Here is a 56,571-nt window from a genome sequence, read left to right as displayed (position 1 = left end):
GCATCCGCTGCCGTCGGGCATGGTGAGGGTGGCCTGGCTGCGAAGCGACGATCACATCGAGGTTGCGGTCAGCGACGGGGGCGCGGCCACCGAACCGCGGGCCGGCCGCCCGACCCTGTCCTCACTGGGGGGCCGGGGGCTCGGCATCGTGGAATACGTGGCTGAGAGCTGGGGAGTGCGTCACGACGGGGACACCACGACGGTGTGGGCCATCCTGCCCGCCCCCAAAGGATCGATGAACGGGCAGGTCGCAGCACTCAAAGAGGCCGGCTAGCCAGCACGGCCCGCTCTCCGGTCGCCCATGCCGTGGACACCAGCAAGTAGAGCCCGGCCGCCAGCGGGAGCACGAGCACGGCCAGCACGGAGCCGTAGGGCAGCAGCCGCATGATCCTTCGCATCACCTCAGGCTGCTCCTCGGAAACCTTGATCTGACGTGCGGACAGCCACGCCACCGCTGTGACCAGTGCAATGACCAGAACGAAGACCAAAACCGGGGCACTAACCAGACCGTAATTGGTGACCAGTCCGGCCACTTGGTGCCCCAGAGGCGCCCCGAACAGGTCGTGACCGGCCAGCGCGGTCGGATGCGTGGCCACCCGGTACATCAGCCACATGAACGGCAGCTGCGCCAGCATCGGCAGGAACCCGGCGAACGGCGAGCTGCCTTCCTTGGCGTAGAGCGCACGTGTCTCCTTGGCCAGCCGCTCGGGATTCCGCCCGAAGCGTTTCTGCAGTTCGCGAAGCTTGGGCGCGAGCCGCTCGCGGATCTTCACCGTACGGGCCTGGCGGACGTTGAGCGGCAGCAGCAGGAGCCGCACGGTCACCGTGAACAAAACGATCGCGAGCGCGGCATTGCCCCCGGACATGCCGATGATGAACGTGACAAGAGAATCGATCATGAGCCCTTCCATCAACAGGAGGTGAGAGGGCTCACGTGCCGGCGAGCCCCGCTGACGAGTGGTAGCGGGGCATGCCTAAGGGGCTCGTGGACGCGGGCGACCGGCCGCGTCGGGGTCGCGCTGGCGCTGGAACTCCGTACGGCGCGCGTAACTCAGCGGAAAGCTCGGCGGCTCCCCACTGAGGACGGGCAGCAACATGGCCGCCCACGTGGCCAGCAGCAGGATCGCCACCATGGTGATCCCGACCAGCCACGGATCAAGCAGGAAAAGCGTCAATGTGACCGGGAGGACTTGCCGACGACGGTGACCGCGATGAAGAAGACCAGGGCGACTACGCCGATGATCAGCGCGATCTTGACCAGGAAGGCCAGCATCGGCAGCAAGAAGTTGAACAGCACGAAGAGACCTAGCAGGGTCCCTATGACGAGCATCACGACTTTACCCATGGAGCCACCGTACGTCCTCCGAGCATGATCCGCGAGGCTTACAGAGTGATGACGTCCGTGCCACTTCCGCGGGGCGTGGCCGTACCGTGAAGAGGTGAACACGCGCATCCTGGTGGTCGATGACGATCCGACCGTCTCCGAGGTCGTCGCCCGCTATCTGGAGCGCGACGGGCACGAGGTCGAGTGTGTGGGCGACGGCGCGGAGGCGCTGCGCAGGGCGCTGGCGCACCCGCCGGACCTCATGGTCCTCGACCTCATGCTGCCCAAGATCGACGGGCTGCAGGTGTGCAAGAAGCTCAGGGAGCGCTGGCCGGTCCCGGTGATCATGCTGACCGCGCTCGGCGAGGAGATCGACCGGGTAGTCGGCCTGGAGACGGGGGCCGACGACTACGTGACCAAACCGTTCAGCCCGCGTGAGCTGGCGCTGCGCGTGCAGTCGGTGTTGCGGCGGGCCAGGGGCGCCTCCGTGACCGGCGGGACCGGGGTGCTGCGTGACGAGGACCTCGTGGTGGACGTGGGAGCCCACGAGGTGCGGCTGCGCGGGGACGAGGTCATGCTGACCGCCCGGGAGTTCGACCTGCTGGCATACCTCATGCGCAATCCGCGCCAGGCGTTCAGCCGCTCGGCGCTGCTGAACCAGGTGTGGGGGTGGTCGTTCGGCGACTCGTCCACGGTGACCGTGCATGTACGGCGGCTGCGGGAGAAGATCGAGCCCGATCCGACCGCCCCGCGCAGGATCGTCACCGTGTGGGGGGTCGGCTACCGGTACGAGCCCTTGGAGGACGGCTCATGATGCCTTCTCTGTGGATGGTCGTCGCCGTGGCGGCCGGGTTGGGGCTGCTGGTCGCGCTCGCGGGGATCTGGCTGATGGGGCGGCTGCGCACCCGGTCCATCGGGGCGATGATGGCCGTGGTCGTGGTGGTCGCCGTGGCCGCGACGCTGGCCGGCATCGTGGCGATCATCATGCAGATGCTCCTCGAGGGAGCGGTCAGGGACTTCGTGCTCGTCGTGGTGGCCGTCGGGGGCCTGGTGGGACTCGGGGTCGCGTTCGTGCTGGCCAAGCGGGTGGTGCGGGAGAGTAAGCGGCTCGTGGACGCCGTACGGGAGCTGCCCTTCGTGGCGCCGCGGGGGCTGCCCGCCGAGTTGCAGACGATCGCGAACACGCTGGAGGAGGCGTACGCGCGGGAGCGGGCCCTGGAAGGGGCGCGGCGCGAGCTCGTCGCCTGGGTGAGCCACGACCTGCGGACGCCGCTGGCCGGGATGCGGGCCATGGCCGAGGCGCTGGAGGACGGGGTGGTGTCGGACACCGAGACGGTCGCCCGCTATCACGGCCAGATCAAGCTGGAGGTGGAGCGGCTGTCCGCCATGGTGGACGACCTGTTCGAGTTGTCCCGCATCCACGCCGGGGCGCTGCGGCTGTCCAGGGCCCGGATCGGGCTGACGGACCTCGTCGCCGACACTCTGGCGGGAGCCGAGCCGCTCGCCAGGGCCAAGGGCGTGGTGCTCACGGCCGAGGCGGCGGAGCCCGTGCCGGTGGAGGCCGACGCCGGGGCGCTCGGGCGGGCCCTCGGCAACCTCGTGGTCAACGCCATCCGGCACACGCCGTCGGACCGGACCGTGGTGCTGCGGGCCGGGGTGGAGGAGGGGATGGCGTGCCTGTCCGTGACGGACTGTTGCGGGGGGATTCCCGATGAGGATCTGCCTCGGGTATTCGAGGTGGCCTTCCGTGGGGAGGCGGCGCGGACTCCCACCGCGGACGGCGGCGCGGGGCTCGGGCTGGCCATTGCACAGGGCATCGTGGAAGCGCACGACGGGCTGATCGGGGTGGTCAACGAGGGGCCTGGGTGCCGGTTCGAGATCCGGCTTCCCCTGGTCAGCGGCTGACGCCCTTAGTCGGTTCGTGCGGCCCGGCGCCGTTCGCGGCGGTCGTATCGGGTATGTCCGGCTGGGTGCCGAACGACTCCGACATTGCCCGAAATGTCGGGCAGGGCCAGCGCCACATGCAGCTCCTGCACCGCAGGATCGGGTGCGCGGCGTCGCTGGTGATGCCGCCCGCGTCCCTCGGCTGGTGGAGATCGAGCAGCCTGAGCCCCAATTCGGAAAATTTGAGCAAATCGCTGCGGGCGCCGGCGAGGAACTCCAGGTCCTCGGTCGCCAGCCGGGTGCGGATGGGGACGTAGCCCTCGTGGTTCACCAGACCACGGAGCCGTCCTGCTTCGTCATGCCATGAGGTGGCCTTCTCTGTGCGGATGAGGATGGACTCCAGGCGTTCTCGGAGCCCCTGACGCTGGAGATCTTCAGGGTTTTCTGCCTTCATCGATACGGGATCCCGCCCTCCTACTCCACGCCGCGGCGGCTGATTCGGTGTCACACTGTCAAGCTTTGCGTACTCTCTGTTTCCGTGGAGCCCAAACGGCGGACAAAAACCTGTCGTTGCCCTCTCGGCGTGACAACGTGACCGAATGGCTTCGCGCCGCTAGCCTGCCCCTGTGGAGCTCAAGGTCTCGACTCGATCACATGCCGGGTGCGCGGTCGTCGCGGTCACCGGGGAAATCGACCTCTATACGGCGCCTCACCTGCAGTCCGAGTTCACTCGGCTGCTGCAGGAGGGGCCAAGCCGGGTGGTCATCGACATGTCCGCCGTGGATTTCTGCGACTCCACGGGGATGAACGTGCTGCTTTCGGCGCTCAAACGGATGAAAGAACAGGGTGGGACGCTCGAGGTGGCCGCGCCACGTCCCGCCGTACGCAAGATCCTGCAGGTCACCGGGCTCGACTCGGTGTTCATCGTGCATGACGAGGTGCCAGAGGAGTTCCTCATCGCCGAGGGATCGTGACGCGAGCCGTACGCGGACGCGGGGCGGTGCTGCCGGTGTGTCCCGCCCGGCCGCACCCCGTGTCCGGCGCGTCGATGTGCTGTGCCGGGTAGGCGTGAGGTGGAGCGTCCTACGGCTTGGGCGGTGACGGCGGCGTCCCGTTCGGGTGATGTTCTCTGTCTGGGGCGACTACCTTGGAGGACGATGTTGTCCTGTTCATGGAAGGTGACGGTCAGTGACCGGTGACACCGCGGTCATCATCCCGGCCGCCAACGAGGCCGACCGCATCGCGGCCACCGTCAAGGCCGCCGCGGCACTGCCCGGCGTGGACCTTGTCGTGGTCGTCGACGACGGCTCGCGGGACCAGACCGGCAGGGTGGCACGCGCGGCGGGAGCCCGGGTGGTGCGGCACAGCCGCAACAGGGGCAAGGCCGCGGCGATGGAGACCGGAGCGGAGGCCGTACGCCTCCTGGACGAGGACGCCACCCCCCGCCACCTGCTCTTCCTCGACGCCGACCTGGGCCGGACGGCCGCCGCGGCGGCGCCGCTCGTCGAGCCCGTGCGCGCGGGCGAGGCCGACATGACCATCGCCGTGTTCACGACGAGGGTGAAGCTCGGCGGCCACGGCTTAGTCGTACGCCTGTCCAGGGAGGGCATCCGCCGGGCCACCGGCTTGGAGCTCGCCCAGCCGCTCAACGGTCAGCGTTGCCTGACGAGAGCGGCCTTCGAAGCGGCCCGGCCGCTGGCGCACGGGTTCGGCGTAGAGACCGCGCTGACGATCGACCTGGTGCGCAAGGGCTTTCGGGTGACGGAGGTCGAGGTGGACATGGCGCATCGGGCGACAGGGACGGACTGGCGGGCGCAGCTCCACCGCGCGATCCAACTCCGTGACGTGGCCCGCGCCCTGGCGATTCGCGACCCTCTGGTCACCCAAAACCTCCACAAACTTCACCCCAATCGCTGACCACCTGCGCCTCCCGCCCGGACCGTTGTCGTGCTCCGCCGGTTATCCACAGGCAACGGCCATCCGGCCGAAGCCGGTCGGCGTGTGTGCTGGAATTTGCGGGTGACTTCGCAGACGCGGCACGACAAGGCACGAGGCCGGCTGGCAGGGGCGGCCACGGGGGCGATCGGTGTCTCGATCCTGCTGACGATCATCATCGGCCTGCTCGGCCCGTCCCCGATGGTGCCCGCACTGAGTGGTCCGGCCTGGCACCCGCCCTATTCGCTGGACGTCCACCCCGCGCCTCACCTGACCGTCGCCCTCGCCGCTGTCGCGCTCATCCTGGGCGGGCTCGGCCTTCTGGCCGCCCTTTTCGCCGTGCGCACGACACCCTCGGCCAATGCCGAGGTTCCGATTTCGGTCGGCCCCGCCTCAGCCGGGACTCAAGCCGCACTCGACCAAGAGACCCAGGCGATGGCACGGCGGCCCGGCCGACGCCGCTGGGGCTTGCCGAGCGCGCGCCTGCTGGTGCTCATGGGCTGCCTCGCCGCCGGGATCCTCGCGTTCCTGCCTCCCTCGGGCTCCGCCGACCATCTCAACTACGCCGCGTACGGCCGCATGGTGACGCTGGGCATCAGCCCCTATACGCATGGTGCCGCCGACCTGGCGGGCGACCCCATCGCCGACGCGGTCGAGGAGCCGTGGCGTGAGGAGGCCAGCGTCTACGGCCCGATGGCGACGGCTCTGCAGGCGGCCGCGAGCTGGGTCGGCGGGGACTCGCTCCGGCTGACGATCTTCGTTCTGGCGCTCTTCAACGCCGCCGCCTTCATCGCGACCGGCCTCCTCATCGACCGTTTCACCAAGGACGACCCGGACCGGCGGCTGCGGGCGGCCTTGCTGTGGACGGCCAACCCGCTCTTGCTCTATCACCTGGTCGCGGGCATGCATGTGGACACGCTGGCGGTCGCTTGCATGGTCGCGGCGCTCGTGGCCAGGAGCCGCCCCGTGGGCTCGGGCGCCCTGCTCGGGCTGGGGGTGGCCATCAAGATCAACGCTGGCCTCGTAGCCCTTGGCCCTGCTTGGGAGCTGCGCAGGCGCCCCGCCCGGCTGGCCCTCATGGCGGGCTGCGCCCTGGCGCTGGTGATCGCCGGCTACGCGATCGTCGGGGCGGAGGCGATCACGCCGGTGACGCGCACCAGCAAGTCGATCTCGCATGCCTCTTACTGGAAGCTCGTCCAGGGCTGGCTCCAGTCCATCGTGGGCACGGGAAGCGCCTACCGGGGCGAGATCCAGGTCGGCTCGTTGCTGGTGCTCGCGCTCGTCGCCTGGTGCCTGCTCCGCTGGGCCTCCCGCACGCACTGGGCCGGCGGGGAAGCGCCGGTGGTGGCGGCGGGGCTGGCGGTGGCATACCTGTTCGCCACGCCGTACATCCTGCCTTGGTACGACGGGCTGGCGTTCGGCATGTTGGCGCTCGTGGCGGCCTCTGCCGTGGACGGGTTCATGGTCGCTCACCTGCTGGCGTTGTCCCTCGCCTACTTGCCTGCCCGGGTCGAGGCGCAGCCCGCCGACCTCGAGTGGCTCAGGACGGTGGTCCGGCCTCAGATCGCGTGGGTGCTGCTTGCCCTGACCGTGGCGCTGGCGGTGTGGGCGTGGCGAGCTGCAGGGCGCGCACACAGGCGGCCAGCGTCAGCGGGACGGCGACCGTCAGCGCCATAGCCGGGATGGCGATGCCCGAGTCGTTCATCAGGAAGCCGACGAGGGCGCACGTCAAGGCGCCGAACAGGCCTGCTCTGAGCGTCGGGGCCAGCCCGTACGCCTGCCCGAGCGCCGGCGCCCCCCAGCGCGAGGGCCGGGTGAGGACCAGGAACAGGAACGCCAGCGCCACCACCGACAGGAGGGTCAGTGACCAGTTGCCGACCGTTACGCCGATCATGGCGCTGAACTTGCGGCCGACGACGGTCCACGCCTGACCGTCGATGACCTGCTGCACGAACGTGCCCAGGTGGGTCCGCTGGGTCTCGGGCCGCAGCCAGTCGACCACGGACAAGGCGCCGACCAGCGCCGCCCCCGCCAGGCCGACCAGCAGAAGGCGCAGCACCGACACCCGTCTGCCCGAGAGCAGGATGAGGAAGACGGCCAGCCCGACCACGAACGCCGGCACCCCGCCGAAGTCCGCACCCCACGACGGCCAGCCATCCGCGAACACCGCGAAGCCCCCATACAGCGAGCACGCCCCCACCACGACAAACCTGGACAGGCCCCTGCTCAGCAACCATTGCGCCACCCCGGCCAGCCCGAGGATGGTGCCCGTGGCGTAGACGGCGAAGGCGATGTTGCTGAAGCCGTAGAACCGCCCTCCGGTCACGGGCTCGTAGCCGGTCACGGCGTTCACCTGGAGTCTGGAGCCGGTCATGACGTCGATGAGGAGGGCGAGAGAGGTGATCGCGGCTACGGCGGTGAGCGGGCCGAGGACGTGTGCCCGCCAGGGGCCGGCGAAGGCGACGGCGGTGATCAGGCCGGCGATGGCCAAGATCGTCACAATGACGGACAGCATCGGCACCGGCAGTGCCCACCAGGGCACCAACTGTGCCAGGAACGTGGAGACGGCGATGGCTCCGCTGACGACCGCCACGACTTGCACGGCACGCAGGAGCTTGGAGGTGCTGGCGAGCTGGTCGGTAGCAGCGGAGGAGGGGGAAGCGCTGAGGTGCGGTGGCTGGGTGGGAGTGCGGCGGCGGCGGAGTGCCAGGGCGGCCCAGGCGTAGAAGAGGAGCTGGACCGTCACCAGGACGGTGAAGAACGGGCCGCGAACCTCGCGGAGGACCTGGCTGGCCAGATCGCCGTCCGCCAGCTCCGCCACTGTGCCCGCCGCGGTTGCGGGCCCGGGACCGCCCGGTTGCCAGGGGCGGCCCACGACCTCGCGCGGGGCGGTCAGGCCCAGGAGCTGGATGGTGGTGGCGGTGAGGTCGGTGATGGTGACCAGGGCGTCCTGGCGGGTGGAGGTGGCGGTGAGATGGGCGCGTGGGTACGGCTCCCCGCTCGGGGACGGGCCGGCGGCGATCGCCACGTGCAGGTGCGCGTTCGGGGTCACGTCCGAGATTCCGGCCACCAGGATCGTCGTGCCGGACGGCACCTTGCCGGCCAGGGCGCCGATTTGCTGGTCCGCCCGGGCCACGGCGGCCTGGCGAGCCGGGGCCGACAGGGGGACCGGGACTCCGTACTCGTCGAAGGGCTGGCCGGCCCAGGCGTTCGCAAGGTCGGCGGCCTCGAAAACGATCAGGTTGTACGGGGCAGGGTCGCCCAGGGCATCGAGATTAGGGGCGTATTTGGCGATATTTCCGGACCTGTCGGCCCCGGCAATCGCGGCCCCCGGCCCGACGGCCGCAACCTTGCCACCCCCGTCCGTCACCAGTTGCCCCAAGGTCCCGAGCCGCGCGTTGAAGCCGGTCTCCGACTGATGCGCCGTCAACGTCGACCAATTGGGGACGGCTGCACCCGTGCCCGCCGGCTGGGGCGCGGCAGGGGCCGGGCAGCCCTTGCCTGCCGTGCCGGCGCGCTGACCGGCGGAGACCGTCATCCAGCCGGCGATGGGGCAGGTGATGCCGCGGTCCGGCGGGGGCACGGCCCGGGTCGAAAGCGAGGCCGAGGCGCCCTGGCTCACCAGACGCCACAGGTTGGGCGTCCGGGCCTGGTCGAGATCGCTCCATTCGAGCCCAGGCACGCCGATGAGGGCCACGCGCCCCTTGGCCGCGGTCGCCCATGCCGCTCCGGCCGCGCTCGTCAGAGCAAGTGGTCCCGCGATCAGCATGCCCAGCAGGAGCGCCACGACGAACCGGCGAAGGCGGGACCCGCGACCTACCAGCGAGCGCCGCTCGTGGCGTGCCGGGGTTGGCATGGCGTCGTTCGGCATGGACGGAATCGTTCCTCAAGACTGAGCGGGAGCAAACCTGATCTCAGAGCTTATGCTCACCCACGCGCGAAACGCGGTCGCCGGGTAACGTGCCACCTCGTGATAGATGGCGAGGTGCGGGTGATCCGGCGGCAGTGGTGGGCGTGGGTGGTCGCGGCGCTCGTCGTCGTGGCGGCCGTGGCGCCGTTGGTGCACGCGTGGCTCACCAACCCGGACGATCAACGGCTGGTCGACCTGGACGTCTACCGCACCGGTGGGCAGATGCTGCTCGAGGGGCGACGGGTCTACGACTACTTCACGCCCGCGCCGCAACTGCTGCCGTTCACCTACCCGCCCGTCGCCGCGATGCTGGCGGTGGTGCTGGCGAAGATGTCCTGGGAGACGGCCCAATGGGTGTGGACGGCCGGGATCTTCGTAGCGCTGGCCGTGACGGTGTGGTTCGCATTCAGGGAGGCGCTGAGCGGGCCGGCGGTGCGGAAGTACGTGCCGTGGGCGTTCGCGCTGCTGATAGTCGCCGGCACGTACCTGATGCCGATCAGGGACCAGGTGCGGTTCGGGCAGGTGGACATCATGCTCGTCGCGCTGTGCCTGGCCGACTGCGTGGCCAGGCGGCCGTGGTGGCCCCGGGGGTTCCTGATCGGGCTGGCCACGGCGGTGAAGCTGACGCCCGGCGTCTTCCTGATCTATCTGCTGATCACCAGGCAGTGGCGCACGTTCTTCATGGCGTCGTTCGCGGCGGCGGTGCTCACGTTGGTGCCGTTCGCGGTGATCCCGCAGGACGCGGCCGACTTCTGGTTCTCGGCGCTGCTCGATCCCGAACGCCTCGGCTCGAACGCGGCCACCACCAACCAGTCGATCCGCGGCATGCTGATCCGCCTCTACTTGCCGGACGCGCTGACGTCCGTTCTCTGGCTCGCGATCGTGGCCGGGGTCGGCTGGTACGGCTTCCGTGGCGCCCGCGACGCATACCGGGCGGGTGACCAGCTCACCGCGGTCGCGCTCGTCGGCCTGATGGCCGTGCTGCTCTCGCCGGTCGCGTGGATCCACCACCTGGCCTGGGTGGTCGTGGTGCTCGGCGCGATCGTCGGCGACGGGCGGGATCCAGCCAGGCTACGGGTGGCGGCGGGGGTGTGGCTGTACTACGTGGTACCGATCCCGTGGTGGGGAGTTTCGCTGAAGGCCGCGGACATACCGGGGGTCAGCGTGGTGCTGGGGAAGATCGTTCAGAACGGGTTCGGGCTGGGGGCGTTGGCTCTGGTGTGGATGTTGGTGTCCTGGTTGCCGAAACACCGGAGATCCCCTGACTGAACCATTACCCTCTGTGCCGTGCTCGTTACCACCTGGATCATCGTGGGCGTCATCGCCGGGGTCAGTGGCGTCATGATCGGTTATCTGGCGCTCCGGCAGGCCAGAGCCGTCGTGGAGGACTGCCAGCGGATGCTGGCCAGACAGACCAGCGAGGGCAGGGGCGATCTCAAGGCCATCAGGGACGTGGCCGTCTGCCGGTACGACGCGCTCTCCGAGATGACGGGGCGGCTGTCCTTCTCGATCGCGATGATCAACGGGCTGGGTGACGGCATCGTCCTGACCTCGATCAACGGCCGGAGCGAGACCCGTACGTACGTGCGGCCGGTGGTGGGCGGGAAGGGACAGCAGCCGCTGTCGCCGGAGGAGGAAGAGGCGGTGCGCGCGGCCAGGCTGGGGCTCGGCCCGTTGGTCCCGTCCCGGGCATCAGGGCCGCTCTGACGGCCGGAACGGACCGTCGGCCTCGGGTGAGGGCGCGAGAAGGGCGGTCGTCTCCAGGTGGGGGCGCGGGACGGGAGGTCGGCCTCGGGTGGGGGCGTGGGACGGTGCAGGCCGTGAGCGGAAGGGCGCGCGTGCCTGCCGACCTGCGGATACTCTAGATGCATGCCCAGACTCGCCTACCTCGGGCCGGAGGGGACCTTCACCGAAGAGGCCCTGCGGCTCCTCGACCCCACCGCCGAGCGGCTGCCCTGCGCCACGGTCAGTGCCGCGCTCAACGCCGCTCGCACCGGCGAGGCCGACGGGGCCGTGGTCCCGCTGGAAAACTCGATCGAGGGCGCGATCACCACGACGCTCGACGAGTTCGCCTGGGGCGAGCCGTTGCTGATCACGGCCGAGCTGCTGCTGCCCGTGCAGTTCTCGCTGCTGGCCCGGCCCGACACCGAGATCCCACACATCAAGCGCGTCTACACGCATCCTGCGGCCATCACCCAGTGCCGCGCCTTCCTCGCCCGAGAGCTGCCCGACGCGGTCGTGGTGGCCGCGCCTTCGACGGCGGCCGCGGCGCAGGAGGTGTCGCTGCCGGGCGCCCCATACGACGCCGCCATCGCCGCCCGCATCGCCGGCGAGCACTATGGGCTGGTCGAGCTGGCCACCGACATCGGCGACAGGTCGGACACCGTGACCAGGTTCGTCAAAGTCGGCCGCCCCGGGCCGCTGCCCGAGCCGACCGGCTCCGACCGCACCACGCTGGTCGTTTTCCTGGCTGACGACCACCCGGGCGCGCTGTTGGAGATGCTGACCGAGTTCTCCGTGCGCGGGGTCAACCTGACGCGCATCGAGTCGCGGCCCACCGGCGACGGCATCGGGCGTTACTTCTTCCACTTCGGCTTCGAGGGGCACGTGGCCGACGCCCGGGTCGGCGAGGCCATCTCGGGGCTGCACCGCATCTGCGGCGAGGTGCGTTTCCTGGGCAGTTACCCGCGGGCCGACGGCATCGCGCCGCAGATCAAGCGGGGCACGGCCGACGCCGAGTTCGCCGAGGCAGGCGATTGGCTCGCCCGCGTCCGCGCCGGGCAGGTCTGAGCGCCCCAGCGTCCGCGAGTCCGAGTGTCTCAGCGTCCGCGAGTCCGCGAGTCCGCGAGTCCGAGCGTCTCAGAGTGCGCGAGTCTGAGCGTCTCAGCGACCCGTCGCCCCTGAGTGTCCGAGCGTCCGCAAGCCTGAACGTCTGAGCGTCGCGAGTCTGAGCGTCTCAGAGTCCGCGAGCCTGAACGTCCCAGCATCCCAGCATCCCGTCGCCCTGAGCGACGCTCGCCCTGCCCGGGTCCTTTGGCGGTCAAGCGGGTGTGTCGGGGTCGCCGACGAGGGGCCGCGGCCGCCGAGACTGCCGTTCGGGGTATGAGGCCCGGTGCGTGGTCACCGCGACCGCGTCGGGCAGGTCGGGGGACGGTCATGGCGGGCAGAGGTAATCCGGGGGCGAGACGCAGCCGGGCGCCGGTAGCCTTTCCTTGTGATTGACCTGCGTACCCTTCGTGAGCATCCCGACCGGCTACGGGCGTCGCAGCGTGCCCGCGGTGAGGACGACTCCGTCGTCGACACGCTGCTCGACCTCGACGAGCGCCGCCGATCCGCGCTGACCTCGTTCGAGTCTCTGCGCGCCGAGCAGAAGAGCATGGGCAAGTCGGTCTCCAAGGCGCAGGGCGAGGAGAAGGCGGCGCTGCTCCAGCGTGCCAAGGACCTCGCGAGCCAGGTCAAGGCGGCCGAGGCGGAGGCGGAGAAGCTCGGGGCCGAGCTCGACGAACTCGTCCAGACGATGCCCAACATCGTCGAGGAGGGCGCGCCGCCCGGCGGCGAGGACGACTACGTGGTGCTCGAGACCCACGGCGAGCCGCGGAAGTTCGACTTCGAGCCCAAGGACCACCTGGAGCTGGGCGAGGCGCTCGGCGCCATCGACATGGAGCGGGGCGCCAAGGTGTCCGGCTCGCGGTTCTTCTTCCTCAAGGGTGTGGGCGCGCGCCTGCAGCTGGGCCTGCTCAACATGGCCATGCAGCAGGCGATCGAGGCCGGGTTCACGCCAATGATCACGCCGGTGCTCGTCAAGCCGGAGACCATGCAGGGCACCGGCTTCCACGTGGCCCACGACAAGGAGATCTACCGGCTGCCGGAGGACGACCTCTACCTGGTCGGCACCTCGGAGGTCTCGCTGGCCGGCTACCACGCCCAGGAGATCATCGACGCCGGCGAGCTGCCGCTGCGTTACGCGGGCTGGTCGTCGTGCTTCCGCCGCGAGGCGGGCTCCTACGGCAAGGACACCAGGGGCATCATCCGGGTCCACCAGTTCGACAAGGTCGAGATGTTCTCCTACGTGCGCCCCGAGGACGCCCACGAGGAGCACCAGCGCCTGCTGGCCTGGGAGAAGGAGATGCTGGCCAAGATCGAGGTCCCCTACCGGATCATCGACACGGCGGCGGGCGATCTCGGCATGTCGGCCGCCCGCAAGTTCGACTGCGAGGCCTGGATCCCCACCCAGGGCCGCTACCGGGAGCTGACCTCCACGTCCAACTGCACCGAGTTCCAGGCTCGCAGGCTCGGGACCCGCTACCGCGACAAGGACGGCAAGCCGCGCCACCTGGCCACGCTCAACGGCACGCTCGCCACGACCCGCTGGATCGTGGCGATCCTCGAGAACCACCAGCAGGCCGACGGCTCCGTGGTGGTTCCCGAGGCGCTGCGCCCTTACGTGGGCCTCGACGTGCTCACACCGGCCAAGTAGCCCAGGCCGACCGAGCAGGGCTCAAGGAGCCCAGGGAGGACTGTCCGCCGGCGAGCTCGCCCGGCGGGCGTCCCTCCTGATGAGGGTGAGGGCGGGCAGCAGCACCAGCGCGGTCAGCAGCACGGCGAGCACGACCGCCGCCCAGTAGGCCGCAGGCGTGCCCGCCGCCCACCCGTGGAAGGGCGTGTAGACGCTCAGGTAGACCAGCGGCGCGCCCAGCACCCCGACGGCCAGGGGCGCCGGCCGCGCCCGCCCCGTGAAGATCAGCGCGATGCACACCGCGAACCCCACCGGGATGGTCATCAGACCGAGGAGCCGCACCACGACGTCGAGATCGGCGATCGGGCCGGCGAAGCGGTGCGCATTCACCACGGCCAGATAACTCAGGCAGGCGGCCGCGGCGAAGCCCAGGTAGAGGCGGTGGTATCGGCGCAGCCCCGCTCCGGCGCAGCCGAACAACATGCACGCGGCCAGGAAGATCGCCACGTGCATCTCGGGAGAGAGATCCACCGACGGGCTCTCCGGGTCGTTGCCCGGCCAGCCGAGCCGCCGCCAGGTGCCCGCCTCGTCGCGGACCACGATGCCGTCCAGCCCGTTCGCGACGACCACGACGTGCCCGCCGCGCCAGGCCTGCACGGCGAGCCCCATCGAGCGCAGCCCGGACTCGTCGTCGTACGTCCTGACGAGGCGCTCGCGCTCGTCGCCGTCGGACAGGGACCACGAGGGGTGCCAGGTGTCGCCGCCGTCGTCGGACTGCTCCACGGCCATCAGGCCGGGCACCACCCGATAGCAGCGCGTCGCCTGGTAGGGCACACACGCGGCGGCCTGCGGCGACTTGACGTCCTGGAGTCGGCTGCGGATGTCTGGGGGCAGATCGTCGAAGGGGACGCTGCTCGACGACCAGGTGGCCGCATGGTCCTCAGACTCCCAGATGGTGAAGTCGTCGGCGTACACGAGGATCCGGTCGTCCTTCACCTCGACCGCGGCGGCCGTGGGCGGGCCAGGCGCGGCGGAGGTGGCGGTGACCGCCAGGACGGCCAGCGGCATCGTCACGATGATCCGCCAGCGTGGGGAGGAACCTGCCGCGAGGCTGCGCCGGCGTACCCACCAGGCCAGCGCGAGCGCGGGCAGGGCGAGAAGGTCCGTGGAATCGGCCAGGACGCGCGAGGGGCCCGCTACGAGGGTCCAAGCTTGGGAGGCGGCCTCAGCGCCCGTCTCCGTCGTTTTCACGAGCGCGAACAGCACTCCCGTCAGCACGGTGGCGGCCAGGTCGGCCCGCCGCCAGAAGAACAGGGCCAGCAGCGCGGGCGCCACGACAAGGCCGGCCACGTCGCTGAGCTTGCCCGTCACGAACCCGGGCCAGGCCTGCTTGAGCAGGTGGTCGTTGACCAAGAGCACGATCACCCCGGTAACGGTCACGGGATGACATAACCACGCGTACCTCATATAGGTGTGGACGGTGGGGGCGGCCCGGCGGTTGAGGTGTGGTCCCACCCGTGACCAACCCGACACAAGCAAAAGACCGAGGCCCGCTGGAAGCGAACCCCGGTCTTGCTTGCCGACTACAGGTCAGACGGCGCGAACCTGCGAGGCCTGCGGCCCCTTCTGGCCCTGCGTGATCTCGAACTCGACCCGCTGCCCGTCTTCAAGGCTGCGGTAGCCACTGCCGACGATCTCGGAGAAGTGCACGAACACGTCCGGCGCACCGCCGTCCGGGGCGATGAAGCCGAAGCCCTTCTCGGCGTTGAACCACTTGACGGTTCCCTGAGCCATAAAAGCTCTCCCTCAGGATGTGAATCTATGGGACCCACACCTCGTGGGTCCCGGTGTGTCGTACAGCAAGCACCCGGGGTGGCTCAGACAAAGTCATGCTGGTTTTCACTACGGGATCAGCTAATACAACGCCATCACATCTAACACCATTCTGGCGCGTTGGTGTTCCCCTCCCATGGAAGATTTCTCTCGGGCAGCATGACCGGGCAAACTGGAACCTGTTATGCAGAGCCTTCCCATGCCCCGTCTAGTGGCCACCGACCTCGACGGCACCGCGTTGCGTCCGGACGGAACGGTCTCTCCCCGTACGGTCGCGGCCTTCGGCCGGGTCGAGGAATCGGGCGCTGTGCTGGTGTTCGTGACCGGACGGCCGCCGCGGTGGATGGGCGGAGTCGCGAATGCGCTACGTCACCGCGGGCTCGCGATCTGTGCGAATGGGGCACTGATCTACGACCTCCATACCGAGCGGATAGTGGAATCTCATCTCATCACGGTCGAGGTACTCAAGGAAGTCGTCGCTCAGCTAAGAGCGAACGTGTCCGATCTCGTATTTTCGGTCGAGTATGAAGCTGGTTTTGCGCATGAGTCCGATTTCCTGCTGGGTGGCCTGGACCGCGTAGGCGCCGGGGCGGTTCGTGCCGAGTCGGTGACGGCCCACCCTTGCGCCAAGCTGCTGGCCCTGCACCCGCACATGGGCCCGGACGAGCTGCAGGCCGTCGTGCACGAGCTGGTCGGGCACCTGGTGACCGCCACCCACTCCAGCGGCAGGGGCCTGATCGAGATGAGCGCGCAGGGCGTGACGAAGGCGACCGCCCTGGCGGCGCTCGCGGCGCAGCTCGAGATCAAGCCGTCGCAGGTCATCGCGTTCGGTGACATGCCGAACGACCTGCCCATGCTGAGCTGGGCAGGCACGTCGTACGCGGTCGCGAACGCGCACCCCGACGTGATCGCGGCGGTCGATCACGTGACCGCCGCGAACGACGACGATGGGGTCGCGCAGATCCTGGAGAAGCTCTTCTAGAGGTAGGGCCCCGAGCCGCCGGGCGGCCGATGCCCCGGCTCGTCGTGCGGCACGCCGGGCAACGCCCTGCGCATCTGCTCCAGCTGGGCGCGCGCCGCCATCTGCTGCGCGAACAGCGTGGTCTGGATGCCGTGGAACAACCCCTCGAGCCAGCCGACCAACTGGGCGTGCGCGATGCGCAGCTCGGCCTCGCTCGGCGGCGTGCCGTTGTCGTCGGTGAACGGCAGCGACAACCGCTCCAGCTCGTCGACCAGCTCCGGCGCCAGACCGTCCTCGAGCTCCTTGATGGAGGACGCGTGGATCTCCTTCAACCGCTTGCGGCTGGCCTCGTCGAGGGGAGCCGCGCGGACCTCCTCCAGGAGCTGCCTGATCATGCTGCCGATACGCATCACCTTGGCGGGCTGCTCGACCAGCTGCGTGACCGAGCGGTCCTCGTCGCCGCTATCGCCCTGACCTTGGAAGTCGGGGCCCACCACCACGATGTGGGGGGTGTTGTTGTCCTCAGCATTCATATGACTCACCGTACTAGGAGGATCTTGCCGACGTGCTGTCCCGAATCCAACATACGGTGTGCTTCGGCCGCCTCGGACATGGGAACTTCGGCGTATACCACCGGACGCACCGCACCCGCGGCCACCAGCGGCCAGACGTTGTCCACGACGCTCCGGACGATGACGCCCTTCTCCTCCACCGGCCGCGAGCGCAGCGTGGTGCCGTGGACGGCGGCGCGCTTGGCCATGAGGGCGCCGATGTCGAGCTCGGCCTTGCGGCCGCCCTGCATCCCGATGATCACCAGTCGGCCGCCGGTGCGCAGCGCCCGGACGTTGCCCGCGAGGTATTTGGCACCCATGATGTCGAGGATCACGTCCGCCTTGATCTTCTCGGCGAAGTCCTCCTCGCGGTAGTTGACGACCTCGTCGGCGCCCAGGCGCCGGACCTGCTCGGCCTTCTCCGCGGTGCCGACGGTCGCGATCACGTGCGAGCCGAGCGCCTTGGCCAGCTGGACGGCGAACGTGCCCACGCCGCTGGCGCCGCCGTGCACCAGCAGTGTCTCGCCGCGGCGCAGCCGCCCGACCATGAACACGTTGGACCAGACCGTGCAGGCCGCCTCCGGCAGCGCCGCCGCGACCGTCAGGGGCACGCCGTCCGGCACCGGCATCACCTGCTGCCAGGGCACGGCTACGCGCTCGGCGTAACCGCCGCCGCCGAGCAGTGCGCACACCTCGTCCCCGACCTGGAACTGTTCCACGTCCGCGCCGACCTCGGCCACCACGCCGGCGACCTCGAGCCCCGGGTAGGGCGGCGTGCCGGGCGGTGGGTCATAGAATCCGTTGCGTTGCAGGACGTCGGCGCGGTTCACCGCCGAGGCCGCTACGTCGATGAGCACGTCTCCGCGCTCGACACGTGGCTCCGGCACCTCGCGCCACTCCAGCACCTCAGGGCCGCCGGGCTCGGTGATCTCAATGGCTCGCATGCGAACCACGGTAGCCGGGCAAAGAAGTTGTGGGTTGCCGGGCTGCACGGCAACGCGTGGCGTTACCCTGCAAGATATTTGCTGCCCCTTTAGACCCACCCGAGGGGGAACACGGTGGCAAGACACGATCGAGAAGAATCGCTCGAGGAACAGCTCGCCTGGCTGGACGCGATCAAGGAGACGGAAGAAGCTCCGGTCGCGGTCAGTGCCTCGAGTGCTTCTGCCGACGAGCCCATCGCCTCGCCGTACCCCAAGGACCCGTGGCTGCTCGTCCCGACGCAGCACGAGACGCCGACACCGCCGCTGTTCAGGGCCGCCGTCGACTCGGTGTACGGCCACGCGGCGGCCGAGGATCTGCCCGAGGCCGAGAGTGAGGCCGGGGAGTGGCTCGGCAAGGCGACCACCAGGGAGGAGCCCACGAGCCCGGCCGGCCCGAGTGCGGACGACCCGTTCCACGCCCCGCTCAAGCCGCTGCCGCGCCCGGACGACACCGACACGTTCAGGTTGTCGTTCACGCCGCCGCCGGAGACCGGCACACCCAAGCAGGCGACGGAGGAGGCGAAGGACACCTCGTGGCCGCCGGCCGATCGGTCACGCCCGGCCGAGGAGTCGCCGGCCGCCGAGCAGCCCAAGCAGTTCGAGAGCGACCAGCCCGGCCCCGCTGAGGCGGATGACGACGACGAGGCCTGGGAGGAGACCCTCCCCAGGAACGAACGCCCGCAGTGGACGGACCCGCCGCTCAAGGACGAGCCTCCCCAGGACCCCGAGCCGGTCCAGCAGCGAGCCGAGCCGCTTCAGCAGCGAGCCGAGCCGCTGGAACGGCGTCCCGATCCGCTCCAGCTCCGTCCCGAGCCGCTGGAGCGGCGTCCCGATCCGCTCCAGCAGCGTCCCGATCCGGTCCACCAGCGAGCCGAACCGGTGCACCAGCGAGCCGAGCCGGTGGAACGGCGTCCCGACCCGGTCCAGCAGCGTCCCGAGTCGACCGAACGGCCTGCCGAGCACGTCGAGCGGCGTCCCGAGCCGCCGTCCCCGCAGCAGGAGCGCCCTCAATGGACCGAGCAGCAGGAATGGCGGCCCGCGGAGCGCGAGATCCCCACACCGCCCCCTCAGCCGCGCCGCCGCCCGGCCCCCATCCCCGTGTTCACCGCCCCGCCCAGGCCGCCGGTCACCGGCCGGCCCACCGCCGAGAGCCTCGACCCGGAGTCCCTGCTACGCGGACGGCGTAACGCCCCCTCCAAGGGCTGGCGCCGCCTGGTCTACAAGGCCTCCGGAGGCTGGATCAAGCCGGGCGAGCCACCGGAGGTACGCCGCCGCCGCCAACTCGTCGGCCGTGCCCGCACCCCTGTGACGACGGGGCACCACCGCGTGGCCGTGCTGAGCCTGAAGGGCGGCGTGGGCAAGACCACGACCACGGTCGGCCTCGGCGCCACCTTGGCGCAGATGCGCGGCGACCGCGTCATCGCCGTGGACGCCAACCCGGACCGCGGCACGCTCTCGGACAAGCTGGTCCTGGAGACCTCGGCCACCGTGCGCGACCTGCTCAACGAGCGAGACCAGGTCAAGCGGTACGTCGACATCAGGGCGTTCACCTCGCAGGCGCCCTCGCGCCTTGAGGTGCTGGCCTCCGACCGCGACCCGTCGGTCTCCGAGGCGTTCAGCGGCTCCGACTACCAGGCCGTCTCCCAGGTGCTGGAGAACTTCTACTCGATCTGCATCACCGACTGCGGCACCGGGCTGCTTCACTCGGCCATGGGCGGTGTGCTGGGGCTCGCCGACCAGATCGTCCTGGTCAGCTCCCCGTCGGTGGACGGCGCCCGGGCGGCCTCGGCCACGCTCGACTGGCTGGAGGCGCACCACTACGCCGACCTGGTGAAGAACGCGACCGTGGTGTTGTGCAGCGTCCGGCCCCGGTCGAAGTCGGCGGTCGACATCAAGAAGCTGGAGGCGCACTTTGCCGCCAGGTGCCGCGCCGTGATCCGGGTCCCGTACGACCCGCACCTGGAGGAGGGCGCGGAAATCGACCTGGACCGGCTGCAGGAGTCCACCAGGGACGCCTACCTCCAGCTCGCCGCCTGCGTCGGCGACGGATTCGCGGGGATCCGAGATTAAGCGGAGGGTATGGGATTCGAACCCATGAGGCCATCGCTGACCTGGCCGCTTTCAAGGCGGCTGCACTCGTCCACTATGCGAACCCTCCCGTGCGCCAACCACGATAGCGGCTGCGGTGACACGGGTGTACGTTCAGGACGTGGCGGATCTCAACGTCGAGGTGGCGCGTGCTGACTCCGGCACGATCGTGCGCCTGGTCGGCGATCTCGACAAGCTCACCGCGCCGTTGCTCAAGGAACGCCTGCTGAAGCTCTTCGCCGACGGCCGGGTCGAGATCGTCGTCGACGCGAGGCGGCTCGAGTTCTGCGACTCGAGCGGCCTGTGGGTGCTGGTCGAGCACCAGCGCAGGGTGGCAGCGCAGGCGGGCTGCTTACGCCTGGTCGGCGTGCATGGTGTGCTGCAGCGCGTCCTGGACGTGACCGGCCTCAAGGCCGCCTTCGACAGCGTGGTCCTGGCCGAGCTGTGAGGGTCACCGGTCGCCCAGTTGGGAGAGCAGCCACCTGGGACCCACGATCTCCGCGCCCAGCTCGCTGACCCGCTCCCGCAGCCCCCGATCCGCGGTGACCACGACCACCCGCTCCCACGGCCGGCTCTCCCGCACGACCTCCACGATCGCGTCGTCTCCGCTGCCGGCGGCCGCCACCACCTCGATCCCCGGAACGGCGGGCACGTGCTTGGCCGCCCCCTCGACGACCGCGACCACCCTCGGATACCACTGCGCCAGCACGGGATGGCCCAGCCTGAGTCCCGCCACATCCTCAAGCAGCCGCGTCGCCGCCCCCACGCGATCGCGCCACCAGCCATGCTGGGCTCGCGCGCCGACGATGTTGGCCACGTCGAGCACGATCGTCTCCGGCCTGATCGCCCCCTGGATCTCGCCCCATGTCGCCGCGAACCCCGGATGCAGCTTCCGCCCGGCCACCTCGTCCAGCGCCAGCCAGCGCAGCTCGGTGCTCTCGCGGTTGGCCGGCGCCGCGGACAGCCGCTCGGCCGATGCCGCGATCACCGTCTCGAACGCCCACCCGCCGTGATCGTCGAGGTAGACGCCCTGCACCCGCAGCCCTTCGCCGCGGAGCGCCGCCTCCTCGTGAGCCTCGCGCAACGCGCTGGTGACGGCGTCCTCGTGGCTGTCCCGCGCCCCGCCGGGCAGCCCCCACGTGCCGCCATGGTGGCTCCACCAGGAACGTTTCTGCATGAGCACGTACGGCACGCCCACGTCGTCATGGTGCACGATGAGCAATCCCGAGGCCCCATGCACCCCCCAATGCCTGTGGCCTAGAGAGCACTCGGCCCACCCATCGCCGTCCTTAGCCGCCATGGTGGGATTGTCTCAGCCTCCGCCCTTGGAGAAATGCTGATAGTCCTTCGCCCCGGACCAGTAGCCGCCCCACTCCCAGCCGACCTGAGCGAAGGCCTTCACCACCTTGTCGCCAGGATTAATCACACCTTTGCCCTTCATTGGGCGCTCGGTGTACTTCTCGGCATTTTCGTGTGCCGTGCTGCCACTTGCGGTGACATATGGGTTCTGCTGGGGATTGATGTCTATCGCTTCCCCGTAGGCGTGGTTGGACCAATTACTGGAGCCGGTCGCCTTGCGGCAGTTGAAGGCAGAGGTGTTGTTCGCCTCGATCGAGGCGAAGTCGTCAGCCTTGTACGCGTCCACCAGCTTCATCTGGTAGACCGGCCAGCGCCACCCGTACAGCTTCTTGAAAACCGTCACGATGTCGTCGGTCACCGTCTTGCGCACGACCAGCTCGCCGGTGTGCGGCTTGTTGTCGAACCCCCAGTAGGACAGCGTGACCAGCCGCAGATCCCGGTAGTGGACCGGGCAGCCGGGCCGCCACGAGTACGGCAGGCGGTCGCGGGCTACGTTGGACACCTTGGCGCTGAACTCGGGCGGCGAGGCCGGTTTGGTCGGCGTGGCCGTCGGCGAGCCGGGTGTCTCGTATGCGGGTGTGGACGTCGTGGGCTCAGGAGCGACCGACGCGATCGGCTCGGTCGCGGCGCACGAAACGGACGCGAGCACCACGAACGCCATGGTTGCAGCACGTTTCATCCACCCACCATATGCGACGTCTCGCCAGGTCAGGGGACTATCAGCACCGTACGGCGAGCCCTGCCCGTCAACGGCGGCTCCCACCGCGGGTCCGTACTTCCGCCGGACATGGCTCAGTTGTCGTGCTTGCCGCGACGTGCCAGCTCACGCAGGGCGTCCGCCGCGTAGATCACGATGGCGACGAAAGAGAGCGCGGCGAGCGAGCCGCCGACCCACAGGTCGTTGACCGTCGCGTGGACGTACGCGGCGCCCCTCGGCTGGTAGCCGACCGCGAACGGGGCCGCGACCAGCCACAGGCCGCCGAGGAACAACAGGACCAGGGCGGAGACGCCCAGCTTGGCCTTCATCGGTTCTCCTCCACTCCGACCAGGGGAGCCGTGCCGTTCCTGCGGTGCTCACCCGTCTTCAAGTCCTCACGCAGCGCCTCGACGAGCGGGGCGAGCAACGCGGCCAGTTCGGCCGACGACGCCTGAGGCGCGCTCGGCACGGCCTCGGGCTCCGGCTCGGCCACGCGCGGGCGCACGGCCACCACCCCCCGCGCCACCAGCTCCTCATGCAGGGCCATGGCGAAGCTGACCACGCCTGCGAGCCCCACCACCGCCACGCCGAGACCGGTGAAGAACTCCGAGATCGTGGGGTCGGTCCAGTCGGCGTTCTCCGGTTGGGTGCCGAGGGCGAAGGGCGCGATCATCAACCACAGCCCGCCCAGGACCGCCAGGGACGCCGCGACGGCGCCCACGAACTTGCGAATCATTGCGAGATTCCTCCAGAGACGAGGTCTTTCTGCGGGGGCGTGGCCTGCGCGATCAGGGCACGCGAGGTGGGCCGCAGCACGGAACGCGCCACCGCCCTGGCGCGTTCGCGTTCGGAGCGATCGTCCGGCGGGGCCATCTTGGCGACCGCGGTGAGCAGCGCGGACGGCTCGCCGTTCGCCCGCTCGACGCGCTGGGCCACGAGCTCCAGCAGCAGCCCGGCGAGGACCAGGTCATCCTTGCTGAGCGGCTCGGACGCCGCGGGCGCCGTCGCGGGGCCGCGCAGCGGGAGCTCCTTGAGGAAGATCGTGGCCACGAAGCCGAGCAGCGCAATGGGCACGCCCACCATGAACACGGTCTCCAGGCCGCGCGTGAACGACTCCAGCACGATGTTCTTGATCGGCCCGGGCAGCTGCTGGATGGCACTGGGGCTGCCGAGCTTGACGTCCGAGCCGCCGGGCAGCGAGATACCTGCCGCCTTGAGCATCTCGGCCATTTCGTCCTTGAGCCGGTTCGTCAGGATCGCGCCGAACGCGGCCACGCCGACGGCGCCGCCCAGCGAGCGGAAGAACGACACGCCCGACGTGGTGGAGGCCATATCGCGTGGTTCGGCGCCGTTCTGGGCGGCCAGGATGAGCATCTGCATGGACAGTCCGAGGCCGACGCCGAGAACCGCCACGTCGAAGCCGATGAGCCACTCGCTGGAGTCCACGTGCAGCCGGGAGAGCAGGAACAGCCCCACGGCCACGATGAGCAGGCCCGCGACCGGGAAGATCTTCCACTTGCCGGTCTGGGTGACGATCTTGCCGGAGATCACGCCGGCCAGGAAGAGCGCCAGCACCATGGGCAGCGTCATCAGACCCGAGTTCGTCGGGCTGAGGCCCTTGACGATCTGCAGGTACTGCGGCAGGTAGATCATCGCGCCGAACATCGCCATGCCGACGAACAACGAGGCCAGGCTGGTGAGCACGAACGTACGGTTGCGGAACAGCCGCGGCGGCAGGATCGGGTTGCCCGCCGTCCGCTCGGACAGCACCGCGAGCGCCAGCATGAGCAGGGTGAAGGCGGCCAGGAAGTAGGTCCAGCCCGAGTTCCACGCGAACTCCGTGCCACCGAGGGTCAGCAGCAGCATGAGCCCGCTCGCGCCGGCCGTGATCGTCGTCGCACCCCAGATGTCGATCGAGGTGTTCCGCTTGACCGTCGGCAGCCGCAGCACCTTCTGGATCACCAGGAACGACACCAGCGCGAACGGCACCACGACGTAGAAGCACCAGCGCCAGCCGAGCCAGTCGGTGTCCACGATGAACCCGCCGAGCAGCGGCCCCGCCACCGTGGAGATCCCGAAGACCGCGCCCATGTAGCCCGAGTACCGGCCACGCTCGCGCGGCGAGACGATGTCACCCAGGATCACCTGGGAGAGCGCCGACAAACCGCCCACACCCAGGCCCTGTACGGCCCGCGCCGCGATCAGCTGCCCCATGTTCTGCGACAGGCCCGCCACCACCGACGACGCGACGAACAACGCCAGCGCCGACTGGAAGAGCAGCTTGCGCCCGAAGAGGTCGGACAGCTTGCCCCACAACGGCGTGGACACCGTCATCGTCAGCATGGTCGCGGAGGCGACCCATGAGTACTGGTCCTGACCGCCGAGCTCCCCCACGATCGTCGGCAGAGCCGTGCCCACAACCGAGGTCGAGATCATCGATGTGAGCATCGCGAGCATCAGCCCGGACATGATCTCGAGGATCTCGCGGTGGGTGTACGTCCGCTTCGTGGGGGAGGCGGCCTGCGCCTGGGCTACCACGACACCACATCCCCTTCATGCAGATTTATCCGACTCGAGTATACGTATGTTTACTAGCCGAGCGGCAAGTGGGGTCGGTCTTGAGTAGAGTTCGGGTCATGAACGCCGAGGTGACCCGGCCCCGCGGCAGGGAGGCCACCCGTGAACGGATCCTGCAGGCCGCCCGGACGTTGTTCGGCGAGCACGGCTACGAGCAGGTGACCATCCGCATGATCGCCGCCGCGGCGGACGCCAACATCGCGCTGGTCGGCCGCTATTTCGGCTCGAAGGCCGGGCTGTTCGGCGCGGTGCTGGAGGGCGAGCCGACCATCAGTGCGCTGTTTCGGGGCCCGGAGGAGGGGCTGGCGAGGCGGCTGGCGGTTTACGCCGCCGAGCGCATGCAGCACCCGCCGGACAGCCCGATCCTGCGCACGCTCGAACGCTCCGCCCGCCACCCCGAGGTCCAGGAGGTGGCCCGCGAACGTCTGATCGCCGCCGTGCTCGATCCGTTGCAGGCCCAGCTCGGCGGCGGCCCGGACGCTCTGGCCAGAGCCCGCATGGTGGCGGCGGTCTTCCTGGGCATCGGCGCCATGCGTCGCCGGCTCGGCCCGGAGACGCCGACGCCGGCCGACGTGGACCGGCTGACCGCGATCTTCCAAGCGTGCCTGGCCGAGTGAAACTTTCACCCCCCAAGGTCCTCCTGGCCAGGGGATATGCGGTGGGAAGCGATCCGATGTCTTTGACCGGCCCGCGACGCCTCCTACCATCCGGGAGTGCTGGTGGGAGCGCTCCCACATGACCGACGGAGTGATTTCATGTCTCGCAGAAGGCCCATGTTGGCGGTGCTCCTGACGGCGGCCGCCATGGCCGCGGCAGGGGCGGTCGTGTTCTCGTCCTCCACCGCCCAGGCCGCCGACTCCGCTTTCTACGTGGATCCCCAGACCAACGCGGCCAAGTGGGTGGCCGCGAACCCGAACGACAGCCGTACCCCCGTGATCAGGGACAGGATCGCCGCCGTGCCGCAGGGCCGGTGGTTCGCGACGTACAATCCGTCGACCGTGCGCGGCCAGGTCGACTCCTACGTCGGCGCCGCCGCCGCGGCCGGCAAGACCCCGATCATGGTCGTGTACGCCATGCCGAACCGTGACTGCGGCGGCGCCAGCGCGGGCGGCGCCCCCGACCACGCGTCCTACCGCGCCTGGATCGACCAGATCGCGGCCGGGCTGGCCGGCCGCCCCGCGTCGATCATCCTGGAGCCGGACGCTCTGGCGATCATGTCCAACTGCATGAACGCCTCCCAGCAGGCCGAGGTCAAGGCCTCCATGGCGTACGCGGGCAAGAAGCTCAGAGGCCAGGCCAAGGTCTACTTCGACATCGGCCATGACGCCTGGCTGGGCGCCTCGGAGGCCGCCTCCCGGCTGACCGGCGCGGACGTGGCCAACAGCGCCGACGGCATCGCGGTCAACACCTCCAACTACCGGGCCACGCCCGGGCTGGTGTCGTACGCGAAGAGCGTGATCGCGGCGACCGGCGTGTCCAGGCTGAAGGCCGTCATCGACACCAGCCGCAACGGCAACGGCCCGGCCGGCAGCGAGTGGTGCGACCCGGCCGGCCGCGCGACCGGCATCTGGAGCACCACGAACACCGGCGACTCCGCCATCGACGCCTACCTCTGGGTGAAGCCCCCGGGTGAGGCGGACGGGTGCATCGCGGGAGCCGGGCAGTTCGTGCCGCAGCGCGCGTACGACCTGGCCATCGCCGCCCCGTCACCCACCGCCACCCCGACCGTGACGCCCACCGTCACCCCGACCGTCACCCCCACCGTGACGCCGACCACCGGACCTGGCGGCTGCACGGCCACCTACAAGGTGACGAGCCAATGGCAGGGCGGTTTCCAGGGTGAGGTCACCGTGAAGGCCGGCTCGTCCGCCATCTCCGGCTGGAGGGTCGGCTGGACGTTCCCGAACGGGCAGACGATCACCCAGCTCTGGAACGGCAACCTCTCCGGCAGCGGCACGGTCTCCGTCACGAACCTGAACTGGAACGGCGCCCTGGCCGCGGGCGCGACCGCCTCGTTCGGCTTCACCGGCAACTGGACCGGCCAGAACGGCACCCCGTCCCCGGTGACCTGCACCGCGTCCTGACAGATTCGCCGGGCCCTCGATCCCCAGGGGCCCGGCGAAATATCCGCGCCTTCATTGCTGTTGCAACGAGCCAGGTCATCTATGCCGGCTCTGCGAAAGGCGCGTACCCATGGCTTTGCCGCTGTCCATCCTGGATCTGGCCCACATCGGCGAGGGAGAGACGGCGAGTGACAGCTTCACCGCCAGCGTGGCCTTGGCCCAGCGGGCGGAGGAGCTCGGATACCAGCGGATCTGGTACGCAGAGCACCACAACATGGACAGCATCGCCTCCTCGGCGACCAGTGTGCTCATCGCCCACGTGGCCGCGCACACCCGGACGATCCGCCTCGGAGCGGGTGGCGTGATGCTCCCGAACCACTCCCCGCTGACCATCGCCGAGCAGTTCGGCACGCTCGAAACCCTGCATCCGGGGCGCATCGACCTGGGCCTGGGCCGCGCGCCCGGCAGCGACCAGCAGACCATGCGGGCGCTGCGCCGCACCCCGGCCGCCGCGGACACCTTCCCCGAGGACGTGCTGGAGCTGCAGGGATACCTGACGGGCCAGTCACGGATCCCCGGCGTCAACGCGACCCCCGGCAAGGGGACCGACGTCCCGCTGTACATCCTCGGGTCGTCCCTGTTCGGGGCTCAGCTGGCCGCCATGCTGGGGCTGCCGTACGCGTTCGCCTCGCACTTCGCCCCGGCCGCGCTGGAGGAGGCCGTGGCGCTCTACCGGCGCGAGTTCAAGCCGTCCGAGCAACTGGCGCAGCCGTACGTGATGGCGGCGCTCAACGTGATCGCGGCGGACACGGCCGAGGAGGCGCAGGAGCAGTTCCTGGCGGCCAAGCGGCTGCGAGTGAGCAGGTTCCTGGGGCGCGGGCGCACGTTCACGCCGGAAGAGGCCGACCTGATCCTCGACTCGCCGGCCGGGCAGCAGCTCCTGCAGATGGCCAAGTATTCGGCCGTCGGGGACCCGGGCGAGGTGAAGGACTACGTCGACCGTTTCGCCGAGCACGCCCAGGCCGACGAGCTCATCGTCGTGTTCTCCGCGCCCGACAGGAAGGCGTGGCTGCGGTCGGCGGAGCTGCTGGCCCGGGCGTACGGGCTCTAGGCGGCTATTCGTGGTGCGGGCCGATGACATAAGGCCCGGTGGTCTCGGAAGCCGGCAAAGGGGACAGCCCCGCCGCGACCAGCTGGGTCCGCAACGTCATCACCGTCCGCTCCAGCGCCCTGATCTGCGCCTGGAGCCGCCGGATCTGGTCGCGCATCGCGGTTGAGGTGCTCTGTTCGGTGATCAGGTCGGTGCTGAGCTGGGTGGCCTGGCTATGCACCCGGCTCATCTGCCGCTCCATCTGGCTCAGCGCGTCCTCGTAGATCGTCTTCGCTCGGAGGAACGCCTCGGCGTCCACTTTGGACCGTTCTATCTCGGCCTGATGCTCGGCCTGCGCCAGTGCGGTCTGCTGGGTCTTCTTGTTGGCGTCGGTGGCCGACTTGAAGGCCAGGTACGCCACGCCGAGCGGGACCACGCCCACGCCGACCTGAATGAGGATGTCAGTCAGCCCGGGCATCACGGCCTCCTCCCACCGGCCGGATCACGCCTGTGTAGGTGATGCCGTCGTCGCTGTGCCAGGCGTTGACGGTCAGCGCGATAGGAAACTCGCTGCCGTCGCGACGCAGGCCCACCAGGGGGATGATCCGGCCGTCCAGCTCCGACTCGCCGCTGGCGCGTACCCGGGCCAGCCCGGCGGCGTGCTGGTCGCGGAAGCGGGACGGCATCAGCACCGTCAACGGCCGCCCGACGGCCTCGTCCGTGCTCCAGCCGAACAAGGCCGCGGCCTGCGGGTTCCACGACAGAATGACCCCGGACGCGTCGGCGACGACGACGGCCGTGGACCCCGTGCCCGGGAGCCGGTCCACGCTGACGGCCTCCGGCCAGGTGGCGATCAGCGCGATCCAGCCACCGAACGCCAGCCAGACCGCCCCGCCGACCCAGCCGCGTGGATTGTCGCCGGTGAAGGTCGAGACCAGATAGACCAGGCCGTAGAGCACGAGCAGGGCGGTGGCGGCGGCGAAGGCGACCCGGTCGGAGCGCATGAACGTCTGCACCAGGCACAGGGCGCCGATGACGCACCAGGCCACGGCCCAGACGGTCAGCGGGGCGAAGGAGGCCAGCATGGCGTAGCCGGGGGCGGTGCGCTGGTCGGCCGGTGCGAACGCCAGGGAGGCGGCGATGGCCAGGCTGAGCAGCCCGACGAACGCGAGAGACGCGCCGCGTCGTCCGATGCGGCGCATCACCCGTGCCACGACGTCGTTACTCACAGTGGCAAGATTAATGCACATCGTTAGCTCTGCGAGGGTGAATCCTTGGCCGTTGCTCAATGGGTCAGCCGGAACGCCGGATGACCGGCATGTATCCACCTCGCGCCCGCCCGCTCTCGGCCAAAGCTGCCCAGCTGAACGTCTCGTTGTGCACGTCGACCGCCGCCACCACGGCCCCACCGGCCCGGTCCACGGTGCCCAGCCACGCGAAACGCTCATCGGCCTCGTCCCGGTGCGTGATCCCTTCGACCATGAGCCGAAACCGCCCCGGCCCTTCGACCATCGAGAAGGTCACACCGGGGATGAACTCCCACCCGACGCAGGTGGACGGCCTGCCCGAAACGAGCCGGAACGTGGGAAGTTGCACGATGGGTTCGGCCGAGTAGATGACCAGCGTCGGTAGGGCGCCGCCAAAATAACGGGCATCCTCACGAGGGACACAGGATGGCACGCGGGGGAGTATGCCACCGGCACCACGTGATCACCTGAGAAAGACGTAACCGATCTGTGGCAGATCGTGGCCGGGATCTCTCGCCAACGTGGATGTCCCGCTGTATGACGGACGGGTGACCACGTCGATGAGAAGGAACATGTCCATGGAAAGCAGGCATCCCGCGCTCTCCCGGCTCGATGTGCTCGTCGGCCGCTGGACCGTACACGTCCCCGGCGTGGGCAGCGCATGGGCGGATTTCGCCTGGCAGGACGAGGGCGCTTACCTGCGCCAGGTGTCCGACATCGACGCGATGCCGGACACGGCCCCGCAGGCGTGGCGGGACAATGCCCCGTTCCCGACCACCGCCCTGATCGGCCTGGACGACGCGACCGAGCAGTTCACGATGTTGTACGCCGACGCCCGCGGCGTGCACCGGGTGTACCAGATGACGTTCGCGGGCGGCGAGTGGCGGATCTGGCGCGACGCCCCCGGCTTCAACCAGCGTTTCATCGGCACGCTGAGCCCGGACGGCGACACCATAGAAGCACGCTGGGAGCAGTCGAAGGACGGGATGACCTGGGACCTCGACTTCGAGCTCACGTACTCGCGCCCGCCCGCACGTTCATGACCGGCTCGTCGGCACCGGGTCGTGCCGACGCAGTGAACGCGATCGTCGCCCTCGCTTTCACCGCACGCCGCGCCACCTCTCCCATGGCCAGAAGCCTCCTGCTCGCAGGGGCCGCAGGTGTGGCGTTCGCCGTGTCATCGGTCCTGACCAAGACTGTGATGATAGACCTGCCCGCCGGCATCACCGGCGCCTCGCTTCCTGGCCGCACACACTCCGGCCGGTGACGCCGCCGCGCCCGCCCGAGGCGGTGGCACGACGCGGGACACCGTAACCGCCCTCGACCCGGACAACGCGGACACCGGCCGATCAGCGCCCTGCGTGTTCGCTTGACCTTGCCCGCAGGCGTGGCCCAGTCCGGTAGGGCCATCGGGACGCCCTGCACCGCGCGCGGCTGGGGACGCGACACCCCGGGAGCCGGCGAAGGCGGGCAGGCCGCTGCTCCAGGGTGAGCAGGCGATCAGCGGAACGCTCAGCCAGGGCGCCGGCCATGGCGGCGATCGCCAAGGGGCTCTCGCATGTGGTGATCGTATGGCGGTTTTGTGGGGTCCGACGCAATCGTTGGCCATGAGGCGATCGCACCGGGAGAGCCGGCTCTACGCCGTCTATCAGCCCGGTAACCGCTGATCGTGTGGGTAGACGGCCGGTTTGGGGGATGTCAAGCGTTTGATGCCATGGCCGCGCGTTGTCCCCCAAATACGGCTTCTGGTCACCACACCACCCATATGCCTCGCTGCGGACAGGCCGGGGCGAGAGTCGAATGGAGGAACCTGTGGTCAGAATGAGTCTGCGCTATGCCAGGTACGCACTCAGCACCCTGACGACTGCACTGTTCCAGCTGCCCTGCAGCTAACGGAAACACGGTCGGCCGGTCTACGGACCGGCCGACCGAGCCAGTCTGTGCCGTCAGATGAATTGAGGCCCCATGCTTGCCACAGCCGCTCGACAGCTCCGCTATGTCGCCACCGTGCTCCGCGGCGGCCGATTCGACGTTGACGCACTACGGAAAATGGTGGCCGACCTCCGTCAGACGCTTGACGAGTTCGGCGAGCCGGGTGAGGGCGCCAATGAGCTGCTGCCCGGCGGCGGTGTCGATGACCCGGAGATCCGGCGGTCGATGGCGGACCGGCGCCTGCGCCAGGCGATCCGCCAGGCTGCCGAGCACACTGCCTACTATCGGCTCTGGTTCAAGGAGCACGGCGTCGATCCGAGTCGCATCGGTCTCGATCAACTGCACCAGGTCGCGTCCACGCCTAAGTCGGCCTTGCGCGGCGCCGGTCCGGCGTTCGTGTCCGATCAGAGCGAACCGGTCCTGATGGCACAGACCACCGGCACCACCGGGACGCCGACCGTCGTCTGGTTCTCGCGCTACGAGCTGGAGCTGTCCGCGGTGCTGTCCGCGATCTCCTACCTCATGGTCGGTGGCGTGCGGGAACACCACGTCAGCATGTCGTGTGTCAGCTCGCGAGCGACCGTGGGCCTGATCTCGGTGCAGCGGGCGCTGGGCCTCGTCGGCGCCGGTTTCGTCGCGCAAGGACTGGTGGACCCGGGCATCGCGTTGGACCGGCTGGCCACGCCGCTGCACCTGCCAGGAAAGGCGCCCCACATCACCGACCTGTACACGGTTCCCTCGTACCTGGGGGCGCTCGTGCAGCGCGCCGAGCAGGACGGCTGGCAGTCCAGAGACTTCGGGCTGCGCCAGATCCTGACCGGAGCGGAAATCCTGACCGACGCGCTGCGCGACCGGGTACGCGAGGTGTTCGACGTGCCGGTCTCCGACGTGTACGGAATGACGGAGCTCGTGCCGACCACGGGACTGGTCTGCACGCAGCAGCACCTTCATCTGGCATCCGAGCAGGCCCACTTCGAGGTACTCGACCGGAACGCCGACACCCCGGCGCCGGTGGGTGAGATCGGCGAACTCGTGGCCACGCCGTACGTTCCCTACCGAGACACGACACTGCTCGTCCGGTACCGAACGGGCGATCTCGTCCGCCGGCTCCCGGACGAACCCTATGGCTGCGAGCTGGCCCAGCTCCCGGCCACGTCACCGATCGTCGGGCGGGCGAAACACTTCACCGGAGGTCCGACCGCCCGCGACATCCTGGAGGTGCTGCAGGGAGTGAGGGAGGTCCCGCTGCCCACCCGGTACGCGCTGACCGGCGATCCGCTCAAGCCCGATCTTCACGTCGTCGCACCACGCGGCGGCGGTCTGGCCGGCCGGATCGAGGAGCGAGCGGCGGCTCGTTCACTCCAGGTCGCCGACATCGTGCTCGTCGAAGAAGCCCGGGATCTTCCCGAGCCGTGCCGAGTGCGCGCGGACCTGTACGAGCACAGTTTCGAGACGTCGCCTTCATAGCGGCGATCACCTCTCTCGCCGGCCCGGAGACCCCATGTTCACCTTGCAGAACTTCGCGTTACTCGACCTCCTCATCGGTCTGACCGTGCTGCTCGGCCTCGGCTACGCGCACCGGTTCCGGCTGCCGCGACCGCCGGTAGGGCGTTTCACCACCTCCGACGTGCTCATCATGAGCTGTCTGGTGGTCGTGATGCCCATCACGTATCTCGCCATGCCGGCACCGGCCGTCTCCGCGGTGTTCGGCGTCATGTTCCTCGCCAGCGTCCAACTCGCGCTCGCGCCGTTGCTGGGGGGACGACCGGCCACGGTCGCCGCCGTCCTGCTCGTAGCCGCCGCGGCCGGAGCCGCCATCGCCGGGTACGGCACCTTGGTGCTGGTGCTCAATGTCGTCCTCATCATGATCGCCGTGATCGGTGTGACAAGTCTGTGGACGCAGACCGGGATGACAGCCGGGCACGTCGCGGCGTTCGCCACCGCGCTGGCGGTGTACGACCTGTTCGCTACTGGCCTTGGCGACATGACCGATCGGTTCCTGGCTCAGGTGGAGGGCTATCCGTTCGCGCCGCTCCTCGCCGTGACGAGCGGAGCCATACCGGTCGCGGCGGGCCTCGGCGACTGTCTGATCCTGGCGCTGTGGCCGATGGTGGCGACCAAGGCGTACGGCAGGCCCGCGGGATGGATCGGGGCGGCCACCGGCATCGGCCTGATCATCGTGGTGCAGATCGGATTCGCCACCGGCGTGCTCCGCTCGGGCATGGCATTCCTCACCGTGCTGGGGCCGGCAATCCTTGTTCAGTATCTGCTCTGGCGCAGGATCCGCGGGGCGGAACGCCGCACCCACCAATGGCTCGGTGTGCCGACGTCAGCGGTCGACACGTCCGGCCGAATCGACCAGATGGCGACCGCCCTGCGCACCGCCCGATCCGCGACCGACCTGCCGGCCGGCACCTGGGCGGCCGTTGATGACGATGCGGTCCTCGCACAGGGACCGACACCTGGGACGGCGCTACGAGCCGCACGCCGCGCCGGTTACCAGAACGTCCCGTTCATCAGGCAGATCTAGGGCCGGTATAGCAAGGCGAACGTCTCCCTCTGTTCAGGTGCGCCCGCTTTCGTCAGGATGGCGTGCGCACGCCGCCAAGCCGACCGGGCCGCGCCCTCTCTCCCCGTCCCCTGAAACACATGCCCCAGAGTGATCAGCGTTCTGGCCTGGGCGAGCCGCTGCCCGGTACGCCGGAAGATCCGCAGTGCCTCCTCACAGTGCTCCCCGCAGGAGACCAGCTCGCCCAGACCAAGGCATGCGGCCGAAAGGGCGCTGTGTGCTTTGCCCAGCGCCAAGGCGTACCCATTGCCTGCCAGGTGCCGGGCACAGTCGGCGAGGCTCAGCGCCTCGGTGTGAAGACCTCGGAAACGGGCCAGCTCCGATCGCGCCAGCAGCAGCTCCACCTGGTTCGGCCGATGGCTGGTGTGTTCGGCGATGGCCGCAGCCGCGGCGAGGCGGTCGTCGGCGTCTCCAGCATCCCTGCACCGGAGGCTCACCAGCGCCAGTCCGATCAGAGCGCGCACCTCGATTTCGTGGTTCTCGACGCTCTTGGCCACGGATATCGCCTCCGACAGGGCTTGGAGCGCGGAGTCATAGCGACCGGCCTCCAGATGCACGCCGCCGAGGGATTCCAGCGCCATGGCCTCCACGTACGGGGATCCGATCTCGCGCCCGACGGACAATGACCCGCTGAGCGTGGCGAAGGCGTCCTCGAGCCGGCCCATCTCCCGCTGAACCACTCCGAGGTTGGTGCGCACGACGGCCTCGAGCTGGCGCTTGCCGATCTCGATGGCCGCGGCGAGCGCCTGCCGGTGGCGCTCTTCAGCATCGCGCAACCGGCCGAGGTCAAGATACAGAGCCGCCAGGTTGCCGAGGCTGGACGTCTCGCCCGCGCGGTTGCCGAGTTCGCGGTCGATGGCAAGGGCTCGCCGGAACCGGCCGATGGCCCGCTCCGGCACCCCGGCCTGCGCGAGAGCCACCCCGCTGGCTCGCAGCACGGCCGATTCTCCCGCGCTCCAGCCCGCGCGGCGCAGGAAAGGCAGCGCCTGGCGGTAGGCGTCCATGGCGGCGTCCAGGTCGGCGATCCGCCACCGTATGTAGCCGATGGACATCAGCATCGCGCCCTGCCCCATGCTGTCCTGCTCCATGCGGGCGGACTTGAGCCCGAGTTCGGCGATGCGCAGGCACTCGGTGATGGGCCGTTTCCAGGGCAGGACATCTCTCAGGGCATCGGCCAGCCGCCAGGCCAAGGCGTGGGGGCCGCGCTCAGCCGCGCGGGCGATCAGCGTGGCGATGGTGTCCCACTCCCGGTCGAGCCAGTTCTCCGCGTCGGCCGTGTTGCTGAAGGAGAGGGGCGTCACGTCCGTGACCGGTCCGTCCGGCGCCGGTCCGACCACGCGTACATCGACGTGCTCACCTGCGGAGACGATGGTCCGCAGGTAGAAGTCCAAGTACCGGTTGATGGCGGTCTCGCGCTCGGCGGGCGGGTCCTCCGCCTCGGCCCGCTCCGCGGCGTACGTGACCAGCAGGTCGTGACAGGTATAGCGGTCCGGTCCCGCGTTCATCAGATGGACCCGCGCCAAGTCGTCCAGGAGCTTGGCCGTGTCCGTCGGGGAGTAGCCTGCCAGCGCCACCGCGCCCGCGACGGTGATGCCGGTGTTCGGCACCAGCCCGATCAGCCGGAACAGCCGCCGTCCCGCCGGGGCCAGCGCCTCGTGGGATCGTCCGACCGCGCCGCGCACCGCCGTGCGCCGATCGCCCGGGACCTCCAGTTGGGAAAGAAGGTCGTGATCGCCGAGCTCGGCCATGTACTGTGCGAGCGTCTTGTGCGGGCTGCTCGCCACCCTGGCGCCCGAGACCCGCAGGGCCAGCGGCAGGCGCGCGCAGAGTTCGGCCAGGCGCGCGGCGGCGTGCGGTTCCCTGCGGACCTTGTCCGGTCCCACGGTGTCGGCAAGCAGTTCGACGGCTTCGTCCGGATCAAGCACGTCCAGCGTGACGCGCCCGGCGGACTCCAGCGCCACCAGGCCGCTCAGCCGGTCCCGGCTGGTGACCAGGATCCGGGATCCGGTGTCGGGGGGTATCAGCGAACGGATCTGGTCCGGCTCGGCGGCGTTGTCCAGCACCACGAGAACACGCTGTCCAGTCAGGATCGACCGGTACAGGCCGATCTGGGCCTCCAGCTCCACGGGGATGTCCTCCGCGGGCCAGCCGAGCGCCTGGATCAAGCGCGGCAGCGCCTCGGCGGTGCTCATCGGCGGCGCCTGGTCGAACCCCCGCAGGTCGAGGAAGAGCTGCCCGTCGGGGAAGCGCTCCGCCACGTGATGCGCCCAGTGGACGGCGAGCGTGGTCTTGCCGACTCCGGCGCCCCCGACCACGAGGATCACCTGCGCGGCTGACACCTCGTCCAGTTGTCCGAGCTCCGCCCGCCTGCCGATCAGCCGGCCCACCGCCGGCGGGAGCTGCCGGGGAACGAGGCGGCGTACAGTCTGGCGCTCGGGCAGGGTGAGCGCCTCGTCGTTCCCCAGGATCGCCGCGTGCAGGCGCTGGAGCTCGGTGCCCGGTTCGACGCCCAGCTCACCCGCCAACACCGTCCGGACCCGGCCGTAGATCTCCAGGGCCTCAGCGCGCCTGCCGGACCGGTGGAGTGCCAGTATGAGCTGCAGCCAGACGCGTTCGTTGAGCGAGTTGGCTTCGGCGAGCGCCCGTAACTCGCCGATCAGCTCTTCGTGCAGGCCCAGCCGCAAGCGGACGTCGGTCCAGTCGGACCGGGCGGAAAGCGCCAATTCCTCCAGAACAGCGACGCGAGGCGTCACGGTGGAGGTGAGCAGCGCGTCCTCGGCAGGTCGGCCGCGCCACAGCGACAGTGCGGTCCGGTATGCGTCGTTGGCCGCGGCCAGGTCTCCATCGTTCGCGTGGCGGCGGGCCGTGCTCAGCATGTCCTCGAAGACGAGCAGGTCGAGCTGGGTTCGCTCGAGATTCAGAAGATAGCCGTGGTCCTGGGTGACGAGGTGAGGGACGACCGTTCGGCGGAGGCGGGTGACGTAGCTGTGGATGTTCGACACGGCGGACGCGGGCGGCTCTTCCCACAGGCAGTCGATCAGCCGCTCCAGGGAGACCGACGTATTGGGAAAGAGCAGTAACACGCCAAGCACGGACCGCTGTTTTCCCGAGAGGTGCACGGGCCTGTCTGCGGAGAGGGCCTGAACAGGACCGAGGATTCCGTACACGGTCACAGGCGGCTCCCGATCATCGTCGAGACACGTTGTACACCGGGCCGTCGAGGCCACGCAAGGCGACCTCGTGGTCACCCGCGCGTCCACGGCGATCTCGTCGGCAGCAATGTTCGGCACCGGCTGAGTACACTAGTGCCCGGCCGCGACTGGCGCAGGTGGGCCACCACCGGGGAACGGCCGTGACCCGATGCGAGCGTCGACCGCCTGGGCGCCTCCATCAGCGATGTCACGCTGAGGAGGCCAGATCGTGCAGCTGCGTTACGGACTCAACCCGCAACAAGCACAGGCGCACGCCACCCCGACGACCCCGGACCGCTGGCCGTTCCGGATCCTGCACGGACAACCGTCGTTCACCAACCTGCTGGACGCGCAGAACGCCTGGCAACTCGTGCACGAGGCCGCCCAGGCATTGGGCAGGCCCGCCGCCGCCTCGTTCAAACACGTCTCACCCGCGGGCGCGGCCCTGTCCGGGCCCATCGACGAGGTCACCGAGCAGCTCCATGGCATCGCCGGCTCGCGCATCACCGACCTGACCAGCGCCTACCTCCGCGCTCGCGACGCCGACCCCAAATCCTCCTACGGCGACCTCGCCGCCGTCTCCCACCCCGTCGACGCCGACCTCGCCGAACTCCTGACCGGAATGGTCTGCGACGGCATCATCGCCCCCGGATTCGAGCCCGGCACCGTCGAACGGCTCAGCTCCAAGAAGAACGGCCGATTCCTCATCCTGGAGGCGGACCCGGCGTTCACCCCTCCGCCGCAGGAGTCGCGGGAGGTCTTCGGCGTGCGCCTGACCCAGGACCGCGACCAGGTCCCGATCTCCCGAGACCTGCTGGACCTCGTCGTAGGCGCGCCGTTGCCCGAGACGGCCGCCGACGACCTGGTGCTTGGCCTGATCGTCCTGCGCTACACCCAGTCGAATTCGGTCTGCTACCTGCGCGACGGCATGACCCTTGGCATAGGCGCGGGCCAGCAGTCCCGGGTGGACTGCACCCGCCTGGCCGGCGCCAAGGTCGACACCTGGTGGCTCCGCCGTCACCCGACGGTGCGCGCCCTTCCCTTCGTGCCCGGGTTGCGGAACCAGGAGAAGATCAACTGGCGGGTTCGCTTCATCGAGGGCGGCCTCACCCCGCTCGAGCGGCGCCACTTCGCCCAAGCCCTGACAGAACCGGTCGACGAGCTGACGCCCGACCAGCGTGCCGAGTGGAGCCGCCGTCTTAGGGAAGTCGCGTTCGTCTCCGACGGCTACCTGCCGTTCCGCGACAACATCGATCATGCCCAGCGCCACGGCGTCACCTACATCGCCGAGCCGGGCGGATCCATCCGGTCCGACGAGATCGCGGACGCCTGCCGCGAGCACGGGATCACGCTGGCCCGCACCGGCCTACGGCTCTTCCACCACTGAGCGTCATTCCTGGCCGGGCCGGGCCGCGTGACCGCCGCCCCCCGTCACCTCGGCTTCAGTGACCGGCTCCCTGGAACTCGGCGGTGTTGTCCGCCCGGGCCGGCAGAAGCAGGGCGGTGATGACCACGGCCACGGACAGCACTGCGCCGATGATGAAGGCCAGCCGCATGCCGTCGAGGTTGGCGAGCACCTCCGTGACTCCCGCCGACCTCAGGGCATCGGCTCGCGCGCTCATCACGGTGATCACGAGCGCGGTGCCGAAGGCCGCCGCGACCTGCTGCAGCGTGCTCAGGATCGAGCTGCCGTGGGAGTAGAGCCTCGGGGGAACCGCTCCGAGCCCCAGAGTGAACACCGGGGTGAAGGTCGCGGCCAGACTCACCATCATCAGCGCGTGCAGACCGAGCAGCTGCCAGAACGGCATGGTCATCGTGACCTGGGTGAAGCCGGCGAGCGAGAGCGTGATCCCGATGGCGCCGGGGATGACCAGGACCCGGCCGCCGAACTTGTCGAACAGCCGGCCGACGGTCGGGCCCAGCAGTCCCATCGCGAGGCCGCCCGGCATCACGAGCAGTCCGGTCTCCAGGGCGCTGAGCCCGCGGACGTTCTGCAGGTAGAGCGGCAGCAAGATCATCGAGCCGAGCATCGCCATGAAGGCCACCGACATCAGGATCAGCGCGACCGTGTAGGTGCGGTGGCGCAGGGTGCGCAGGTCCATCAGCGGCACACCGCGCTTCTGCAACGACAGCTGGCGCACGACGAAGACGACGATGGCGGCCAGGCCGGCCGCCACGATCGCGGCCGCGACGCGGATGTCACCGCCCTCGAACTGGCTGAGCCCGTAGACCAGGCCGCCGAAGCCCGCACCCGCGGTCACCACGCTCAGCCAGTCGATGGTGCTGAACTGAGGCTCTCCGACGTTCTTGAGCTGCTTCAGGCCGCCCCAAGTGATCAGAGCGGCGATGGGGAGCACCACGGCGAACAGCAGCCGCCAGGACCCGAATTGGAGGATCACCCCCGAGACCGTCGGGCCCATCGCGGGCGCGACCGAGATGGCCAGGGTGACGTTGCCCATCACCCGGCCCCGGTCCTCCTCGGGCACAACCTGCATCAACGTGGTCATCAGCAGCGGCATCATCACGGCCGTCCCGGACGCCTGGATGATGCGGGCGCCCAGCAACACCTCGAACGACGGCGCGACGGCGGCCAACGCCGTGCCGAGCAGGAACAAACCCATCGCGGTGGAATAGGCGCGGCGGGTGGACACCCGCTGCAGGAACCATCCGGTGATGGGGATGACCGCGGCCATCGTCAGCATGAAGGCGGTCGAGAGCCACTGCGCGGTCTGCTCAGTGATGTTGAGCGCCCCCATCAGCCGCGGGATCGCGTTGATCATGATCGTCTCGTTGAGGATGACCACGAATGTGGCGAGCACCAGCAGCCGGACCACGGCTGGGGTGCGACCTGCGGGGGTCGCCAATTGGGCAGGCGAGTCGAGCTGTGGGCTGGACACGGCACCTCGATCTGGGTTGTCGGACAAAACAGGGTGATGGCTGGCGTCGCAGCCCTGGGTCTCACAAGAAGTTGTGGTCATGCAAGACTGACCGCCCCCACCGACAAAACTCATCGCCCCGCCCCAGGATTCCGGCAAGCGATGCGAAATGTCACCCGGTTTTCACCGACGGCGGACGACGACCAGGCCGGGCCGGACGCGCGCGAGGTCACCTCATCGGCGTCGGCCATCGGGGCAGCGGCAACCGGTGAAACCCGGTCGAGGGCGCCGTGAAACCGGCACCCTCGACAGTGAAGCCATGAGCATCACAGAACTCGAACGTACCGGGGGCGGCCCGGCCCACGCAGGTGGCGCCGATCTGGCCGTACGTGCGGAAGGTCTGGTGAAGACGTTCGGCGAGCACCGTGCCGTCGACGGGATCGACCTGGACGTACGCCCCGGTGAGATCTTCGGCGTCCTCGGCCCCAACGGGGCGGGCAAGACCACCACGCTGCGGATGCTGGCCACCCTGTTGAAGATCGACGCGGGCCGTGCCGAGATCTTCGGGGTCGACGTGGCCGGCAATCCGCACGTGATCCGCCAACTGGTCGGCGTCACCGGACAGTACGCGTCGGTCGACGAGAACCTGACCGCCCGCGAGAACCTCTGGCTCTTCAGCCGCCTGCAGGGCATCGCCGCGCCGCGCGCCCGGCGCATCGCCGTCGAGCTGCTGGGCCAGTTCGGCCTGGAGGAGGCCGCCGACAGACCGATCGCGCAGTTCTCCGGCGGCATGCGCCGGCGGCTCGACCTGGCGGCCAGCCTGATCACCAGGCCGCCACTGATCTTCCTCGATGAGCCGACGACCGGTCTCGATCCGCGCACCCGCGGTCAGATGTGGGACACCATCCGCGGTCTGGTCGCCGACGGCTGCACGGTGCTGCTGACCACGCAATACCTGGACGAGGCCGACCAGCTCGCCGACCGCGTCGCCGTCATCGACCACGGCCGCAAGGTCGCCGAAGGCACTCCCGACGAGTTGAAGACCGCCGTCGGCAACTCCACCCTCCAGTTGCTGCTCGCCGATCCGGGCGAGGTGTCCGCCGCCGTGGAGGTCTTGCGGCGTGTCCTCGGTTCCGACCCGGTCCTCAGCCCGGAGCAGGGCCGCCTCAACGTCGCCCTCGACCAGGCGGACCTGGCGGCGGACGTATTGATCGCGCTGCGCACCGCAGGGGTGTCGATCTCCTCGGTCAGTGTGGCCAAGCCCAGCCTGGACGAGGTGTTTCTCGCCCTCACCGGCCACGAGACGGACAGGGACGACGAGACCGGCACGGAGGAGAACCGATGAGCACCATGATCGCACCCGCCCGCGAGGCGGTGCGGGCCGCCGACCGCGTGGCGGCCGCCCGGCGGCGCGTCTCCATGGGGGAGACGCTCGCTCAGACCCTGACGATGGCGTGGCGGGCGCTCAAGAAGATGCGCCGCAACCCGGAGCAGTTCTTCGACGTGGCGTTGCAGCCCCTCCTGTTCACCGCGATGTTCGCCTTCATCTTCGGCGGCGCCGTCGCCGGCGACGTGGAGAGCTACCTCCCTCTGATGATCCCCGGCATCATCGCCCAGACCGTGCTGACCACCTGCATGGCCACGGGCACGCAACTCCGCGAGGACATGGAGAAGGGCGTGTTCGACCGGTTCAAGTCGTTGCCGATCGCCCGGATCGCGCCGCTCGCCGGCCCGATGGTGGCCGACCTGCTGCGCTATACGATCGCGGCCACGCTGACCTTCGCCATGGGCCTGCTGATGGGCTACCGCCCGGGTGGCGGAGCGGGCGGCGTGCTCGCCGCGATCCTGCTGGCGATCTTCACGGGCTGGTCGCTGGCGTGGGTCTTCACCTGGGTCGGCACGATCGCCCGGAGCGCCCAGGCCGTGCAGGGCATCTCTATGATGATCTTGTTTCCGCTGACGTTCCTGTCGAACGCGTTCGTTCCCGTCGAGACCCTGCCCGGCTGGCTGGCCGCGTTCGTCCGGGTCAACCCGGTCTCACACCTGGTCACGGCCGCCCGCGACCTCGCCAACAGCGGCGTCGTCAGCGGAGAGGTGGCCTGGACGCTGCTGGCGTGCCTGATCGTCATCGCGATCTTCGCGCCCCTGTCGGTACGCAGCTACAAGCGGCACATGTGACCTCCGCCCGTCACGACCGGAGACCTGCTCGACGAGACTCCGCGCCTCGTCGAGCAGGTCGGAGCCACGCCGGTCGCCGTACTCGGCTCGCACGGTGGCGATCATCCCCGGCGCGGCCCGCTCGGCGTACGGCTCGATCCGCTCGAAGGCCATGCTCGGCATGAGGCCGTTGTACGCGAACCGCTCGGCCAGCACCAGCAACCGGATCGCGTCGCCGGGAGCCATGACACCCCGCAGCAGCCCCCAGGCGCCGAGCGCGAAGAGCATGCAGCCGCACAACGGGTAGTCGATGACAGGGCTTTCCGCGGACAGCAGGTCGTGGCCGCCGAGGATGGAGAACATCTCCTCGCCGTACCGGACGGCTTCCGGCGAGGCGTGGTACGCATACGCCGTCAGGGTGACCGACTCCGCGACGATCGTCCACGGCAGGGACCCGCCGTTCAGTATCCCCGGCAGGCGCAGGTCACGCGCCCGCTGGACGGCCCGGCGGTATTCCGTGAGCGCGGCGGCCGTCTCGCCGCGGGCCAGAGCGAGCTCGGCCGCGCACAACGAGACCATCGCCATTCCGCCGAGCACTGCCTCGTTGTCGTTGATCCGGGTGATCGCGGCGAGTTCGGCCTCCGCGGAGCCGAGGTCGCCGTCGATGATCGCGGAGGTCAGCAGCAGCGCGCGGAGCTGGGTCTCGTCGTCGGCGGCGCCGAGCCGGCTCAGCACGGGAATGGCGGTCCGCGCGTGTCCGACCGCCCGCCGCCGGTCGCCGAGACGCATGACCAGGTGGGCCAGCACGGCATGCAGGATCGCGGGGAACCACGGCCCGTCGTCCTCGCGGAGCATCGTCAGCGTCTGCTCCGCGGCCTCGATCGCCCCAGCCACGTCTCCCGCGTTCTCCAGGACGTGAACGCTCGTGTGCGTCGCCGCCAATGCCAGGTCATCGTCGGGGCTCCGGCGCAACTCCGACAGCACGCGTCGCAGGTCGGGGCCGTCGGCCGCGAGCGCCACCGTGGCCATCGCCGCCACGCGGGAATCCGTCGCGTCACTGGTGGGCAGCGCGCCGAGAAGATCCCGCAGCGGATCGTCCCGGCGATCGGTGATGATCATGACGTTCATGAGCATGATCAACGTGGCGGCCCTGGTCGCCTCGACGAGGTGCGGTGGCGGCATCCAGCCGGTGATCACCTGGGTGATGGCGTCCCGGTGCGCGAGGATCCGCGGATGGTCGCCGCGGACCGACCACAGCGCGCCGACGCCGGCCAGCAACTGGATCGCCGTGACGGGATCGGGCTCGCCGAGAGCCTGCCGGAGCAGATCGGCGAGGTTGCTCTCCTCGGCGCGCAACGCGTCGGCCGCGGCGAACTGCGCCGGGCCGAACAGCTGGGTGGCGTGACCGAGGGCGTAGGCCGTCGCCCACTCCCGCTGCGCGGCCCGAGCCGTCGCCTCCTCGCCGGCCTCCTTCAGCCGCATCCGCCCGAACTCCCTGACCGTCTCCAGCATCCGGTAGCGCAGGCCGTACGTGGTCTCGCGGACGCTCAGCATCGACTGCTCGGTCAGCGCGTCCACGACGCGCAGGGCGTCCGGGCCGAGGACGTGCTCGGCCGCGGCCAGCGTGAAACCGTCGCCGAACAGCGACAACCACCGCAACGCCCGCCGTTCCGGCTCATTCAGCAGATTCCACGACCAGTCGATGACCGCGAGCAACGTCTGGTGCCGGTCGGGGGCCGTACGGTTTCCGCCGCGCAGCAGGGCGAACCGGTCCGCCAGGCGCCGCGCGATGTCCTCCACCGCCATCACCCGCACCTTGGCCGCGGCCAGCTCGATCGCGAGCGGCAGCCCGTCGAGGCGGGCGGCGACCTCCTCGACCACTGCCTCGTCGATCCGCACACCCGGGCGGGCGGCCGTGGCGCGCTGGCGGAACAACTCCACGGCGTCGCCAGCGGGCAGCTCGCCGAGCAGGTAGACACGTTCGGCGGGGATCGACAAGGCGGCGCGCGAGGTGATGAGCACCCGCAGGTCGCGGGTCGTCACGGTCAGGAACGCCACCAGGTCGGCGACGGCCTCGATCACGTGCTCGCAGTTGTCCAGGATCAGCAGCGCCGGAGCCTGGTCGAGATGCTGGGCGATCCGGGCGCGAACGTCGGAGCGCTGCTCGGCGGTCAGGGCACGACGCCCGCTGACCGAGTCCCGAACCCCGAGCGCCGAGCCCACCTCGCCCACCACGCCCTCCGGCGAGGAGACGCTGACGAGCTCGATGAAGTGAGCGACGTGCTGCGTGGCGTTCCTGCCGACGACATGAGCCAGCCGCGTCTTGCCCAGCCCGCCGGGGCCGACGATGGAGACCACCCGGTTCGTCTGCAACAGGGCATGCACCGCACGGATGTCGCCGTCGCGGCCGAGCAGCGAGGAACCGTCGAACAGGATGCCCTCACGCACCGGCCGATCCGCGACGAGGAGCTCGGCGTACACGCGGGCGAGCTCAGGCCCTGGGTCGGTGCCGAGCCGCTCGACCAGGCCCGCGCGATAACGCTCGTAGCGCTCCAGAGCGGCGGCGGCACCGCGTACGGCGGCCTCGCTGCGCAGCAGACAGGCGAGCAGCTCCTCGTCGTGCGGCCGATCAGCCGCGGCCTCCTCCAGCAGCGGCAGCGCACCCTCGTGAGCGCCGCTCCGGCTCCGCGCGATCGCCGCCACCCGTCGCGCCTCGGCCACCCGCCCTGCCGCGACGCTCCTCAGCTCGGCGAGTGCGCCCGTCGCGCCGTCCAAGCCGGCCACGAGTCCCATGGCCTCTTCGGCGCTGCGCCCCGCGAGCGCCATGTCGTCGGCGCCAAGGGCGGCACGTGCCTGCTCCACCAGCGCGCCGAGCAGCAGCGCGTCCACCTGGCGGGCGGGCAGCCCGAGCCGGTAACCACGCGGCATCCGTACCACGACGTCGGCGCACGTCGCCGACCTGGTCCGCGAGACGACCACCTGCAGCGCCTTCGTCGGGTTGGCCGGCGCCTCGTCGGGCCACAACTCCTCGACCAGGCGCTCGTCACTGACGCCTGCACGCCCGTGCAGGGCGAGCACGGCCAGCAGGGTCTGCGCGCGATCGCCGACCACGCGCGCACCCCGCCAGCGGACGCCGTCGAGCAGGACCAGTGTGGGGGACACACCCTCAGCTTACGGACGAGCCACTGAGGAGCGTGACCGTGAGCACCGCTCCACGGCCCGCCTTACTGTGACAACCTTCGCGAAGACGATGGCGGTCAAGGTCCTGCACGCGGCCGGCGATCGTGCGATCCGCGACAGGTTCGCGAAGGAGACGACGGCCGCGCGGCGGGTGTCGTCGTTCTGCACGGCGCGCGTGCCGGCCGCCGATCTGGACGGGCGCAGGCCGTATCTGGTCTCCGAGTACGTGCCGGGGCCGAGCCTGGGTACGGCCGTGCGGGACGGACGCCGACGAAGTCGATTTTCTGGCCTTCTCGCCCGACGGCAAGACGCTCGCCACCGCCTCGATCAGCGGCCTGCTCCAACTCTGGGACGTCGAGGCCAGGCGGCGGCTCGGCGGGTCCTACCTGCTGCAGGAGGGCCAGCCGTGGTCGCTCGCGTTCAGCGCCGATGGGGCGGCCGTGTACGTCGGGACGGGCGGGGCCGTCCGCACGGTTTCCGTTGGCGGAGAACGGGTCGCGCGGGCGGTGTGCGCGCGGGTCGGGCGCTCGCTGTCACCCGCCGAGTGGGAGCGGTACCTGGGCGGAGCGCCGTTGCCGAGTTCAGGGCTCCGCGTGCCGGTCGAGGCCGAGCGTGGCGATGAGGTCTTCGTGGAGCTCGAACCAGACACGATGGCAGGAGTCGACGTCGGTGCGGTCGACCCAGCCGCCCTCCCCGGCTCGGGCGCGCGCAAGGGCTGTGGTGAATCGGGTGTCGTATCCGCGAAACCGTGTCAGGACGCTCCCGAGCCGGTCCGCGAGCGGCCGGAGTGCACGGTCGATGTCGGCGAGCTCGTGGAGGATTCTGGCGTCCCAGGCGGGATCGGAGTGGTCGTTGACGGCGAGCCGATCGCCGGCGGTGGGCCGGAGTTGCCAGTCGGTGCAGGCTCGTTGCAGGAGGGCGTTCAGCGGGAGGAATGCGCGGTAGACGTCACCGACCTCGTCGGCACCGTCGACGCGGGCGAGCTCGGCCGCGAGCTGGCGCTCGTTCTCGGCTCGGCCCGATCCGGTCAGCGACCAGCCTCCGGTGCCGGCGAAGGAGGTGTGTTCGACCCAGCCACATGCCTCGGCGTCGAGGAGCACCTCTTTCGTCTCGGCCGCGCTGAGGCCGTACCGGTCTGCGAGCACCGGGGTGTCCGCGAACCCGGTGATGCGCACGGCATGCAGGACCAGGAGGGCGGGCGGGGAATCTGGCGTCATGAGTCGGCGTCCTGTCGTGCTGTGAGGCGGGTGTAGTGCTGCTGGCAGGCCTGCGGGGAGTTGAATCCCGTCGCCTGCGCCATCTGCGCCCAGGTCAGACCTGCGCTCCGGGCCATGAACAGCAGGGCTGATTCGAGTCCTTCGACCTCGGCGCGTGCGGCGGGCAGGAAGGTGAGCGCACTCAGGATGTCCTCCGGGTTCAGGTCGGCGTTGCGCCAGACGGCGAACTGCACAAGGTCTACCGCTGACGGCGGGGCGGGCGGGGGTCGCCACGGGCGGGCGTCGAGCGCGTCCGCGCCCAGGCTCAGGAGACGCTGACGCGCGTCCTGCTCACGTTGGGCCTGGGCGTGGTCGGCGTGCGCACTGTGAGCGATGTCGTGCTTGCGTGCCATGCGACTTACGATGCACAATCAACGAAACATTGTCAACAATCTGTTGAAAGCGAGGGCGGATGATCGTACCTCTCATGGGGGCTGTCGCCGATACCTGCGGGGGCAAGGCCGGCACACTTGGCGCATTGCTGCGCGCGGGTCTGCCGGTTCCTGACGGCTTCGTCGTCTCGTTCGCCGCCTACCTCGCCGCTGTCCGCGACCCGGACCTCGGACGGTTCGCCGGGGAGCCAGACGATCTTGCCGCGGCACGGCAGGCGCTCGCGGCCCGCCCACTCCACGCCACTGTGATCGACGCACTGGGACGCGCGCTCGACGAACTCGGCGATCCGGCCGTGGCGGTAAGATCATCGGCGGCGGAGGAGGACACCGGTCAGGCATCGGCGGCCGGTCAGTTCGAGAGCTTTCTCGCCGTGCACGGGATCAGCGACGTCGCCGATGCCGTACGTGCCTGCTGGGCCTCGCTGTTGTCTCCCCGTGCCATCGTCTACCGGGATGCCTCCGGCCGCGACGACCGGCCGTCCGCCGATCTTGTAATGGCCGTCATCGTCCAACGTCATCTGGATGCCGAGGTATCCGGGGTCATGTTCACACCCGCAGGCCCGGACGACGCAACCGAGATCGAGGCGTCCTGGGGCCTGGGCCCGAGCATCGTCGGAGGCACGGTCACCCCTGACGCCTACCGCGTGGCCGAGGACGGGACGGTCACCCGCACCATCGCCGACAAACGGACCCGCCTTGACCGGCGTGGCACGCGGCTCGTCGTTCGCGACGTGCCCACCCGTGCCCGGCATCAAGCGACGATCGACGACGCGACCGCCACGCAGCTCGCCGAGCTGGGCAGGGAGATTGCCGGCGCACTCGGCGGACCGCAGGACATCGAGTGGGCGATCGTCGACGGTCGCGCCTGGGTTCTGCAAGCACGGCCGATCACCGCCGCACCCCCAGAGCGCCCTTCGCCTTCCGGCGCCTCGGACATTCCGGCCACCACACTCACCGGAACACCGGGCAGCCGCGGGACCGTGACCGGCCCCGCGAGGATCGTCCGCGGTCCCGGCGACTTCGCGCGCGTGCACCCGGGCGACATCCTCGTCTGCCCCTTCACCGACCCCGCTTGGACACCGCTGCTGCGCATCGCCGCCGGCGTCGTCACCGAAACCGGAGGCGTACTGTCCCACGCCGCGATCGTCGCCCGTGAGCACGCCATCCCCGCCGTCCTCGGCGTCCCGAACGCGACAAGCAGGCTCCACGACGACACCCTCATCACCATCGACGGCACCACCGGCATCGTTGCGGCGACCAACGCGTGACCGATCACTTCCCCTACGGATCGAAAGGAGAAGGGGAAGCGGGCCCGCACGGGCATCGCGCCCCCAACGGCTGATGGCAACGCGACACCTCTACCTGGCCCGCCACGGCGCGGCCGACGCGTTCGGGGAACTCACCGCCATCGGGCGCCGGCAGGTGGGCCTGCTGGGCGAACGGCTTGCCGGCATACCGGTCGACGCCGTGTGGCACTCTCCGCTGCCCCGTGCCGTAGCGAGCGCGCACGAACTCGCCCGGCATCTGCCGAACGTGCCCGTGACCGAGGCCGCCGAACTCATCGACCACGTGCCCTACGTCCCCAGCGCGGCCGAAACGCCCCCGTCCTGGGCCGGCTTCTTCGACGGCTACGACGACACCGAGGCAGCCTCGGGCCAAAGGCTCGCCGAGGCCCTGGTCGCCCGGTTCGCGAAGGTCCCCGACACGACCGCGAAGGGGACCCAATCCGACACGCACGAGGTCCTGGTGACGCACGCCTACCCGATCGCGTGGCTGGTGCGGCACGCACTGGACGCGCCGCCGTCCCGGTGGCTCGGACTGAACAGCGCCAACACCGCTCTGACGGTCATCGAGTACCGTACCGGTCTGCCGCCCACGATCGTGATGTTCAACGACATGAGCCACCTCCCGGCCGACCTGCGCTGGACCGGATTCCCCGGAGGCGTGCGGCCGTGAGGTGGCGGTGCTGCGCTTCGGGCTTCGGGCTTCGGGCTTCGGGCGCAAGGACAAGCACCCACCGCAGTTCCGCGACCGACGGCGTACGACGACCTGGCGGCCCGCCCGTGCATCGGCGATGCTGTGACCCGTGGAGTACGTGTCCAGAGCGCCACGACCGCCGCTGGCCGGCCTGATCGACGACCTCTACTACCTGGAGGGCACGCCGCCGTACCCCCGCCTGACGCTGCCGCCGATGCCGTCGGCGGTCCTCATCCTCAACCTCGGGGCGCCGTTCCGCATCCGCGCCGGCACCGACCTCGAGCCGGCCGAGTACGCCGACGGCTGCGTGGTCACCACACCCACCCGCGCTTTCGAGTTCGGCTACCCAGCGGGGACCCGGTCGGTCGGCGTGCACTTCAAGCCATGGGGGCTGGCGCCGTTCCTGCCGATGCCCGCGGCCGAGCTGTGTGACCGGCCGGTGACGGTGGAGCAGGTCTGGGGCCGCGCCACCATCGCCGAGCTGCGAGACCGGCTGGCCACGGCGGCCGGGCCGCACGAGATGCTGACGCTCCTCGAGGAGGAGTTGATACGACGGCTGTGCGAGACCGCGGGCTTGGGGCTGGTCCGCCACACGGGCAGTGTCATCGCGGCGGCCACGGGAGCGTTGGCGATCGGCGACCTGAGCGTGGCGGCCGGCGTCAGCAGCACTCATCTGGCACAGCGGTTCAAGGAGCTCATCGGTGTCACGCCGAAGCGGCTCGCCCGCACGTACCGCTTCGCCGCCACCGTGCGCGCGATCGACCCCGCCGGACCGGTCAACTGGGTCGACCTCGCCGGTCGTGCCGGCTACTTCGACCAGGCCCACTTCGGCCACGAGTTCCGGACGTTCACGGGGCTTACACCGACCCGGTACGTCGACGTCCGGCAGCGGTTCCTACGCGAACATCCCGGCCATGCGCTCGACGTCGGGCCGCTGCCGGCCGATTGATTCCTTACAAGAGCCGGCAGCTTCCGGCACGCCACCATGGGACTTCCCCAGCAGAGGAGGAGAGAGCCCATGGGCAAGGTCGTCATGTACAGCACGGTGTCGGTGGACGGCTTCATCGCGGACGACAACGACCAGGTCGGACCGCTGTTCGACTGGATGTCCAGCGGTGACGTCCCGTTGGACGAGACGGGGGAGGTGAAGGTGTCGCAGGCGTCCCATGACTACACCCGGCCGTACTGGGACGAGATCGGAGTGACGGTCGTCGGCCGCCACGTCTTCGACCTGACGGACGGCTGGAGCGGCAAGCCACCGGCCGGAATCGACCACGTGGTCGTCGTGTCGCACCGGCCGATGCCCGAGAGCTGGGACCCCGAGGCGCCGTACCACTTCGTCGACGGCGTCGAGGCCGCCATGGCCAAGGCACAGGAGCTTGCGGGCGAGCGCACGGTCGAGGTCGCCGCCGGCGACGTCGGCGGCCAGGTGCTGGCCGCAGGGCTCGTCGACGAGGTCGCCATGGACGTCGCGCCCGTGGTGTTCGGGTCCGGCAAGCGCTACTTCGGGTCGGTCGACGCACAGCACCTGCTGGAAGATCCTGACGTGGTGATCGAGGGCAACCGGGTACTCCACCTGCGCTATCGGGTGCGCCGATGACCGATCTGAGCGGGTGCGCGAAGAAGCTCGCACTGCCAAACCCCCTCCCTTGATCCTTTATAATCATTTACCGGTTTAAGTGATCTGCAAGTGGCACACGGCAGGCTCTCCTCATCAGCGCAACGCTGCCGTCCGCTTGGATGGCACGAAGGGGAAACACCATGCAGTTTGGCAAGAAGCTCACTGCCATCGCCGCTTGCGCCATCATGGCGACCGGGGTGCTGGCCACGGCGACCCCCGCAGCAGCTAGTGCAGCTACTGCGGCTACGGCGGGGGAGAGTGCAGCACGTTACTACTACGGCGCCATCGCCGTGTCGCGGGACGGCCGTGTCGGCAGGTCCTGGGACTACAGAACGGCGACTGCCGCCAAAAAGCGGGCACTGAGGGAATGCGGCCGCTCCAGCTGCAAAGTCCTCACCACCTTTGTCAACGGTTGTGGCGCTGTCGCCTACAACGCCAGGAGAAACGTCTACTGGGGCGGCAGGGGGAGCACACCCGCCAGAGCGAAGAGGAACGCCATCGCCAACGCGGGCGGCGGCCGCTGGATCGCCTATCAGTGCACCAGACGATACAGCTAGCCCCGATGAGCCAGCCGTCGCGATCGTCGATCGTTTGACAGGTGCCGAGTCCCTGGAGATCGACGACTGGTTTCATGCGCCCGAGTGCGCGTCGGCAGCTACAAACACGTGAGGGCCCGCTCAAGAGCGCGTGCCTGTGGAGATAGATCAAGTGGGGCCATCCTTCGCAGATGGCCCCACTGCCAACCGCGAGACGCGGGTAACTCGTGTGCGGGCTATCACGGGCGGAACCGCTCCGGGCGGAAGTCCGCAAGCATCCCATCTCTCTTCCCGCTGAGGATCTCCGAAGCAAGCAGCCGGCCGATGACCGGCCCGAGCGTGATGCCGCTGTGGGAAACGGCCTCGTAGTAGCCCTGCACAGACGGCACCGCTCCCACCGAGGGGAATCCGTCGACTGGGATGGGCCGCTCGACTACCCGCGTCTGTACGATGCGGGAGTCGCCGAGCTCGGGAACGACGTGCCGCGCCGATTCGTGGAGCAGCCGTGCGAGTTCCGCTGGATCTTCGCCTGTGTCGATGAGTGCGTCGATCTCGCGGCTGTGGAGGACCACCGAAGCGTCTCCGTCAGGACGGATCTCGATGTGAGGCGCGTGCATGGCCCGGTGAACCGGGACCTGAGCACAGCCGATCCGGGTGATGGCACCGGGTTCCCGGCGCATGGGCAAGTGCCGTGCGACGAGCCCGGCGACGTGGGAGGCGCTGGGTCCTGCTGCGTTCACGACGATGTCGACGTCGAGACGGCTCCCATCGGAGAGAGCAACTGTCCGGATGCTCCCATCGGCACCGGTGCCGATGTCACAGACCGCGGTGCCGAACCGGTGCTCGGCACCGGATGCAACGGCCTGGCCGACCAGGCGGCCGACGAGATGACGTCCGTGCACCCAAGCTTCGTCGGGGTAGAACACGACGGGAGCCTCGCCGGGCATCGTGAGACCAGATTCGAGGCGGCGGCGCACCTCGGCCCCCGTCCACACCTCGACCCGGTAGTCCCAGCCAGCCAGCAGTGCGGCTGTTTCCAGGAGCTTCGCCTCTGCGCCGGGATCGTCCGTCCAGCGCAGGTGGCCGCTGGGATACCACCACGAGTCTGGCCCGATGGTCCTGGCAAGCTCACGGTACGCCGCCATGCCCGCGACGTTCAGGTCGAAGTAGGACTTGCGCGCGGTCTTGTTGCTGGCATTGACCCACGAGAAAGACCAGTTGGTGACGCCTTCGCCCGGCTGGCCCGCGTCGATGAAGACCACCTGGGCGCCGTGCCGGGACAGGTTCCAGCCCACGCTGGCTCCGAGGATGCCCACTCCGATGACAGCAACACGTACAGGCCGCTTCACGGACCCGATCCTCACGTACGCCGCCTTCCCAGATCACGGGCGAACTCCCGCTTCTAGCATGCACGCATGTGGAACGGTGAGCACTATGAACGGGACAGGCAAAGGCTGAGAGTAGGCAGATCAGGCGGTCGCAGGAGATGTCGGCTTCATCTGCGCCAGCGGCGGTTGCGCCATGGGAGTCCTAGCGACCAAGGATCGCTAGGCGTATCCGCCTACCGCCCACGCCCTGGCGGTGAGCGCGATCGAGCCGTCCGACCCCGTGGGCAGGCGGCGGCGCAGAGTGTCCCGCAGGGCGGTCCTGTGGTCCTCCGCGAGTGCCATGACGTACCCAGGCGCAGGTCCCTGGCCGCCGAGGAACGGCGTCCAGTAGTCGTCGAAGTCCGCGAACACGGTCGGCACCTCGATCGGCTGGACCGCCACGCCGCTCAGCCCCGTTTCGGTCCACAGCTCGCCCAGCCGCTCCGGCCGGCACAGCGGGAAGCGCGCGCCCTCGTCCAGGGTCGCGGCGGCGGGGTCGAGGACGGTGGCCGCATCCCAGAAGTACCGCAGCATCGCCATGCCCTCGGCGTAGTCCCAGACGTAGGCGGCGACCGTCGCGCCGGGAGCGGCCACGCGTGCGAACTCGGCCACGGCGCGGGCCGGCTCGGGCACGAAGTTGAGCACCAGCCCGCTGACCACCGCATCGAACCGGCCGGCGGGGAAGGACAGCGAGGTGGCGTCGCCGACCTCGAACCGGGCCCGCGCATCGGCGACCTGGGCGCGGGCGTGCCCGATGAAGCCTTCCGCCGGATCGACGCCCGTCACCTCGGCGGGATCCGCGGCGGCGAGCGCGGCGGCGGAGAGCGCGCCGGTGCCGCAGCCGGCGTCCAGCCACCGCCGGCCGGGCGGCACGCCGAGCCAGGGCACGAACGCCGCGGCCACCCGCCGGCTCCAGCGGCCCATGAAGAACCCGTAGGCGTCGCCGCGGGCCCACACCTCATGCACCACGTCGCAAGAGTAGACCGCGGGGCGCCGCTACCGTCTCGCACGGGCGCCTCACCCCGGACGCATTCCACTCGGCCAGCCGTCGCCGGCAGGTCGTGCCCGAGCCATAGCCCAGCTCTTGGGGCAGGTGCTCCCAAGCGATTCCGGTGTGCAGCACGAACAGGATGCCTTGCAAGGCCAGCCGATCATCGAGTCGCTTACGGCCCGGATGCCGGAAACGTGGCTAACGCTGGGGAAGCAACGGTTTCGATCACCGCCCAGAGCTCGTGGCTGACCTCCCACGACATTTGCCCGCGCCGCTCTGCACTCCTCTCGCCGTTGCTACAGCGGGAGTTCAAAGCACAACAGAGATCATTTGATAGGACCTCTAAGCGCTTCGCCAGGCGTCGGTGATGCAGGACTCCTCGAAGTGCCACCGGCCTTCCCTTCGGCCTCGCGTCAGTAGCGCCTTAATCTGCCCGAGGTCTGCGTCCGCTGGCACGGTGAAGGCGACCAGGGGAAGCTCCGAGCCGAAGGATTCCCCGCTCAGCCCGAACCGTGCCAACTGCTCGTGTACGGCCTGCGCGCTTCGCCCCAGCGGTCCATCGAGCACCGGCAGGACCCGAACCGCGCAGTTGCCCGACGCTTCCACCCGCTCACAGGCCCAGTGAAGACCGTCGTCGTCGGTGATGAAGCGCACCACGTCGCCTTCGGCGACTCCGTCCTGCAGGAATGGGACGTTCGCCACACGAGCGGTGTCCCGGCTCAAGCGCGTGGCCCAGAGCCCTTCGGTGTCGTACGGAAGCCAGCCTTCCCGAGGCGTGAACCGGAACCACACCTTGATCAGGCCCGGCTCTGTGGGGAGGCGTTCCGAGGGGGCGCAAAGACCATACCCACATGATCGCGCAGTCTGCTGTCCGTGAGTGTTCGTAGGCGTTCGCCACAGTTCAAGATCGTCCAATCGGGTGGCTCCCCGGGTAGCTCCCAGAAACCCTCCCCGGGTCGCTGTCTGCACTCGCATCATCTTGATTCATATGAGCTGAGCTGAGTGGAAGGATCACATGGGTGACAGTGATCGACTGCTGCTGTGACCAGCGATAATGGCTTGATGGTCTGAGGTTGGGATTGACAAGCGCGGGACTGAGACCGCGATGACCTTCTCGGACATGGAGCGGATGCTGGAGAGCTGACCATGAAGATCGAAGGTGACGAGAATCCAGTAGATCACCGACTTGATGCATACCGCGGTCGAGTCGCCCATCTCTGTAGGACGACGTTTTTTCTGAGCATGTAGGGCCTGATGAGCGACATGGACGATGTCCATGATCTTCAGGGCTGGTTTTGGGGTTGGCCTGGTTCGTGCCCGGCGACAACGTGAGCGTCAATCGTTCAAGATCGGCCCTCCCCGCTCTGTCTGGAAACACCGGGGAGGGCCGTTAACGGTGTGGAGGTTCACACCGCGTGCTCACGGTAGGCGACCACCGTGCTGTGGTCGAGTCTGCGCTGGTTGAAGGCGTTCTGGCGTGTCCCGGGTGTGACGGGGTGCTGGCCGGATGGGGGCATGCCCGGCGCCGGGTGATCCGCACGCTGCGTTCGGGGGTGCGGCTGGTGTTGCGGCCGCGGCGGGCGCGGTGCCGCGGGTGCGGGGTCACTCACGTGCTGCTGCCTGCGCGGCTGCTGGTTCGGCGGGCCGATGATGGCGAGACGATCGGGGCCGCGCTGGAGCTGGCCGGGCTGGGGCACGGGGTGCGGCGGATCGCGCGGGTGCTGGGCCGGTCGGCTTGGACGGTGCGGGGGTGGGTGCGCCGGGCGCGGTGCCGGGCCGGGGTGTTGCGGGCCGGCTTGGCCGGGTGGGTGGTGGCGCTGGATCCTGATCCGCCGCCGATCGCCATGGCGGGCTCGGCGTGGGCCGATGCGCTCAGCATGCTGGCCGCGGTGCACCGGGCGGCGGTGGTGCGGTGGCCGGAGCTGGCGGACAGGTTGTCGTTGTGGCGGCTGGCTGCGGTGCTGACCGACGGCAGCCTGCTGGCTGTGGTGCCGGCGGTCCGGGCGATCAACACCAGCCGCCCTCTGGTGACGTTTGGTGACTGATCGGATCCTTTGAGGTGACTGTGTGTCGTCAACTCGGAGGGGAGCAATCGTGACAACACACCACACACAACACCACGCAGCACGCCATGCCGAGGCTCGGCATCGCGCCGAGCAGGCCCGTCAGATCGCGCTGTTCCGCTACCGCCTGGTGCAGGAGGCGCTGGACGGGGACCTGTCGAGTCGTCAGCGTGGCGTCGTGGTGCGCGCGATCGCCGCCCAGACGCACCCCGGCCCGGCCGGTCGGCCGGTGCGGGTGTCGCGCAAGACGCTGGACCGGTGGATCCGCGCCTGGCGGGCGGGGGGTTTCGAGGCGCTGCTGCCGGCCGCCCGCCGGCCCGACCCGCGCAGCGACCCGGCCGCCCTGGCCCTGGCGGTGGCGTTGAAGAAGGAGAACCCGGCCCGCACCGCGGTCCAGATCCGGCAGATCATGCTCACCCGCGGGGGCGGGCTGGCCGTCCCGCACGAGCGCACCTTGCAGCGGCACTTCCGCCGCATCGACCTCGACCTGGACCTCGATCCTGCCGCGACGGGGCGGGTGCTGTCACGGTTCGAGACCGCCAAGCCGAACGACATGTGGATCGGAGATGCACTCCACGCGATCCGCATCGGCCCCGCCGGCCGAAAGACGATCCTGTTCTGCTTCCTGGATGACCACAGCCGGGCGGTGATGGGCGGCCGGTTCGGCTTCGCCGAGGATGTCGTGCGCATGGCCGGCGTGCTGCGCACCGCGCTGCAGACCCGCGGCATCCCCGGCCGGCTCTACCTGGACAACGGCAGCCCGTTCATCGATTCCTGGCTGCTCAAGGGCTGCGCCGACCTCGGGATCAAACTCATTCATTCCACCCCATATCGGCCCGAAGGCCGCGGGAAGGTGGAACGCTTCTTCCGGGTGGTGCGCGAGCAGTTCCTGGTCGAGTTCTCCGGCCACCACCCGCGCCGAGTCGCCGACCTGGCCGAGCTCAACCGGCTGTTCGCGGCGTGGGTGGAGAGCGTCTACCACTGCCGGCCGCACGGCGAAACCGGCCAAGCGCCGATCGTCCGCTGGAACAGCGGCATGCCCACTCCACTGCCGATCCCCGAGGCCGACCGGCTGTCGGAGGCGTTCAAGTGGGAAGAGACGCGCACCGTCGACAAGACCTGCCTGATTTCCGCGTTCGGCAACTACTACCAGGTCGACCCCGCGCTGCGCCGCCGCCGGGTGCAGATCATCTTCGACCCCTTCCACCTGGAGGAGATCGAGGTCCGCCACGACGGCAAGAGTTACGGCACCGCCAAGGTGTTCACCCTGTCCCGGCACGCCCACCCCAAAGCCAAGCCCGAACAACCAGGCCAGAGCCCGCCGCAGGCCACCGGGCTGGACTACCTCGGCCTCCTCGACGAGGCCCGCACCCGGCACCTGGCCGCCTCCATCGACTACGCCGCCCTGCTACCCAGCGATCACCACGACGACCACACCGGCGACCACGACGGACAGGTGGCCTGACCATGTCCACGCCGTCCACGCCGTCCACGCCGTCCACGCC

Annotated in this window: 53 protein-coding genes, 1 tRNA gene, 2 pseudogenes and 1 riboswitch (1 of these 57 only partly in view); of the genes and pseudogenes, 29 read left to right on the top strand and 27 right to left on the bottom strand. The window is 69.6% G+C overall.

The window, feature by feature from the left end:
* A protein-coding gene (locus ACTWQA_RS37285; protein ID WP_305914052.1) for an ATP-binding protein crosses the window boundary here: on the top strand, positions 1-274 show its 3' portion. Its footprint begins 158 nt before the window's first position; 274 of the gene's 432 nt are visible here — the last part of the coding sequence; its start codon lies off the left edge, out of view; the stop codon is at positions 272-274.
* On the opposite strand, the gene ACTWQA_RS37280 is transcribed toward ACTWQA_RS37285, so the two are convergent.
* From ACTWQA_RS37280 to ACTWQA_RS37270, 3 genes are all read right to left on the bottom strand, one after another.
* The gene (locus ACTWQA_RS37280) at positions 258-899 is read right to left on the bottom strand and encodes a YidC/Oxa1 family membrane protein insertase (protein ID WP_443163656.1); all 642 of its coding nucleotides are present in this window, start codon (positions 897-899) and stop codon (positions 258-260) included. The genes ACTWQA_RS37285 and ACTWQA_RS37280 overlap by 17 nt on opposite strands.
* Positions 900-974: 75 nt before the next feature.
* The gene (locus ACTWQA_RS37275; RefSeq protein WP_443163655.1) at positions 975-1,175 is read right to left on the bottom strand and encodes a DUF6412 domain-containing protein; all 201 of its coding nucleotides are present in this window, start codon (positions 1,173-1,175) and stop codon (positions 975-977) included.
* Positions 1,172-1,345, bottom strand: a complete 174-nt coding sequence (locus tag ACTWQA_RS37270) for a hypothetical protein (RefSeq protein WP_327586630.1) — start codon at positions 1,343-1,345, stop codon at positions 1,172-1,174. Before ACTWQA_RS37270 ends, ACTWQA_RS37275 begins: the two co-directional genes overlap by 4 nt.
* Positions 1,346-1,439: 94 nt before the next feature.
* Between ACTWQA_RS37270 and ACTWQA_RS37265 the strand changes: the two genes are divergently transcribed.
* Together ACTWQA_RS37265 and ACTWQA_RS37260 are read left to right on the top strand one after the other, a co-directional pair.
* Positions 1,440-2,138 (top strand): response regulator transcription factor, encoded by a 699-nt coding sequence (locus tag ACTWQA_RS37265; protein WP_443163654.1) that lies wholly within the window; start codon positions 1,440-1,442, stop codon positions 2,136-2,138.
* Positions 2,135-3,229: a sensor histidine kinase gene (locus ACTWQA_RS37260; RefSeq protein WP_443163653.1), complete on the top strand. Its 1,095-nt coding sequence runs from the start codon at positions 2,135-2,137 to the stop codon at positions 3,227-3,229. The genes ACTWQA_RS37265 and ACTWQA_RS37260 overlap by 4 nt, the downstream gene beginning before the upstream one ends.
* On the opposite strand, the gene ACTWQA_RS37255 is transcribed toward ACTWQA_RS37260, so the two are convergent.
* A complete protein-coding gene (locus ACTWQA_RS37255) occupies positions 3,219-3,539 on the bottom strand; it encodes a hypothetical protein (RefSeq protein ID WP_443163652.1) in 321 nt (106 codons plus the stop codon). The genes ACTWQA_RS37260 and ACTWQA_RS37255 overlap by 11 nt on opposite strands.
* Before the next feature lie 295 nt (positions 3,540-3,834).
* Between ACTWQA_RS37255 and ACTWQA_RS37250 the strand changes: the two genes are divergently transcribed.
* The 7 genes from ACTWQA_RS37250 to serS all read left to right on the top strand — a co-directional run bounded on the left by ACTWQA_RS37250 (position 3,835) and on the right by serS (position 13,530).
* Entirely contained in the window at positions 3,835-4,182 is a 348-nt protein-coding gene (locus ACTWQA_RS37250; RefSeq protein ID WP_305914059.1) for an STAS domain-containing protein, read from the top strand.
* A 214-nt stretch (positions 4,183-4,396) separates the two neighbouring features.
* Entirely contained in the window at positions 4,397-5,125 is a 729-nt protein-coding gene (locus ACTWQA_RS37245; protein WP_327586626.1) for a glycosyltransferase family 2 protein, read from the top strand.
* Between the two features lie 102 nt (positions 5,126-5,227).
* Positions 5,228-6,820, top strand: coding sequence for a polyprenol phosphomannose-dependent alpha 1,6 mannosyltransferase MptB (mptB, locus tag ACTWQA_RS37240; RefSeq protein ID WP_443163651.1), 1,593 nt, complete (start codon positions 5,228-5,230; stop codon positions 6,818-6,820).
* A gap of 2,293 nt (positions 6,821-9,113) precedes the next feature.
* The gene (locus tag ACTWQA_RS37235; RefSeq protein WP_443163650.1) at positions 9,114-10,322 is read left to right on the top strand and encodes a glycosyltransferase 87 family protein; all 1,209 of its coding nucleotides are present in this window, start codon (positions 9,114-9,116) and stop codon (positions 10,320-10,322) included.
* Positions 10,323-10,340: 18 nt separating this feature from the next.
* Positions 10,341-10,760 (top strand): DUF4446 family protein, encoded by a 420-nt coding sequence (locus ACTWQA_RS37230; protein WP_443163649.1) that lies wholly within the window; start codon positions 10,341-10,343, stop codon positions 10,758-10,760.
* Between the two features lie 162 nt (positions 10,761-10,922).
* Complete coding sequence (gene pheA, locus ACTWQA_RS37225; protein ID WP_443163648.1) at positions 10,923-11,843, top strand: prephenate dehydratase; 921 nt, start codon at positions 10,923-10,925, stop codon at positions 11,841-11,843.
* A 424-nt stretch (positions 11,844-12,267) separates the two neighbouring features.
* Positions 12,268-13,530, top strand: coding sequence for a serine--tRNA ligase (serS, locus tag ACTWQA_RS37220; protein ID WP_443163647.1), 1,263 nt, complete (start codon positions 12,268-12,270; stop codon positions 13,528-13,530).
* A 21-nt stretch (positions 13,531-13,551) separates the two neighbouring features.
* Here serS and ACTWQA_RS37215 read toward each other — a convergent pair whose 3' ends face one another.
* Both ACTWQA_RS37215 and ACTWQA_RS37210 read right to left on the bottom strand, forming a co-directional pair.
* The gene (locus ACTWQA_RS37215; RefSeq protein WP_443163698.1) at positions 13,552-14,934 is read right to left on the bottom strand and encodes a hypothetical protein; all 1,383 of its coding nucleotides are present in this window, start codon (positions 14,932-14,934) and stop codon (positions 13,552-13,554) included.
* Between the two features lie 165 nt (positions 14,935-15,099).
* Positions 15,100-15,303, bottom strand: a complete 204-nt coding sequence (locus ACTWQA_RS37210) for a cold-shock protein (protein ID WP_127938141.1) — start codon at positions 15,301-15,303, stop codon at positions 15,100-15,102.
* Between the two features lie 223 nt (positions 15,304-15,526).
* On the opposite strand from ACTWQA_RS37210, the gene ACTWQA_RS37205 reads away from it, so the two are divergent.
* Positions 15,527-16,324, top strand: a complete 798-nt coding sequence (locus ACTWQA_RS37205; protein WP_443163646.1) for an HAD family hydrolase — start codon at positions 15,527-15,529, stop codon at positions 16,322-16,324.
* On the opposite strand, the gene ACTWQA_RS37200 is transcribed toward ACTWQA_RS37205, so the two are convergent.
* Positions 16,321-16,836 carry a bacterial proteasome activator family protein gene (locus ACTWQA_RS37200; protein WP_305914068.1) on the bottom strand — a complete coding sequence of 172 codons (516 nt, stop codon included), beginning with the start codon at positions 16,834-16,836 and terminating at the stop codon, positions 16,321-16,323. The two genes, ACTWQA_RS37205 and ACTWQA_RS37200, sit on opposite strands and share 4 nt — an antisense overlap.
* A gap of 5 nt (positions 16,837-16,841) precedes the next feature.
* Positions 16,842-17,798, bottom strand: a complete 957-nt coding sequence (locus ACTWQA_RS37195; protein WP_305914069.1) for an NAD(P)H-quinone oxidoreductase — start codon at positions 17,796-17,798, stop codon at positions 16,842-16,844.
* Between the two features lie 114 nt (positions 17,799-17,912).
* On the opposite strand from ACTWQA_RS37195, the gene ACTWQA_RS37190 reads away from it, so the two are divergent.
* Positions 17,913-19,907, top strand: coding sequence for a nucleotide-binding protein (locus ACTWQA_RS37190; RefSeq protein WP_443163645.1), 1,995 nt, complete (start codon positions 17,913-17,915; stop codon positions 19,905-19,907).
* A gap of 1 nt (position 19,908) precedes the next feature.
* Here ACTWQA_RS37190 and ACTWQA_RS37185 read toward each other — a convergent pair.
* Positions 19,909-19,995 (bottom strand) — tRNA-Ser (locus ACTWQA_RS37185).
* Positions 19,996-20,046: 51 nt separating this feature from the next.
* Here ACTWQA_RS37185 and ACTWQA_RS37180 point away from each other — a divergent pair.
* Positions 20,047-20,373: an STAS domain-containing protein gene (locus ACTWQA_RS37180; RefSeq protein WP_443163644.1), complete on the top strand. Its 327-nt coding sequence runs from the start codon at positions 20,047-20,049 to the stop codon at positions 20,371-20,373.
* A gap of 3 nt (positions 20,374-20,376) precedes the next feature.
* Here the strand turns inward: ACTWQA_RS37180 and ACTWQA_RS37175 are convergent, their stop codons facing one another.
* The 5 genes from ACTWQA_RS37175 to ACTWQA_RS37155 all read right to left on the bottom strand — a co-directional run bounded on the left by ACTWQA_RS37175 (position 20,377) and on the right by ACTWQA_RS37155 (position 24,519).
* A complete protein-coding gene (locus tag ACTWQA_RS37175) occupies positions 20,377-21,138 on the bottom strand; it encodes an NUDIX domain-containing protein (RefSeq protein WP_443163643.1) in 762 nt (253 codons plus the stop codon).
* 99 nt (positions 21,139-21,237) lie between these two features.
* Positions 21,238-21,945, bottom strand: a complete 708-nt coding sequence (locus ACTWQA_RS37170) for a M15 family metallopeptidase (RefSeq protein WP_305914073.1) — start codon at positions 21,943-21,945, stop codon at positions 21,238-21,240.
* A gap of 131 nt (positions 21,946-22,076) precedes the next feature.
* Positions 22,077-22,310 (bottom strand): hypothetical protein, encoded by a 234-nt coding sequence (locus tag ACTWQA_RS37165; RefSeq protein ID WP_443163642.1) that lies wholly within the window; start codon positions 22,308-22,310, stop codon positions 22,077-22,079.
* Positions 22,307-22,717, bottom strand: a complete 411-nt coding sequence (locus tag ACTWQA_RS37160) for a hypothetical protein (protein ID WP_443163641.1) — start codon at positions 22,715-22,717, stop codon at positions 22,307-22,309. Before ACTWQA_RS37160 ends, ACTWQA_RS37165 begins: the two co-directional genes overlap by 4 nt.
* Positions 22,714-24,519, bottom strand: coding sequence for an MDR family MFS transporter (locus ACTWQA_RS37155; protein ID WP_443163640.1), 1,806 nt, complete (start codon positions 24,517-24,519; stop codon positions 22,714-22,716). Before ACTWQA_RS37155 ends, ACTWQA_RS37160 begins: the two co-directional genes overlap by 4 nt.
* Positions 24,520-24,617: 98 nt before the next feature.
* Between ACTWQA_RS37155 and ACTWQA_RS37150 the strand changes: the two genes are divergently transcribed.
* The 3 genes from ACTWQA_RS37150 (at position 24,618) to ACTWQA_RS37140 (ending at position 27,732) form a co-directional block, all read left to right on the top strand.
* A complete protein-coding gene (locus ACTWQA_RS37150; RefSeq protein WP_443163639.1) occupies positions 24,618-25,175 on the top strand; it encodes a TetR/AcrR family transcriptional regulator in 558 nt (185 codons plus the stop codon).
* Positions 25,176-25,313: 138 nt separating this feature from the next.
* Positions 25,314-26,642: a glycoside hydrolase family 6 protein gene (locus ACTWQA_RS37145; RefSeq protein WP_443163638.1), complete on the top strand. Its 1,329-nt coding sequence runs from the start codon at positions 25,314-25,316 to the stop codon at positions 26,640-26,642.
* A 109-nt stretch (positions 26,643-26,751) separates the two neighbouring features.
* The gene (locus ACTWQA_RS37140) at positions 26,752-27,732 is read left to right on the top strand and encodes an LLM class flavin-dependent oxidoreductase (protein WP_443163637.1); all 981 of its coding nucleotides are present in this window, start codon (positions 26,752-26,754) and stop codon (positions 27,730-27,732) included.
* Between the two features lie 4 nt (positions 27,733-27,736).
* Here ACTWQA_RS37140 and ACTWQA_RS37135 read toward each other — a convergent pair whose 3' ends face one another.
* From ACTWQA_RS37135 to ACTWQA_RS37125, 3 genes are all read right to left on the bottom strand, one after another.
* The gene (locus ACTWQA_RS37135; protein ID WP_443163636.1) at positions 27,737-28,189 is read right to left on the bottom strand and encodes a hypothetical protein; all 453 of its coding nucleotides are present in this window, start codon (positions 28,187-28,189) and stop codon (positions 27,737-27,739) included.
* A complete protein-coding gene (locus ACTWQA_RS37130; protein ID WP_443163635.1) occupies positions 28,173-28,940 on the bottom strand; it encodes a PAS domain S-box protein in 768 nt (255 codons plus the stop codon). The genes ACTWQA_RS37135 and ACTWQA_RS37130 overlap by 17 nt, the downstream gene beginning before the upstream one ends.
* Before the next feature lie 64 nt (positions 28,941-29,004).
* Positions 29,005-29,391: a hypothetical protein gene (locus tag ACTWQA_RS37125; RefSeq protein ID WP_443163634.1), complete on the bottom strand. Its 387-nt coding sequence runs from the start codon at positions 29,389-29,391 to the stop codon at positions 29,005-29,007.
* Positions 29,392-29,536: 145 nt separating this feature from the next.
* Between ACTWQA_RS37125 and ACTWQA_RS37120 the strand changes: the two genes are divergently transcribed.
* The 3 genes from ACTWQA_RS37120 to ACTWQA_RS37110 all read left to right on the top strand — a co-directional run bounded on the left by ACTWQA_RS37120 (position 29,537) and on the right by ACTWQA_RS37110 (position 33,420).
* Positions 29,537-30,001, top strand: a complete 465-nt coding sequence (locus ACTWQA_RS37120) for a hypothetical protein (RefSeq protein WP_443163633.1) — start codon at positions 29,537-29,539, stop codon at positions 29,999-30,001.
* A 922-nt stretch (positions 30,002-30,923) separates the two neighbouring features.
* Positions 30,924-32,357, top strand: a complete 1,434-nt coding sequence (locus ACTWQA_RS37115) for a phenylacetate--CoA ligase family protein (RefSeq protein WP_443163632.1) — start codon at positions 30,924-30,926, stop codon at positions 32,355-32,357.
* A 34-nt stretch (positions 32,358-32,391) separates the two neighbouring features.
* Entirely contained in the window at positions 32,392-33,420 is a 1,029-nt protein-coding gene (locus tag ACTWQA_RS37110; protein ID WP_443163631.1) for a hypothetical protein, read from the top strand.
* On the opposite strand, the gene ACTWQA_RS37105 is transcribed toward ACTWQA_RS37110, so the two are convergent.
* On the bottom strand, positions 33,417-36,578 hold the full coding sequence (locus ACTWQA_RS37105; protein WP_443163697.1) for a BTAD domain-containing putative transcriptional regulator: 3,162 nt from the start codon (positions 36,576-36,578) through the stop codon (positions 33,417-33,419). The two genes, ACTWQA_RS37110 and ACTWQA_RS37105, sit on opposite strands and share 4 nt — an antisense overlap.
* Before the next feature lie 186 nt (positions 36,579-36,764).
* Positions 36,765-36,849, top strand: a riboswitch (ZMP/ZTP riboswitch).
* Positions 36,850-36,879: 30 nt separating this feature from the next.
* On the opposite strand from ACTWQA_RS37105, the gene ACTWQA_RS37100 reads away from it, so the two are divergent.
* Positions 36,880-38,037: a phosphoribosylaminoimidazolecarboxamide formyltransferase gene (locus ACTWQA_RS37100; protein ID WP_443163630.1), complete on the top strand. Its 1,158-nt coding sequence runs from the start codon at positions 36,880-36,882 to the stop codon at positions 38,035-38,037.
* Between the two features lie 55 nt (positions 38,038-38,092).
* Here the strand turns inward: ACTWQA_RS37100 and ACTWQA_RS37095 are convergent, their stop codons facing one another.
* Positions 38,093-39,547 carry an MDR family MFS transporter gene (locus tag ACTWQA_RS37095; protein ID WP_443163629.1) on the bottom strand — a complete coding sequence of 485 codons (1,455 nt, stop codon included), beginning with the start codon at positions 39,545-39,547 and terminating at the stop codon, positions 38,093-38,095.
* Between the two features lie 298 nt (positions 39,548-39,845).
* Here ACTWQA_RS37095 and ACTWQA_RS37090 point away from each other — a divergent pair, with 298 nt between their 5' ends.
* Both ACTWQA_RS37090 and ACTWQA_RS37085 read left to right on the top strand, forming a co-directional pair.
* The gene (locus tag ACTWQA_RS37090; RefSeq protein ID WP_443163628.1) at positions 39,846-40,871 is read left to right on the top strand and encodes an ATP-binding cassette domain-containing protein; all 1,026 of its coding nucleotides are present in this window, start codon (positions 39,846-39,848) and stop codon (positions 40,869-40,871) included.
* Entirely contained in the window at positions 40,868-41,704 is an 837-nt protein-coding gene (locus ACTWQA_RS37085) for an ABC transporter permease (protein WP_443163627.1), read from the top strand. Before ACTWQA_RS37090 ends, ACTWQA_RS37085 begins: the two co-directional genes overlap by 4 nt.
* Positions 41,705-43,384: 1,680 nt before the next feature.
* Here the strand turns inward: ACTWQA_RS37085 and ACTWQA_RS37080 are convergent.
* From ACTWQA_RS37080 to ACTWQA_RS37070, 3 genes and pseudogenes are all read right to left on the bottom strand, one after another.
* Positions 43,385-44,611: pseudogene (locus tag ACTWQA_RS37080) on the bottom strand (ATP-binding protein); the annotation flags it as partial.
* Between the two features lie 833 nt (positions 44,612-45,444).
* The gene (locus tag ACTWQA_RS37075; protein ID WP_443163626.1) at positions 45,445-46,080 is read right to left on the bottom strand and encodes a transcriptional regulator; all 636 of its coding nucleotides are present in this window, start codon (positions 46,078-46,080) and stop codon (positions 45,445-45,447) included.
* The gene (locus ACTWQA_RS37070) at positions 46,077-46,472 is read right to left on the bottom strand and encodes a DNA-binding protein (RefSeq protein ID WP_443163625.1); all 396 of its coding nucleotides are present in this window, start codon (positions 46,470-46,472) and stop codon (positions 46,077-46,079) included. The genes ACTWQA_RS37075 and ACTWQA_RS37070 overlap by 4 nt, the downstream gene beginning before the upstream one ends.
* A gap of 59 nt (positions 46,473-46,531) precedes the next feature.
* Here ACTWQA_RS37070 and ACTWQA_RS37065 point away from each other — a divergent pair, with 59 nt between their 5' ends.
* The 5 genes from ACTWQA_RS37065 to ACTWQA_RS37045 all read left to right on the top strand — a co-directional run bounded on the left by ACTWQA_RS37065 (position 46,532) and on the right by ACTWQA_RS37045 (position 50,666).
* Positions 46,532-47,779 carry a PEP/pyruvate-binding domain-containing protein gene (locus tag ACTWQA_RS37065; RefSeq protein ID WP_443163624.1) on the top strand — a complete coding sequence of 416 codons (1,248 nt, stop codon included), beginning with the start codon at positions 46,532-46,534 and terminating at the stop codon, positions 47,777-47,779.
* A 73-nt stretch (positions 47,780-47,852) separates the two neighbouring features.
* Positions 47,853-48,467: a histidine phosphatase family protein gene (locus ACTWQA_RS37060; RefSeq protein ID WP_443163623.1), complete on the top strand. Its 615-nt coding sequence runs from the start codon at positions 47,853-47,855 to the stop codon at positions 48,465-48,467.
* 130 nt (positions 48,468-48,597) lie between these two features.
* Positions 48,598-49,437, top strand: a complete 840-nt coding sequence (locus tag ACTWQA_RS37055; RefSeq protein WP_443163622.1) for a helix-turn-helix domain-containing protein — start codon at positions 48,598-48,600, stop codon at positions 49,435-49,437.
* A 69-nt stretch (positions 49,438-49,506) separates the two neighbouring features.
* Positions 49,507-50,088, top strand: a complete 582-nt coding sequence (locus ACTWQA_RS37050; protein WP_443163621.1) for a dihydrofolate reductase family protein — start codon at positions 49,507-49,509, stop codon at positions 50,086-50,088.
* A gap of 161 nt (positions 50,089-50,249) precedes the next feature.
* Positions 50,250-50,666: a DUF4189 domain-containing protein gene (locus ACTWQA_RS37045; RefSeq protein ID WP_443163620.1), complete on the top strand. Its 417-nt coding sequence runs from the start codon at positions 50,250-50,252 to the stop codon at positions 50,664-50,666.
* Between the two features lie 218 nt (positions 50,667-50,884).
* Here ACTWQA_RS37045 and ACTWQA_RS37040 read toward each other — a convergent pair whose 3' ends face one another.
* The 5 genes and pseudogenes from ACTWQA_RS37040 to ACTWQA_RS37020 all read right to left on the bottom strand — a co-directional run bounded on the left by ACTWQA_RS37040 (position 50,885) and on the right by ACTWQA_RS37020 (position 54,281).
* Positions 50,885-51,994: an NAD(P)/FAD-dependent oxidoreductase gene (locus ACTWQA_RS37040; protein WP_443163619.1), complete on the bottom strand. Its 1,110-nt coding sequence runs from the start codon at positions 51,992-51,994 to the stop codon at positions 50,885-50,887.
* 198 nt (positions 51,995-52,192) lie between these two features.
* The gene (locus ACTWQA_RS37035) at positions 52,193-52,981 is read right to left on the bottom strand and encodes a class I SAM-dependent methyltransferase (RefSeq protein WP_443163618.1); all 789 of its coding nucleotides are present in this window, start codon (positions 52,979-52,981) and stop codon (positions 52,193-52,195) included.
* Positions 52,982-53,030: 49 nt separating this feature from the next.
* Positions 53,031-53,183: pseudogene (locus ACTWQA_RS37030) on the bottom strand (transposase); the annotation flags it as partial.
* A 162-nt stretch (positions 53,184-53,345) separates the two neighbouring features.
* A complete protein-coding gene (locus ACTWQA_RS37025; protein WP_443163617.1) occupies positions 53,346-53,795 on the bottom strand; it encodes a DUF4265 domain-containing protein in 450 nt (149 codons plus the stop codon).
* Positions 53,796-54,014: 219 nt separating this feature from the next.
* Positions 54,015-54,281 carry a hypothetical protein gene (locus ACTWQA_RS37020; protein ID WP_443163616.1) on the bottom strand — a complete coding sequence of 89 codons (267 nt, stop codon included), beginning with the start codon at positions 54,279-54,281 and terminating at the stop codon, positions 54,015-54,017.
* 137 nt (positions 54,282-54,418) lie between these two features.
* Between ACTWQA_RS37020 and ACTWQA_RS37015 the strand changes: the two genes are divergently transcribed.
* The gene (locus ACTWQA_RS37015) at positions 54,419-55,048 is read left to right on the top strand and encodes a transposase (RefSeq protein WP_443163615.1); all 630 of its coding nucleotides are present in this window, start codon (positions 54,419-54,421) and stop codon (positions 55,046-55,048) included.
* A 49-nt stretch (positions 55,049-55,097) separates the two neighbouring features.
* Positions 55,098-56,531 (top strand): DDE-type integrase/transposase/recombinase, encoded by a 1,434-nt coding sequence (locus tag ACTWQA_RS37010; protein WP_443163614.1) that lies wholly within the window; start codon positions 55,098-55,100, stop codon positions 56,529-56,531.
* The last annotated feature ends 40 nt before the right edge of the window (positions 56,532-56,571 follow it).

The organism is Nonomuraea sp. 10N515B (genome assembly GCF_052245915.1).
Classification (GTDB): domain Bacteria; phylum Actinomycetota; class Actinomycetes; order Streptosporangiales; family Streptosporangiaceae; genus Nonomuraea.
Note: the sequence above shows the minus strand (reverse complement) of the source record. Positions and strands in the feature narration are given on the sequence as shown.

Bases quoted from the DNA above. Each gene is read 5' to 3' on its own strand.
- ACTWQA_RS37280 (WP_443163656.1), bottom strand. From the start codon at position 899: ATGATCGATTCTCTTGTCACGTTCATCATCGGCATGTCCGGGGGCAAT.
- ACTWQA_RS37270 (WP_327586630.1), bottom strand. From the start codon at position 1,345: ATGGGTAAAGTCGTGATGCTCGTCATAGGGACCCTGCTAGGTCTCTTC.
- ACTWQA_RS37260 (WP_443163653.1), top strand. From the start codon at position 2,135: ATGATGCCTTCTCTGTGGATGGTCGTCGCCGTGGCGGCCGGGTTGGGG.
- pheA (WP_443163648.1), top strand. From the start codon at position 10,923: ATGCCCAGACTCGCCTACCTCGGGCCGGAGGGGACCTTCACCGAAGAG.
- ACTWQA_RS37210 (WP_127938141.1), bottom strand. From the start codon at position 15,303: ATGGCTCAGGGAACCGTCAAGTGGTTCAACGCCGAGAAGGGCTTCGGC.
- ACTWQA_RS37205 (WP_443163646.1), top strand. From the start codon at position 15,527: ATGCAGAGCCTTCCCATGCCCCGTCTAGTGGCCACCGACCTCGACGGC.
- ACTWQA_RS37200 (WP_305914068.1), bottom strand. From the start codon at position 16,836: ATGAATGCTGAGGACAACAACACCCCCCACATCGTGGTGGTGGGCCCC.
- ACTWQA_RS37195 (WP_305914069.1), bottom strand. From the start codon at position 17,798: ATGCGAGCCATTGAGATCACCGAGCCCGGCGGCCCTGAGGTGCTGGAG.
- ACTWQA_RS37170 (WP_305914073.1), bottom strand. From the start codon at position 21,945: ATGGCGTTCGTGGTGCTCGCGTCCGTTTCGTGCGCCGCGACCGAGCCG.
- ACTWQA_RS37165 (WP_443163642.1), bottom strand. From the start codon at position 22,310: ATGAAGGCCAAGCTGGGCGTCTCCGCCCTGGTCCTGTTGTTCCTCGGC.
- ACTWQA_RS37160 (WP_443163641.1), bottom strand. From the start codon at position 22,717: ATGATTCGCAAGTTCGTGGGCGCCGTCGCGGCGTCCCTGGCGGTCCTG.
- ACTWQA_RS37150 (WP_443163639.1), top strand. From the start codon at position 24,618: ATGAACGCCGAGGTGACCCGGCCCCGCGGCAGGGAGGCCACCCGTGAA.
- ACTWQA_RS37145 (WP_443163638.1), top strand. From the start codon at position 25,314: ATGTCTCGCAGAAGGCCCATGTTGGCGGTGCTCCTGACGGCGGCCGCC.
- ACTWQA_RS37140 (WP_443163637.1), top strand. From the start codon at position 26,752: ATGGCTTTGCCGCTGTCCATCCTGGATCTGGCCCACATCGGCGAGGGA.
- ACTWQA_RS37135 (WP_443163636.1), bottom strand. From the start codon at position 28,189: ATGCCCGGGCTGACTGACATCCTCATTCAGGTCGGCGTGGGCGTGGTC.
- ACTWQA_RS37120 (WP_443163633.1), top strand. From the start codon at position 29,537: ATGGAAAGCAGGCATCCCGCGCTCTCCCGGCTCGATGTGCTCGTCGGC.
- ACTWQA_RS37115 (WP_443163632.1), top strand. From the start codon at position 30,924: ATGCTTGCCACAGCCGCTCGACAGCTCCGCTATGTCGCCACCGTGCTC.
- ACTWQA_RS37110 (WP_443163631.1), top strand. From the start codon at position 32,392: ATGTTCACCTTGCAGAACTTCGCGTTACTCGACCTCCTCATCGGTCTG.
- ACTWQA_RS37090 (WP_443163628.1), top strand. From the start codon at position 39,846: ATGAGCATCACAGAACTCGAACGTACCGGGGGCGGCCCGGCCCACGCA.
- ACTWQA_RS37085 (WP_443163627.1), top strand. From the start codon at position 40,868: ATGAGCACCATGATCGCACCCGCCCGCGAGGCGGTGCGGGCCGCCGAC.
- ACTWQA_RS37075 (WP_443163626.1), bottom strand. From the start codon at position 46,080: ATGACGCCAGATTCCCCGCCCGCCCTCCTGGTCCTGCATGCCGTGCGC.
- ACTWQA_RS37070 (WP_443163625.1), bottom strand. From the start codon at position 46,472: ATGGCACGCAAGCACGACATCGCTCACAGTGCGCACGCCGACCACGCC.
- ACTWQA_RS37065 (WP_443163624.1), top strand. From the start codon at position 46,532: ATGATCGTACCTCTCATGGGGGCTGTCGCCGATACCTGCGGGGGCAAG.
- ACTWQA_RS37060 (WP_443163623.1), top strand. From the start codon at position 47,853: ATGGCAACGCGACACCTCTACCTGGCCCGCCACGGCGCGGCCGACGCG.
- ACTWQA_RS37050 (WP_443163621.1), top strand. From the start codon at position 49,507: ATGGGCAAGGTCGTCATGTACAGCACGGTGTCGGTGGACGGCTTCATC.
- ACTWQA_RS37045 (WP_443163620.1), top strand. From the start codon at position 50,250: ATGCAGTTTGGCAAGAAGCTCACTGCCATCGCCGCTTGCGCCATCATG.
- ACTWQA_RS37020 (WP_443163616.1), bottom strand. From the start codon at position 54,281: ATGGACATCGTCCATGTCGCTCATCAGGCCCTACATGCTCAGAAAAAA.